Source organism: Thermoleptolyngbya sp. C42_A2020_037, assembly GCF_015272455.1.
In the GTDB taxonomy this organism is placed as follows: domain Bacteria; phylum Cyanobacteriota; class Cyanobacteriia; order Elainellales; family Elainellaceae; genus Thermoleptolyngbya.
Map to the genome: position 1 here is coordinate 57,672 of NZ_JACYLP010000019.1, position 52,212 is coordinate 109,883.

General features: G+C 54.3%; 47 protein-coding genes, 1 tRNA gene and 2 pseudogenes (1 of these 50 cut by a window edge). 27 read left to right on the forward strand and 23 right to left on the reverse strand.

Translation table 11 applies throughout. The features are described from left to right. The 4 genes from IGS16_RS05865 to IGS16_RS05880 form a co-directional block, all read right to left on the reverse strand. Positions 1 to 797, reverse strand: partial view of an O-antigen ligase gene (locus IGS16_RS05865; RefSeq protein WP_297084144.1) — the 5' portion only. Its footprint begins 499 nt before the window's first position; only the first 797 of its 1,296 coding nucleotides appear in the window; it begins with the start codon at positions 795 to 797; the stop codon falls past the left edge of the window. Between the two features lie 73 nt (positions 798 to 870). Then, positions 871 to 2,319, reverse strand: coding sequence for an oligosaccharide flippase family protein (locus tag IGS16_RS05870; protein WP_297084146.1), 1,449 nt, complete (start codon positions 2,317 to 2,319; stop codon positions 871 to 873). Between the two features lie 113 nt (positions 2,320 to 2,432). Further along, positions 2,433 to 3,545: a glycosyltransferase family 4 protein gene (locus IGS16_RS05875; protein WP_297084148.1), complete on the reverse strand. Its 1,113-nt coding sequence runs from the start codon at positions 3,543 to 3,545 to the stop codon at positions 2,433 to 2,435. A 117-nt stretch (positions 3,546 to 3,662) separates the two neighbouring features. Further along, positions 3,663 to 5,900, reverse strand: coding sequence for a polysaccharide biosynthesis tyrosine autokinase (locus tag IGS16_RS05880; RefSeq protein WP_297084150.1), 2,238 nt, complete (start codon positions 5,898 to 5,900; stop codon positions 3,663 to 3,665). A 785-nt stretch (positions 5,901 to 6,685) separates the two neighbouring features. On the opposite strand from IGS16_RS05880, the pseudogene IGS16_RS05885 reads away from it, so the two are divergent. Next, positions 6,686 to 6,851: pseudogene (locus tag IGS16_RS05885) on the forward strand (transposase); the annotation flags it as partial. Between the two features lie 9 nt (positions 6,852 to 6,860). Here IGS16_RS05885 and IGS16_RS05890 read toward each other — a convergent pair. The 7 genes from IGS16_RS05890 to IGS16_RS05920 all read right to left on the reverse strand — a co-directional run bounded on the left by IGS16_RS05890 (position 6,861) and on the right by IGS16_RS05920 (position 12,280). Next, a complete protein-coding gene (locus IGS16_RS05890) occupies positions 6,861 to 7,187 on the reverse strand; it encodes a heavy metal-binding domain-containing protein (RefSeq protein ID WP_068516363.1) in 327 nt (108 codons plus the stop codon). A 68-nt stretch (positions 7,188 to 7,255) separates the two neighbouring features. Further along, positions 7,256 to 7,984 (reverse strand): ABC transporter ATP-binding protein, encoded by a 729-nt coding sequence (locus tag IGS16_RS05895; protein WP_297084152.1) that lies wholly within the window; start codon positions 7,982 to 7,984, stop codon positions 7,256 to 7,258. Positions 7,985 to 8,061: 77 nt separating this feature from the next. Further along, positions 8,062 to 8,286 (reverse strand): ferredoxin family protein, encoded by a 225-nt coding sequence (locus IGS16_RS05900; RefSeq protein ID WP_172358501.1) that lies wholly within the window; start codon positions 8,284 to 8,286, stop codon positions 8,062 to 8,064. A 305-nt stretch (positions 8,287 to 8,591) separates the two neighbouring features. Further along, a complete protein-coding gene (locus tag IGS16_RS05905) occupies positions 8,592 to 9,836 on the reverse strand; it encodes an ATP phosphoribosyltransferase regulatory subunit (RefSeq protein WP_297084154.1) in 1,245 nt (414 codons plus the stop codon). Between the two features lie 61 nt (positions 9,837 to 9,897). After that, complete coding sequence (locus IGS16_RS05910; RefSeq protein ID WP_297084156.1) at positions 9,898 to 10,923, reverse strand: J domain-containing protein; 1,026 nt, start codon at positions 10,921 to 10,923, stop codon at positions 9,898 to 9,900. A gap of 111 nt (positions 10,924 to 11,034) precedes the next feature. Beyond that, positions 11,035 to 11,862, reverse strand: coding sequence for an inositol monophosphatase family protein (locus IGS16_RS05915; RefSeq protein WP_297084158.1), 828 nt, complete (start codon positions 11,860 to 11,862; stop codon positions 11,035 to 11,037). Positions 11,863 to 11,911: 49 nt separating this feature from the next. Then, the gene (locus IGS16_RS05920; RefSeq protein WP_068510268.1) at positions 11,912 to 12,280 is read right to left on the reverse strand and encodes a 2Fe-2S iron-sulfur cluster-binding protein; all 369 of its coding nucleotides are present in this window, start codon (positions 12,278 to 12,280) and stop codon (positions 11,912 to 11,914) included. Between the two features lie 257 nt (positions 12,281 to 12,537). On the opposite strand from IGS16_RS05920, the gene IGS16_RS05925 reads away from it, so the two are divergent. Next, positions 12,538 to 12,624 (forward strand) — tRNA-Ser (locus IGS16_RS05925). Positions 12,625 to 12,697: 73 nt separating this feature from the next. Here IGS16_RS05925 and IGS16_RS05930 read toward each other — a convergent pair. Continuing rightward, on the reverse strand, positions 12,698 to 14,839 hold the full coding sequence (locus IGS16_RS05930) for an EamA family transporter (RefSeq protein WP_297084160.1): 2,142 nt from the start codon (positions 14,837 to 14,839) through the stop codon (positions 12,698 to 12,700). 250 nt (positions 14,840 to 15,089) lie between these two features. Here IGS16_RS05930 and IGS16_RS05935 point away from each other — a divergent pair, with 250 nt between their 5' ends. Both IGS16_RS05935 and coaBC read left to right on the forward strand, forming a co-directional pair. Next, a complete protein-coding gene (locus IGS16_RS05935) occupies positions 15,090 to 16,409 on the forward strand; it encodes a four-carbon acid sugar kinase family protein (protein WP_297084162.1) in 1,320 nt (439 codons plus the stop codon). A 40-nt stretch (positions 16,410 to 16,449) separates the two neighbouring features. Beyond that, entirely contained in the window at positions 16,450 to 17,661 is a 1,212-nt protein-coding gene (gene coaBC, locus IGS16_RS05940; RefSeq protein ID WP_297084164.1) for a bifunctional phosphopantothenoylcysteine decarboxylase/phosphopantothenate--cysteine ligase CoaBC, read from the forward strand. Between the two features lie 195 nt (positions 17,662 to 17,856). On the opposite strand, the gene IGS16_RS05945 is transcribed toward coaBC, so the two are convergent. The 4 genes from IGS16_RS05945 to IGS16_RS05960 all read right to left on the reverse strand — a co-directional run bounded on the left by IGS16_RS05945 (position 17,857) and on the right by IGS16_RS05960 (position 21,319). Continuing rightward, a complete protein-coding gene (locus tag IGS16_RS05945) occupies positions 17,857 to 18,195 on the reverse strand; it encodes a hypothetical protein (protein WP_068516360.1) in 339 nt (112 codons plus the stop codon). 150 nt (positions 18,196 to 18,345) lie between these two features. Further along, positions 18,346 to 19,080 (reverse strand): fatty acid desaturase, encoded by a 735-nt coding sequence (locus tag IGS16_RS05950; protein WP_297084165.1) that lies wholly within the window; start codon positions 19,078 to 19,080, stop codon positions 18,346 to 18,348. 329 nt (positions 19,081 to 19,409) lie between these two features. Then, positions 19,410 to 20,372, reverse strand: coding sequence for an orange carotenoid-binding protein (locus IGS16_RS05955; protein ID WP_297084167.1), 963 nt, complete (start codon positions 20,370 to 20,372; stop codon positions 19,410 to 19,412). 410 nt (positions 20,373 to 20,782) lie between these two features. Further along, entirely contained in the window at positions 20,783 to 21,319 is a 537-nt protein-coding gene (locus IGS16_RS05960; protein ID WP_297084169.1) for a gamma-glutamylcyclotransferase, read from the reverse strand. Between the two features lie 530 nt (positions 21,320 to 21,849). Here IGS16_RS05960 and IGS16_RS05965 point away from each other — a divergent pair. Continuing rightward, positions 21,850 to 22,401, forward strand: a complete 552-nt coding sequence (locus IGS16_RS05965; protein ID WP_297084171.1) for an HD domain-containing protein — start codon at positions 21,850 to 21,852, stop codon at positions 22,399 to 22,401. Positions 22,402 to 22,557: 156 nt separating this feature from the next. Here the strand turns inward: IGS16_RS05965 and IGS16_RS05970 are convergent, their stop codons facing one another. Together IGS16_RS05970 and serS are read right to left on the reverse strand one after the other, a co-directional pair. Beyond that, on the reverse strand, positions 22,558 to 23,805 hold the full coding sequence (locus IGS16_RS05970; RefSeq protein WP_297084173.1) for a GDSL-type esterase/lipase family protein: 1,248 nt from the start codon (positions 23,803 to 23,805) through the stop codon (positions 22,558 to 22,560). Positions 23,806 to 24,117: 312 nt separating this feature from the next. Next, positions 24,118 to 25,398 carry a serine--tRNA ligase gene (gene serS, locus IGS16_RS05975; RefSeq protein WP_297084175.1) on the reverse strand — a complete coding sequence of 427 codons (1,281 nt, stop codon included), beginning with the start codon at positions 25,396 to 25,398 and terminating at the stop codon, positions 24,118 to 24,120. A 25-nt stretch (positions 25,399 to 25,423) separates the two neighbouring features. Between serS and IGS16_RS05980 the strand changes: the two genes are divergently transcribed. Beyond that, positions 25,424 to 25,612, forward strand: a complete 189-nt coding sequence (locus IGS16_RS05980) for a hypothetical protein (RefSeq protein WP_297084177.1) — start codon at positions 25,424 to 25,426, stop codon at positions 25,610 to 25,612. Positions 25,613 to 25,663: 51 nt separating this feature from the next. On the opposite strand, the gene IGS16_RS05985 is transcribed toward IGS16_RS05980, so the two are convergent. Further along, positions 25,664 to 26,428: a sugar phosphate nucleotidyltransferase gene (locus IGS16_RS05985; protein ID WP_297084179.1), complete on the reverse strand. Its 765-nt coding sequence runs from the start codon at positions 26,426 to 26,428 to the stop codon at positions 25,664 to 25,666. A gap of 492 nt (positions 26,429 to 26,920) precedes the next feature. On the opposite strand from IGS16_RS05985, the gene IGS16_RS05990 reads away from it, so the two are divergent. The 3 genes from IGS16_RS05990 to dapB all read left to right on the forward strand — a co-directional run bounded on the left by IGS16_RS05990 (position 26,921) and on the right by dapB (position 29,566). Then, positions 26,921 to 27,127 carry a hypothetical protein gene (locus IGS16_RS05990; protein WP_297084181.1) on the forward strand — a complete coding sequence of 69 codons (207 nt, stop codon included), beginning with the start codon at positions 26,921 to 26,923 and terminating at the stop codon, positions 27,125 to 27,127. 210 nt (positions 27,128 to 27,337) lie between these two features. Then, positions 27,338 to 28,708 carry an ATP-binding protein gene (locus IGS16_RS05995; protein WP_297084183.1) on the forward strand — a complete coding sequence of 457 codons (1,371 nt, stop codon included), beginning with the start codon at positions 27,338 to 27,340 and terminating at the stop codon, positions 28,706 to 28,708. A gap of 18 nt (positions 28,709 to 28,726) precedes the next feature. After that, positions 28,727 to 29,566, forward strand: a complete 840-nt coding sequence (gene dapB, locus IGS16_RS06000; protein ID WP_297084184.1) for a 4-hydroxy-tetrahydrodipicolinate reductase — start codon at positions 28,727 to 28,729, stop codon at positions 29,564 to 29,566. Between the two features lie 45 nt (positions 29,567 to 29,611). On the opposite strand, the gene IGS16_RS06005 is transcribed toward dapB, so the two are convergent. From IGS16_RS06005 to IGS16_RS06020, 4 genes are all read right to left on the reverse strand, one after another. After that, positions 29,612 to 30,166, reverse strand: a complete 555-nt coding sequence (locus tag IGS16_RS06005; RefSeq protein WP_297084186.1) for a Uma2 family endonuclease — start codon at positions 30,164 to 30,166, stop codon at positions 29,612 to 29,614. A 39-nt stretch (positions 30,167 to 30,205) separates the two neighbouring features. Continuing rightward, positions 30,206 to 32,704 carry an endonuclease MutS2 gene (locus IGS16_RS06010; protein ID WP_297084188.1) on the reverse strand — a complete coding sequence of 833 codons (2,499 nt, stop codon included), beginning with the start codon at positions 32,702 to 32,704 and terminating at the stop codon, positions 30,206 to 30,208. 248 nt (positions 32,705 to 32,952) lie between these two features. Continuing rightward, complete coding sequence (locus IGS16_RS06015) at positions 32,953 to 34,434, reverse strand: hypothetical protein (protein WP_297084190.1); 1,482 nt, start codon at positions 34,432 to 34,434, stop codon at positions 32,953 to 32,955. Positions 34,435 to 34,498: 64 nt separating this feature from the next. Next, a complete protein-coding gene (locus tag IGS16_RS06020; RefSeq protein ID WP_297084192.1) occupies positions 34,499 to 35,713 on the reverse strand; it encodes a TonB family protein in 1,215 nt (404 codons plus the stop codon). 277 nt (positions 35,714 to 35,990) lie between these two features. Here IGS16_RS06020 and petN point away from each other — a divergent pair, with 277 nt between their 5' ends. From petN to IGS16_RS06110, 18 genes and pseudogenes are all read left to right on the forward strand, one after another. Then, the gene (gene petN / locus IGS16_RS06025) at positions 35,991 to 36,080 is read left to right on the forward strand and encodes a cytochrome b6-f complex subunit PetN (RefSeq protein ID WP_068510235.1); all 90 of its coding nucleotides are present in this window, start codon (positions 35,991 to 35,993) and stop codon (positions 36,078 to 36,080) included. Positions 36,081 to 36,131: 51 nt separating this feature from the next. Continuing rightward, on the forward strand, positions 36,132 to 36,296 hold the full coding sequence (locus IGS16_RS06030; RefSeq protein WP_297084194.1) for a hypothetical protein: 165 nt from the start codon (positions 36,132 to 36,134) through the stop codon (positions 36,294 to 36,296). A 292-nt stretch (positions 36,297 to 36,588) separates the two neighbouring features. Continuing rightward, positions 36,589 to 38,535, forward strand: a complete 1,947-nt coding sequence (locus tag IGS16_RS06035) for a primary-amine oxidase (protein WP_297084196.1) — start codon at positions 36,589 to 36,591, stop codon at positions 38,533 to 38,535. Positions 38,536 to 38,736: 201 nt separating this feature from the next. Further along, a pseudogene (locus IGS16_RS06040) lies at positions 38,737 to 39,541 on the forward strand (IS5 family transposase). Positions 39,542 to 39,896: 355 nt separating this feature from the next. Continuing rightward, a complete protein-coding gene (locus IGS16_RS06045; protein ID WP_297084198.1) occupies positions 39,897 to 40,784 on the forward strand; it encodes an AraC family transcriptional regulator in 888 nt (295 codons plus the stop codon). A 116-nt stretch (positions 40,785 to 40,900) separates the two neighbouring features. Further along, positions 40,901 to 41,737, forward strand: a complete 837-nt coding sequence (locus tag IGS16_RS06050) for an alpha/beta hydrolase (protein ID WP_297084199.1) — start codon at positions 40,901 to 40,903, stop codon at positions 41,735 to 41,737. Positions 41,738 to 41,832: 95 nt separating this feature from the next. After that, the gene (locus IGS16_RS22315) at positions 41,833 to 42,792 is read left to right on the forward strand and encodes a lysostaphin resistance A-like protein (RefSeq protein WP_367185734.1); all 960 of its coding nucleotides are present in this window, start codon (positions 41,833 to 41,835) and stop codon (positions 42,790 to 42,792) included. A 270-nt stretch (positions 42,793 to 43,062) separates the two neighbouring features. Continuing rightward, positions 43,063 to 44,034, forward strand: a complete 972-nt coding sequence (locus IGS16_RS06060; RefSeq protein WP_297084203.1) for an AraC family transcriptional regulator — start codon at positions 43,063 to 43,065, stop codon at positions 44,032 to 44,034. 533 nt (positions 44,035 to 44,567) lie between these two features. Next, the gene (locus tag IGS16_RS06065) at positions 44,568 to 44,942 is read left to right on the forward strand and encodes an Atu4866 domain-containing protein (RefSeq protein ID WP_367185736.1); all 375 of its coding nucleotides are present in this window, start codon (positions 44,568 to 44,570) and stop codon (positions 44,940 to 44,942) included. A gap of 27 nt (positions 44,943 to 44,969) precedes the next feature. Further along, the gene (locus IGS16_RS06070; protein ID WP_297084210.1) at positions 44,970 to 45,902 is read left to right on the forward strand and encodes an SDR family oxidoreductase; all 933 of its coding nucleotides are present in this window, start codon (positions 44,970 to 44,972) and stop codon (positions 45,900 to 45,902) included. Between the two features lie 89 nt (positions 45,903 to 45,991). Further along, complete coding sequence (locus tag IGS16_RS06075) at positions 45,992 to 46,633, forward strand: nuclear transport factor 2 family protein (RefSeq protein ID WP_297084211.1); 642 nt, start codon at positions 45,992 to 45,994, stop codon at positions 46,631 to 46,633. A 57-nt stretch (positions 46,634 to 46,690) separates the two neighbouring features. Beyond that, the gene (locus tag IGS16_RS06080) at positions 46,691 to 47,455 is read left to right on the forward strand and encodes an SDR family oxidoreductase (RefSeq protein WP_297084214.1); all 765 of its coding nucleotides are present in this window, start codon (positions 46,691 to 46,693) and stop codon (positions 47,453 to 47,455) included. A 33-nt stretch (positions 47,456 to 47,488) separates the two neighbouring features. Further along, positions 47,489 to 48,223, forward strand: coding sequence for an SDR family oxidoreductase (locus IGS16_RS06085; protein ID WP_297084216.1), 735 nt, complete (start codon positions 47,489 to 47,491; stop codon positions 48,221 to 48,223). A gap of 164 nt (positions 48,224 to 48,387) precedes the next feature. After that, the gene (locus tag IGS16_RS06090) at positions 48,388 to 49,113 is read left to right on the forward strand and encodes a type II CAAX endopeptidase family protein (protein ID WP_297084218.1); all 726 of its coding nucleotides are present in this window, start codon (positions 48,388 to 48,390) and stop codon (positions 49,111 to 49,113) included. A gap of 28 nt (positions 49,114 to 49,141) precedes the next feature. Further along, the gene (locus IGS16_RS06095; RefSeq protein WP_297084220.1) at positions 49,142 to 49,933 is read left to right on the forward strand and encodes a CPBP family intramembrane glutamic endopeptidase; all 792 of its coding nucleotides are present in this window, start codon (positions 49,142 to 49,144) and stop codon (positions 49,931 to 49,933) included. A 143-nt stretch (positions 49,934 to 50,076) separates the two neighbouring features. After that, complete coding sequence (locus IGS16_RS06100; protein ID WP_297084222.1) at positions 50,077 to 50,364, forward strand: hypothetical protein; 288 nt, start codon at positions 50,077 to 50,079, stop codon at positions 50,362 to 50,364. Positions 50,365 to 50,384: 20 nt separating this feature from the next. Then, positions 50,385 to 50,756 (forward strand): hypothetical protein, encoded by a 372-nt coding sequence (locus tag IGS16_RS06105; protein WP_297084224.1) that lies wholly within the window; start codon positions 50,385 to 50,387, stop codon positions 50,754 to 50,756. Positions 50,757 to 50,870: 114 nt separating this feature from the next. Then, positions 50,871 to 51,734: an SDR family oxidoreductase gene (locus IGS16_RS06110; protein WP_297084226.1), complete on the forward strand. Its 864-nt coding sequence runs from the start codon at positions 50,871 to 50,873 to the stop codon at positions 51,732 to 51,734. Positions 51,735 to 52,212: the final 478 nt, after the last annotated feature.

Here is a 52,212-nt window from a genome sequence, read left to right on the forward strand (position 1 = left end):
ACTAACTCCAGTATATCCACTAGAAAAATTGAGGCAAAACAGCCAAAAGCGGCAAGTGCAGAGATTACTGGAATCATGACTCGATCTGGCCAAAGCGTAACTTTTAGAACTGCAAAGACTAAGAATAAAGTGACAAAGTTAATCAGTGATGAACTAGATGCTGACATCACAATCATAAATACAGATATTGTAAGTCCTAACATTGCCTTCCAGGAACTTTGCCCTCTTCTCAAAGAAAGCGAGAGAAAAATGAGAGAGCTTAACACCATCAGTTGCCCAAATGGATTTTTATGAATAAAGATGCCGCGCCATGCGCCAGCATGAATGCCACTCATTTTGCCATATTGAGGAAGAGCAATCACAAAAACGAGGCTTAGAAGCAGAATGACGCTGAATGTAATAGCTAATATATCAAGTTGCTCTTTCGGGCTGAATCGAGTTCCAAAATAGACTCCAAATAGCGTAGTACCAAGAAGCGCGATCGCCCTTGTCTGCGTGAGGTTAGGCTGAGCAGACCATAAAACTGAACATAGCACCAATCCTATAATGATCAGAATGAATGGATACCTCAATAGATGAGAGACTACGTACTTCCATCGCCGTAGTAAAAGCAGGAAAGAAATTCCATAATTCACAAGGAGTAGCTGTCGTATCAGGGCAAAATCGAAATCCATCAAAGAACCTCCATCACCCTCGCTAAAGCCTCCCGATATAAGAAGTGCGAGGATGCCACCAGCATAAAGAATGAGGTAAGCGATAACAAATATGATCTCAAGGAATCGCCATAGCCCCTTCACAGCACATGCTCCTTCACAAAGAGATAATTAAGAATAAGAAAAACCAGTCCATAAAAAGGCCACGCCAGAACAGCTAGTTAGAATTGCGGTCTGCTACTTTAGACCAAACGTACCTTGGCCCTCCCATCGCGTAGACAGCAAGCAATCCGACGATAAAAAGGTAAGTTAGAGTGGATATGGCTAGAACAATCATGAAGCCTGGATCGAGCCTTTGAAGACCCACAAAAATAGGAAGCATCAGGGCACACGTCAAAGCTGGGTAGTATAGAACCTCCAGAAAATTGATTGAGAACAAACGACGAATCGCAAACAAAAATTGCAAGAATGTCGAAATGCCGACCAATAAAGTAACCGAGACTGCCCCAGCAAGCTGATACATCGGCACTAGGAAAAACCCAGACAAGGCTTTTATCGCCATTGTCACGAAACCCTCGCGTACATTAGTTCTCTCCAATCCGTTTGCCATCAAGACAAATCCAAATGGTCGGTTGAAGGATGCCAGAACCTTTGACAAGGAATAGGCAGTCAGAACTGCAGCTGCATCTCGGAATCGCTCGTCACCGTAGACGAACTGCAGTAAATCTCCTCCAAAGAAGAAGAATCCGATGCAGATTGGCAGTGCAATCGATAGGAGAATTCCAATCATACTCTGAGCAATTTTGCGTTGTCTACCGGCTCCTTCCTGAACTGACTTAACCATGCTTGGGTAGGCTGCCTGCATTAAGCTGTCTGTCATAATCAAAAAAGGCTGCATTAACTGAATGATGCCACCATACAGCCCGACTAGAAGTTCGTTCCCGGCCAAGGATAGAATCAGAAACTCAAGCCTTGCATTAACGATTCCTAAACTGTCAATAGCGAAGAAGCCGGCGGCAGATTTGAACTTTTCAACCATAAAGCTTGGGTCAAGCTTCCACTCTAGCTGCATCTCTCGCGTCAGCAGAACCCATTGAATTAGAAAAATCAACGTTTCTGAGATCACAAACAGCAAAGCAATTGTGCTTATCCCGTAGCCTTGCTGCATTGCCGCAATCATCGCGAAGATACGAGAAATGTAGACAGGTACATTCGCAGTAGCAATCAAATGCATTCGTTCTTGGGACTGAAAGAATGCCTCAGTCATATTGGAAAGAGAAAAGGGGATGACTGCAGCACCAATGATGTAACAGGCTAGTTTCGTTTCAGGCTCGTATGGAAGGATGGTGACAATTGCAAGCAGGCAAATATAGCCCAAGATGCTAATGACTAGCTGGAGAATCGTGCAGTTTAGTAAATAAAATGACTCGTTTCTGGTGGATTCTGCTCCTTGAGCAATCATCCGGATCATCAGGTTTTTCAGCCCATGCGATGCTATGCCAACAAAAATGTAGTAAAAGCTGAAGGCCAGCAGATATCTTCCTAGTTCATCTGCGCCCAAAAATCGCGAAATGGATGCAGATAGCACAAAAGTCGCCACACTCTGTACGACTCGATTGACGAGCATTGAGGCCGAGTTGCTGAGTAGCTTACGTTTATGACTCATGTTCGTGCTATTTACATCCAGTAGAGGTCTTGCGTCCGGTTCTGCGTTGAGTTTCTGCTGAGCGGTATCTTCTGATATCGTCCGTGATATTCTCCGATATCTGCTAATACTGTCTATGCCAAGCTTGCAGGCTGTTTTGCTGACTTGGTGAGGATACTTTCGTCAGGGCGATCGCCCCCTCCAAGTTTCCTCATGCAGGCAGCAATTGTGTTTGCATAGACTTCCAAAGAATGACGCTCCGTTACAATTTGATAGGCTCGCTCAGCTCGTTTCTTGGCTTCATCTGGATTGTTGAGTAAGTAGGATATTGCGCTCCGCAAGCCTTCAACATCGCCAGGGCGAACCGTGAGAATTGCATCTGGATCAAGATAAGATGACAACCCTTTCGTTGCAGTTGCAATGATGGGGCGCTTGCAGGCCATCGCCTCAATCAGCGAGGTGGAGCCAGCATGATAATCACTTTCAAACACACTCATTACAAAAATATCTGCATCTCGATAAAGTTGAACCAGTTCCCTCATCTCGTAGTATCGAAATTCCATGTTGGCTGGCACTACGTCTGGGAACGACTTCCTCAGGCGCTTTGCAAACCGAGAGGTGTCACAAATCTTGACATCCAGATCCATGTCCTTTGTTGCAGCAGCAACCAAGCGATAGTCTCGGTTTTCCAAGCCTGCACTAGCGATAACGGGGCGTCTTTTACCTGGAGAAGGGAGTCCTGGGGTGAAAAAATTTGTATCCACGAATTGTGGCAGATGCAAAACTCTAGACTTTGGAAGATTAAGATCTCTACAAACCAAGTCTTCCTGGAATTTAGAACCCACCACAAAGATATCTGTAGACTGAGCAATTCTCAGCCACCTTGCAGTGAATCGATTCCGTGGGCGATCGAAGTTCTGAAATAATGAGACGAGCCTAGGGCGATCTTTCTCAGCTGCAGAGTAGGCAGCAAAAGGAATGGATGATTGTTCCGCGTTGCAGAACACGACATCATTAGAGTTGAACCGCTTTACAAGATGCCTAGCCAAGGCCCAGTTTTCGGGGCGCCCTGCCAAGAACTTTGAGCGCATTCTGTCTGCACTGCTCACTTCTATGTTGGGCTGATGTATGGGTGCATCCAGTTTTGCCTGAAGCAGGGTAATGTAGTCTAATGGGCGCTTACCGAGCCTTATCTCTTCGCTAGTTTTTTCCCGGTTAGTCCTACTAAGGACAATATGGTACTCCATTTCTCCAGTCACTCCCGATGTGAATTCTATAGGTACAGGCAACCAGGCGACTGGCTGACGGAATTTAAAGGAGCATCCATCTCAGTAGGATTGGGTAAGATGGATGATCTTTCAGCTTTATTGAGACTTTTCAGAGGAAGATCCAGCACTGGCAGCAAACTGAGCAGCTTTGGCTAGAGGGGTGGAAGGATCGTTGAAGCGGTACTGGCTGCCTGCATAGTAGAAGTAGCTATCAGGCTCGTTGCGAACATCAACGCAGTTAAGTACCATACCCAAAACTTGCTGGCCAGACTGCTTCAGAAACTCTCTTGCGGCAAGCGCACGAGATGAATCTACTACCCCTGGGCGAACAACTAGAACCATGCCATCAGTCATTTTCCCAAGAACTGCCGCATCGGCGATGCCTGCAAGAGGAGGCGTGTCGAAGAGAACGAAATCATACTCCTTGAGGAAATCATCAACCAAGGCGGCCATCCGCTTGGAGTCCAGCAGCGCAACTGGGTTCGGAGGCACAACACCGCTAGGCAGGACATAGAAGTTCGGCATGACCTCCTGAATCACTGACTCGCTGGAGACTTGATCAATCAGAAGGTTGCTCAAGCCAGCAGCATTGACCAAGTTCCAGGTGTGATGCTGCGCGGGTCGGCGGAGATCAGCATCCACCAAAAGTACCTTTCGGCCGAGCTGAGCCAGCGTTGCTGCCAGATTGGCTGCGACTTCAGACTTGCCTTCTTGAGCCACTGAACTGGTAATAACGAACGATCGCACTGCTTTGTCAGAACTCAGGAACTTGAGATTGGCTTGCAGCATTTGATAAGACGCAGCAATGGGAGACTGGGGCATGTCCCGAACCACAATGCGGGGTGCTGGTTGATCCAGGGCACCAAGGGCTGAATGAGACTTTCCAGACCTAGAAAAAGCAGGAATCACGCCCAGTAACGTGTAGCCAAGGGCTTCTCTTGCCTCCTTCACGGTCTTGATTGAGCGATCAAACAGGTCGATGCCAAAGGCCGTCGCAACTCCTAAGAGCATTCCTGAGAGCGCGCCAGCAACCAGGAAAAGCTTCTTCTTGGAGGGAAGTGGCTCGTCAGGCACTGTAGCAGATGACACAACACGGACATTGCCGACATTCTGGTTCTCTGCGACCTGGATTTCTTGAAGCCTGACCAACAGGGCTTCATAGGTCGTCTGGGCTGCGTTGAGGCGGCGCTCTAGCTCTCGCTGCTGCTGTTCTAGCCGAGGCAGCGAGCCTGCCCGTTGCCGATAAGCGCTGCTGGCTTGTGCCAGAGTTTGTAGGCGGAGTACAATCCCTTGGCGCTGCACTTCCAGTCTGACCAATTCACCAATCAGATCTTGCTGGAGCGCTCCAGCCTGTAGATCACTCCGGATGTTGTTCCAGTCGGATCGAGCAACACTGACGGCTCGATTCCTTAATAGCTCTTCCAGGGATTGAACCCGGCGCTGGAGGTTGGCGATCGCCGGGTGGTCTTCGGTGTAGCGAGTCCGCTCAACAGCCAATTCTTGCTGAGCCGCCTGCAACTGAGTCAGTGCTTCCTGGACACCGGCAGACTGGCTTAGAGCAGCAATCACGGTTGCTCGGCGGGGGTCTGCGCCGACGCGCCCCTGCAACTGGGCAAGACGCGCAGAAGTGTCAGAGAGTTCAGCCCGCGCCTGGGTCACCTGATCTTCAAGCTTGGAGATGATATTGACAGCTTCCTGCGCCTCGCTTTCCAGTAGTACCACACCATTCTCTTCTTTGAAGCGACGCAGGTCAGAGTCGGCAGCCCTTACAGCAGCTTCAGTTTTGGGTAGCTCTTTGGCGATAAATTCTCGAGCGGCGGCTGCCTCGGCACGGTTCACCAGAACGTTGTTCTTGGTATAAACCTCGACCAAGCGGTTAATCACGGCTGCGGCCTGTTCAGGGTCGTCAGAAGCATAGGTGACTCGCAACAGGTCGGTTGCTGGGATTGATCGGGCAGTCAATTTGCTAACCACGTCTTTGACCAGCATCGGGTTCCCGTTTTCGTCTCGGAGGTCGAGCGACTGAATGACCTCAGAAACGATGGGAGCAGACTGGATAATTTGCGCCTGACTATCGACCGGGTTGCTCTGTAAGGTCAACCTTTCCAATTCGCCCAGCCCTTCGCCCACGCCTGTCAGCCTTGAGGCGGCGCTCGACCGGACCTGAAGCAAGGTCTCGGCCTCGTAGGAAGGTTTTTGACGGAGCGCGATCGCTGTAGACAGCACAGTCAGCGTTAGGAACACGGTAGTCGCTGGCAGCCAACGCCGTTTCAACACGTTCCAATACTTCTGAAAATCTATTTCCTCGTAATAGTCTTGGGAAGCTAGAGACATAAAAACACCTTCTACAAAGACCGAAGTTCTGACTAGAAACCGTCCCGCTCCTAAGTGTCCGCTAAGCGCATAGTCACCTGCTTTCAGAGGGCATCTATTCCTCAGAAACCAGGCATCAAGCACGAGACGCACCCTTTCGAGTCTGCTAGAGCTTGTCTAAAGCCCATAAAGCTCACCTGTAGATGCTCAGGAGACTAACTCCAACCAAACCTCATCCAAGTCATCCGGAAACTCTCACTCCACCTCTGAATATCCTCATAATTCATTGGCTTGTGGCAATTACGCTAGTGAAAATATCTATCTTTATGGCACCTTAACAGTGCTTCCGTAGTTTTCTGAACTTCCAATAAAGCTCTAGTAAAGGCAGAGAAAAAACAGCTTAGGCTTTACGTTAAACTACAGAGTCAGCCAACCGTTGAACCCGCCTAGATTCGATCTCTTTAAACTCAATTTCTTTAAATACAACTGATATTTCTTTAAGTTCTCTTTATTTCTCTTTCAATAGCAGTCTTGAATGGTTTGTGAGAATAGCAGCACATAGACTGCGCGGGTGTCATAGCTGCATTCGGGCAGGTTAGGACATGACCTAGAAAGATGCCGAGGCATCTTCCCCCGACAATCTTCCCCCGACAATACAGTGGCTAAACCTTGCAGCGATGACTTTTGGCAAAAAGGGATGCAGGCGATCGAGATGGATGGACTCAAGCAAGTGAAGCCAGCTAACTGTTCAACATCAGTCGCAATACGACTAGTCTTTGATGCCAACGCAAAATCGTGCGGGTAAACTCATTGCCCCCTCCACGATTGAAGGGGCGTGCAATCGAGCCGTGTTTGAAGTTTGGCTTGAAACCTGCTTGATTCCCCAAGTTCGCTCTGGGCAGTGGGTCGTCTTCGACAACGCGACGTTTCATTATGAGGAGCGTTGCCGAATTGATTGAAGCCGCAGGCTGCCGGGCATTACTAGACATAGCGGACGGCTGTGCCGCTGACGGCGACCATCAGCATACTGCCACCGTTGCTGATGCCGATGGTTTCGTAGTCGATGTCAATGGCGATCACGGCGTTTGCCCCCAAGCGCTCAGCCTGTTCCACCATTTCGCGCATGGCGGTGTCTTTGGCTTCGCGGAGCGATCGCTCGTAGGCGGCCGATCGCCCACCCACAATGTCGCGGATGCCTGCAAAAAAGTCCTTGAAAATATTTGCGCCCAAAATCGCCTCGCCGCTGACGATGCCGAGGTGATCGACAATCTGGAGGTCGCCAATCTGACTGGCAGTGGTGAGCAAGATGCCGGGTTTCGGGGCCATGAGATTTTCTCCGCGAGAGTTTTTCAGACAGGTGACGGTTGCAGATCGGTTCAGGACGCGGGGCGCACGCCGAGATAGAGTTCGCTGACGCGGGGATTGTTGAGCAGTTCGGGGCCGGGCCCTTCGATGCGATCGCGCCCAGTATCCAGCACGTAACCCCGATGCGCCATTGCCAGGGCTTTGCGGGCATTTTGCTCCACCAGCATAATCGCCATGCCCATTTGGTTAATCTGCCGGATGCGCTCAAACACGTCGTTTACCAAAATCGGCGACAGGGCTGCCGACGGCTCATCCAAAATTAGCAACTCTGGATCAAGCATCAGCGCCCGCCCCATCGCCAGCATTTGCCGTTCTCCGCCCGACAGCGTTCCCGCCCGCTGCCGCCGCCGCTCCGACAGCCTGGGGAATGCGTCAAAAATTTTTTGCTTTAGGCTCTGCACGGAGCCGGAGCGCGTGAACGCGCCCATCTCCAGGTTTTCCTCAATTGTCAGTGACGGAAACACATTGGCGATTTGCGGCACGTAGCACATGCCACGTTGCACAATCTGATCCGATTTCAGCCCGGTGATGTCTTCGTTGCGAAACTGAATCCGACCGCTGTGGGGCGTGAGCAGCCCAAAGATGGTCTTTGCCAGGGTCGATTTGCCTGCGCCGTTGGGGCCCACGACCACCACGATTTCGCCAGGGTATACGCGAAAATTTACGCCCTGGAGAATATCGAGATCCTGGATGTAGCCTGCATAGACCGATTCGACGGTGAGCAAGGGAGCCGTGGGCATGGGGCTTGTTTTTTTGTTTTCTTGGGGGTTAGCGTTTAGGACGCTGCAACGCAAACATCAAGGGAACCAGGGGAGAATCAAGGAGTTTCCTGGAGATCGGGCCTTTCTTCAGGCACGATCGCCCCTTCTACAGGGCACACTTGCAGACAAATGCCGCAGTCGATGCAGGTACTAAAGTCAATCCAGTACCATTCAGTTCCCTTATTGTTTTTGCCGGGGCCGGGGTTGATGCAGGCAACGGGGCAGGCATCTACACAGTCGGCAACGCCTTCACAGACGTGGGTCACAATTGTATGCGGCACGGTGTTCTCCTCTCAGACAGATCGCAGGCAGGTGGCGTGCAGGTGGGCTTGAGGTTAGCGTTTAGGTCTAACTGAGTGTCCCAATAGAATTACAATCTCGCCTTTATGATCTCGCTTTGGCTGATTCAGGGAATCCATCCCAGGTCATGAAAGCTAGATCTGGCAAGGCTTTACAGCACCATTGTACAGGTTATTTCTCAGGCAGGACTTACGCACTTGCGATCAGCTTTCTGGATTTTGGACACTTTCTCACGGGTTGCGCCCGCGAGAAATCGTCCAACTGCGTAAGGCCTATCAGGTTGTTTTTAGGGCGATCGCCCCAATAGCGGCTCAACCTCTGGCGTGCCATCGGTGGCAATCCAGGCGATTTGCCCAATTCGGCGATCGCGGGCATATTGACGAGTCGCTTCTTCGCTGTCGCGCGGCATCAGGTCTACCTCTACGCGCACCAGATGAGCCGAGTCGCGAATCGTCTGGGCGTAGGCAAAGGCAGCGGCGATCGCCTCTGGGGTTTTGGGCACGACGAGCCAATCGCTGGGCGGCGTTTGGGCAGGCAGTTGTCCAGTGGGCAATAGGACTTGATGCAGGTCTTCGATGTTGAAGGTGAAGCCAATACCCGGACAGGTCTGCTGCTGGGGATGATAGAGCGACAAAAGCTGGTCATAGCGGCCGCCCTGCCCTAGCACCCGCTGTCCGCTGTCGCCGCTGCTGACGACTTCAAACACGATGCCCGTGTAATAGTCAAAGGTCTGCACCAAGCTGAGGTCTAGCACCAGATTGGGGGGCGAGCGGTGTTCGCGGCTAAAGCTGTCGTGCAGCAGTTCCAGCAAGGACTTGAGCGCGTTCACGGTATTCCGCTGCTGGTCATCCAGATCCAGCGCCGATACCCGCTGAATTACGTCCGCAGGCCGACCCCGCAAATCCAGCAGCAGCAGCGCTCGCTCGCGTAGTTCTGGGCTGAGGGGGAGGGCTTCAAGCTGGAGTCGGTCGAGATAGGCGATCGCCCGTCGCACCGATTCTCGCACGGAGTCTGGAAACACCGAAAGGAGCGATCGCGTCAGCCCCGCCTCGCCCAGAATCAGGTGCCAGTCTGTTAGCCCCAGGTTGCCAATGCAGTCACTCAGCAGCAGCAGCACCTCGGCATCCGCTGCGCTCCCGTCTGCCCCCAGCAGTTCTACACCTGCCTGATAAAACTCGTGCTGGCTGCCCATGCCGCTGCGGGGCGATCGCCGAAAGACATTAGCGTTGTAATACAACCGCTGCGGATAGGTCATTCCGGCTAGGCGCGTGGCCGCTGCGCGGGCAATTGAGGCCGTTAACTCTGGGCGCAGTCCCAGTTCTTCCTCGTCGCGATCCTGCACCAAAATCACGGTCGAGCGCTGCACCGCGCCGCCTGCCATCAGCGTGTCAATTCGTTCCAGGGTCGAGGTAATGATGCGATGATAGCCCCAGCGGTGAAACACCTGCTGCACCCGATCCTCAATCCAGCGCTTTTGAGCCACGTCCAGCGGAAACAAATCCCTGGCTCCTGTGGGGGGTTGGTACACCATTGATGAGTTTGTAATGAGTGGGTGATAGGCGGGACAGTTGGGCTCAGATCCCGTTTGCCGCCTATTTCTTCTTACCACCAAACAGGCCAAACAACCCGCCGCCCGACTCGGGCTTGCCTTTGGGGGCTGGTTTGCCCTTAGGCGCAGGCTTGCCCGGTGTCGGCTTTGCGGCTTTAGGGTCAGCTTTTGCAGCCTGGGCACTTGCAGCGGCAAACGCAGGGTCAACTCGGCGCAACCCTTCCTCCGCTGCGGCATCTTTTGGATTCAGCTCCAGCGCCTTGCGGAAATGAATCTTGGCCATCGTGGGCTGGTTTGCCCGCAGATACACTGCCCCTAGTCGGCTGTGGATGCTGCCGTTCTTTGGCGCAATCTGGAGCGCATCCCGCAACTCCTTAACGGCGCTGGGATAGTCTTGCTTGGTTTCAAACTCCTCTGCCCGTCGCAAATAGGAGGCCAACACCGATTCTCGGCTGGGCGGCGCTTTGGCGGCGGGCGGTGGCGTGGGGGTCGGACGAGTGCCCGTGGTAGGGGTAGCGCTGGCTGCGGGGGTGCTGGTTGCCGCAGATTTTGCTGGACTGGTGGCGGCTGGCGTAGGAAACTCGCCCTTGCCTGCCTTCCGCATCAGGTACACCAGATTTAGCTCGCTAATCTGTCCAGTAATTTCTTCAGTTTTATCCAGATGGGTGTATTGCTCGTCTGCCAGCCGCTTTACCGCCTGCCGGTAGGCACTATCCAACTCGCCGTAGGTGCTGGCCAGGCTGCGGGCTGCGTCACTTTGCAGCAAGATCGTTTCCTGCTGATTTAGCGCCTGCTGCCCCTTTAGTTTCAGCACTACCAGATGTTCGTTGAACTTCTTTTCTTTGGACAGTTCCTCATAGGCCGGATTCACCAGCTTAGACAAGAACTCTGATGCTCGCTTGCGATCGCCCTCTGACTCTCGGCCTGAGCTGTCTGGGTGGAGGCGCTGCGCCAGCCGCAGATACTTTTTGCGAATGTCCTTAGGGTCAGCATCCACAGGCACGCCCAGCACCGCGTGATAATCTGAGCAACCCAAGCCAAATAAGCCCGATTCGAAGTTAAACGACATCAGCGCTTCTCAACTCATTCCCTAGCCAAAGTTCCCTCTAGTGTAGCTGCATTGCTCTCCGGGTGGGTCATGGTTTACCAGATGTTTGCGAGGAAATTGCTGAGGAAATCGCTAAGCCTGCCAGGTGGCCGGGTCAAATTCTGGTAGAGGGCGAACGGTTTGCAAGGCCTGACTGAGGGCGGTGTGAATCCGTCCGTTGGTCGCCAGAATGCGCCCACTGGCAAAGTCAAAGGGGCTGCCGTCGTAGGCCGTCACCTGACCCCCCGCTTCTTCTAGCAGCACGATGCCCGCTGCCAGATCCCACGGACTTAGCCCCCGTTCCCAGTACCCATCCAGCCGTCCGCAGGCGACATAGGCCAGATCGACCGAGGCAGAACCGCCCCGGCGCACCCCCTGGGTGAGATGGGTCAGTTGGCAAAACTCGGCGTAGTTGGTGTCGATGGTTTCGCGGCGATCGTAGGCAAAGCCCGTAACCAGGAGGCTTTTTGACAATTCTGCCGTGTGGGAAACGCGAATTGGCTGGCGATCGCGCGTGGCCCCCAGCCCCTTTGCCGCCCGAAACAGTTCATTGAAAAACGGACAATACACGACACCAACCTGCGGCTTCCCCTCGATCAGCAGCCCAATCGACACGGAATACATCGGGTACTGATGGGCATAGTTAGTCGTGCCGTCCAGCGGGTCGATCGCCCAGAGAAACTCGCTTTCGCTCAGCCCGACGTTTCCCGACTCTTCCGCCAAAATGCCGTGATTCGGAAAATGCCGCGTCAAAATCTCCAGCACCACCGCTTCTGAAGCCTTGTCTGCCTCGGTCAACAGGTCGCCGGGTCGCCCCTTTTCCTGCACCGAATCCAGCTTGCCCCAATAGCTCTGGAGGACGGCTCCGGCTGCAAGGGCAGCTTCAGTGGCAATGTCGAGGAAGATTTGGAGATTGGGCATGGTGGTTTTAGAGGGATGGGGCGTTGAGGTGTTGAGAGGTCTTTCTCTCTTAATCTTCTTCTAGAGGCAACGCGCGGCGGACGCGACCTTTGCCAAAGTAGCGGCCGAACTGGAGTTCGTAGACCTCATCTTCGTCCTGGGTTTCCACTTCTAGATCCGTAAGGGGATAGCTGACGCAGAGGAGCGCGTAGCCCTGGGCGCGGAGTTCGGGCGACAGGCCCATGGCTTCGGGCTGGTAGATATCGCCCGATCGCACGCGGACGGCGCAGGTGGTGCAGGCTCCGTTGCGGCAGGCAAAGGGCAGACGCACGCCTTGCTGTTCGGCGGTGTGCAGGATGTAGCGATCTTCAGGCACTTCGACGGTGTGCTGGGTGCCAGTTTGGCGATCGCAGATATGAACGGTATGGGAACGAGGCATATTGGGGTTATGGAAGTAGGACGCGACTGCCTTGGAGATCATACGGCGATCGCCCCCTCCTTGCCAAAGATTCGGGTAGGGATTGGGTCGCAGAAATCAGACCGTTGGGCGGGTTAGGATCATGTTTCGGGATTAACTGGTACTAAGGTCTGGTAATATAGAAATTCTGTGGATGAATTCTCCATTCATCACTGGCGGCCGTTGGGCTGAAAATATGCTGAGACTTGGCTGCAAGTAAGCCGAATCAGCAAGCGTATGGAGAGATGGCCGAGTGGTTGAAGGCGCAGCACTGGAAATGCTGTTTAGGGGTAACTCTAACGAGGGTTCGAATCCCTCTCTCTCCGTTCTCCGGGATTGAATCCGATTGATCGGGTTTGATCCTTGCTATTTAGACATCCGGGTTCCCACCGCTGAGCGCTACTTCGCAGCAGGGGCAGTTTTATTCTGCATCCGCATCCGCTCGAAGCTGAGTCCCAGCACGCCCAGCGTCACGACCACAATGCCAATCCACTGCACAGGCTGAAGCTGCGTGCGCTCGCTCGGCGTAATCAAATAGGCCAGCAGGGCAGTCAGCACTGGGCCGCTGGCAGAAATAATCGAGGCGCGGGCAGCCCCCAGCAGACGCACACCCAGGTTGTTGAGCAGATAACCCAGCAGCGTTAGCGTGCCCAGCACCAGCCCACCCAGCAGCAGCCCCATCAGGTGATCCGGCGGCTCCTCCACGCCCATCATCAGCAGCATGATATTCGCCAGCACAAAGATCGTGAAGAACTGCACAACGCTAACGGGCACTGGATGCAGCTTTTTGCCAAAGCTGATCTGCATTGTAATCAGGTACAGCGCGAAGAAGATGCCCGACAGAATGGCGAAGAAAATGCCGTTGGTGGACACGTTGGTAGCCTGCATTAACCTGGGCAGCGCCGTCAGCACGACCCCCGACAAAATCCCAAACAGCACCACCCACCGCAACGGCGTGGGGCGATCGCGGAATAGCAGCCACGCCAGCGGCACCAGGATCAGCGGATACATAAACAAAATCGTCACGGCGACCCCCGGCCCCGTCGCGGCGATCGCAATGTAGATAAACACCTGCGAGAGAAACAGACAGGCTCCGCTGCCCACAACGTAGCCTTGCAGAGCGCGATCGCGGCTCAGGGCAAAGCTGCGAATATCGCGCCAGGCGTTGGGATAGAGCCAGCGGGCGATCGCCACCATCACAGGCACCACCACCACCATCCGCAGCCACAGCACCAGCAGCGAGTCGTTGAAGCTGTCTAGCGTGATTGAGCGCGGCAGGCTAAATAGCCCAAAAATACTGGTCTGTCCGCCGATGATGCCCACCACCACGTTGTGTAGCGACAGGGCCAGCGTTGAGAGCAAAATCAGCACCAGGCCCACCTGCGGCTGGGCCAGATTGGGCAAACCGCCTGCGAGAGCGCCAGACGCGGGCGATTCGCGTAGCGATCCCTTCGGGAATCGCCCAGCAGTTCGTCCAGAAAGTCGGCGGGGCGCTCTGCCCTGTTGCCAGACCCAGTAGGCCAGCCCCGCCGCCAGCGTCAACAGCAGCAGCGGCATGGTTCCCACCGACAGCCCCGTACCGCCGCCCAGCAGCGCCGCAATCAGCTTGCCCAGCATGGCCACACCCGCCAGAATCAGCAGCCCCGCCAGCACGATGCCCGCTAGCGTCGAGACGCTAAAGGGATTTGACGAAACGGTAACCGTTGGCGTGGGCCGGGGAGTCGGCGCAATCGGGGGAGAACCGCTATCAAGCGATGCAGGATCAGGCGATACATTCGGCGGCGCTGGCGGTTCGGATGCTCGCCCAGCATAACCATTCGGAGCAGACTCGCCACCCGTAGCCGTCGATCCGCCGGGGGATGGAGCGGGTGGATTGAACAGGCTCGGTTCTGGCAAGCCTGGGCGGGCAGGCGGCGCAACGGGTTCCGAGGTTAGCGTGGAATAGGCGGCAGGCTGGCTCGGCGAAACGGTTCCCACGGCTTGAAGCTGCTGATTCAGACGGCTGACCAAGGCCTCAAGCAGCGCCTCGCCTTGCTGCTCTAGGGTTTGCATCCGGTCGATTTGCTGCGACAGCCCGCTGTGATAGACATTTAGGTCGCTTTGCAGCGAGGCTAGCGTTTGGCTCAGCGTCGCATCGAGCAAGGACAAGGCCTGCTGCGAGTTGGCAGATTGGGCAGCAGGCGGCAGGTTGGGCGCGGCCGCCTCGCCCGGAAGCTGGCTAAGGCGCTGCGCCAGCAGGTTATAGAGATAGCCCGCCATTGTTTGGGCAAGCTGCTTGGCCCAGAGTTTTTGCTGGGCGATTTGCTGCTGGGTCAGGAAAATCTGATGCTGGCTTTGCAGCGTTTGCTGCTGGCTTTGCAGCTTTTCAATTTCGTTTTGCAGGCGCGATCGCTCTGCCTGGAGACGCGAAATATCCTGACTCAGACTGGACACCACATCTTGCTGGAGCGATCGCAAATCCTGCGTCACGTCCTGCAAAATCTGTTCCACCCCTTTGGAATGAGGCGTTCCATTTCCAGGGTTGGTCTCGGTGTTCGACATTTCGCTGCCCTGATCAGGCTGATGTTCCAGTTCCCCCATCGGTTTGCGACCCCAGGCTTGGTAAGATGGCGGCTACGATGCACTGCCCTGCTCTCAGAGGTTAGCCCAAATTTTACGAAAGTGCTGTAAAAAGGGCGATCGCTCTGGAGAAATGCGTATGAATTCGGCCTGATTGAGTGTACCCGCAGCAGAGCGATCGCGCACCAAAATCTGAGAAAATCATCCCCTGACCCCAAATTTCCAATCCCCCATGCAGCCCAAGATCATCGTCCTCGACGACGACCCCACCGGGTCGCAAACGGTTCACTCCTGCCTGCTGCTGACGCGATGGGACGTAGACACGCTGCGGCTGGGGCTGGCGGACGAGTCGCCCATTTTCTTTGTGCTAACCAACACCCGCGCCCTGACACCGACCCAAGCCGATGCGGTGACGCGGGAGGTGTGTCGCAATCTGAAGCAGGCGATCGCCCTAGAGGGCATTCAGGATTTTCTCATCGTCAGCCGCTCAGACTCGACCCTGCGCGGGCATTACCCCGTAGAAACCGATGCGATCGCCGAAGCGTTGGGTCCCTTCGATGCCCACTTCCTCACGCCTGCCTTTTTCGAGGGCGGCCGCTTCACCCGCGACAGCGTTCACTATTTGGTCATCAACGGCGTGCCCACGCCCGTTCACGAAACGGAATTTGCCCGCGATTCGGTATTTGCTTATCACCACAGCTACCTGCCCGACTACGTTGCAGAAAAGACCCAGGGGCGAATTGCCGCTGATCAGGTCGAGCGGTTCTTGCTAGCGGACGTGCGGGCGGGCGTGGCGGCGCGGCTGCTGGCGCTAAGCGGAAACACCTGCGGCGTGGTGGATGCCGAAACCCAGGACGACTTGAACCGCTTTGCGGCGGATGTGCTGGCGGCCGCCTCCCAGGGCAAACGCTTCCTGTTTCGCAGTGCGGCCAGTTTGCTGACGGCGCTGGCCAATCTGCCGCCCCAGCCCGTTGCCCCGGCAGACATGGCAACCTACGTGCGCGACGGCAAACCTGGCGCAGTCATCGTTGGCTCCCATGTGAAAAAAACGACAGAGCAGCTTGAGGTGTTGCTGCAAGCGCCGGGAGTTGTGCCCGTCGAGGTGGATGTCGCCAAGTTATTGCCCGATTCCCCGATGTCCCGCGACGCGCTGCTGGCCGACCTGCTGCACCAGGTTCACGCGGCCCACACAGCAGGACAGACCCCCGTTGTGTTCACCAGTCGCCAAGAGTTGACCTTCGCCGACGCGCAGACTCGGCTAGACTTTGGCATGGCGGTGTCGCGCCTGCTGATGGACATTGTGCGGGGGTTGCCCGCCGACGTGGGCTTCTTGATCAGCAAGGGCGGCATCACCTCCAACGACACGCTGAGCGATGGACTGGCGCTCACCAGCGCCCGCCTGCTGGGGCAGATTCTCCCCGGTGTGTCCGTAGTTCGCACCCCGCCCGACCATCCCCAGTTTCCCAATCTGCCCGTGGTGCTGTTTCCTGGCAACGTGGGCGATCGCACGTCTGTCGCCCAAGCCTATCAGCGGCTATCTCAACGTTCCTGAGCTTGACAAGCCATCCAAAATCGCAAATTCAAAATCGAGAATGGAATCTCCCAAAATTCTCATTGGCGTGGGTGGCGGCATTGCCGCCTACAAAGTGTGCGAGGTGGTGTCCACGCTGGCAAAGTCTGGCGCGGTGGTGCGCGTGGTGCTGACGGACGGCGCACAGCAGTTTGTGACCCCGCTCACCTTTGCAACCTTGGCCCGCCATGCCGCCTACACCGATGCCGACTTTTGGCAGCCCAGCCACGGGCGACCCCTGCATATCGAGCTAGGCGAATGGGCCGATGTGATGCTGATTGCGCCGCTGACGGCCAACACGCTGGGCAAGCTGGCCCACGGGCTAGCGGACAATTTACTGACCAATACGGTGCTGGCCTCGACCTGTCCCGTGCTGCTAGCTCCGGCAATGAATACCGACATGTGGGAGCAGCCGTCTGTGCAGCGCAACTGGCGATTGGTGCAGGACGATCCGCGATTTCATACGGCGGGGCCAGGGGCAGGACGACTGGCGTGCGATCGCCTGGGGGCAGGGCGCATGGCGGAACCCCCCGATTTGGTCGCTCAGTTGGAATCGCTGCAACACACCAGGGGACAGCGCGACCTAGCAGGCAAGCAGGTGCTAATCAACACAGGCGGCACGCGGGAATTTCTCGATCCGGTACGGTTTATTGGCAACCCCTCGACGGGGAAAATGGGGCTGGCGCTGGCCCAGGCGGCTCAGCATCGGGGCGCAACGGTGACGCTGGTTCATGGGCCAATGAGTGCAGAACTGCTGAAACGAGACGCGGGCGATCGCCGCATTGCCGTCACCAGCGCCGCCGAAATGCACCAGGTCATGCTGCACGAACTGCCCACCGCCGACTGGATTCTGCTGTCTGCCGCCGTTGCCGATGTGCAGCCCGCCACGACCTATCCCCACAAGCTGCCCAAGGCTGACCTGCCCACCGCCCTGCCCCTAGTTCCCGCGCCCGACATCGCTGCCGACTTGGGCCAGCGAAAACAGCCCCATCAGCGGCTCATTGGGTTCGCTGCTCAAACCGGGGACATCTTGACCCCAGCCCTAGAGAAACTGGAGCGCAAACAGCTAGACGCGATCGCCGCTAACCCCATCGATCTGCCAGATAGCGGCTTTGGCAGCGACCAAAATCAGGCCGTGTTTCTGGATAAAACGGGCAGAAAAAGGGCGATCGCGCCATGCAGCAAGCTCCAGATGGCGCATCGGCTCTACGACTTTGTGCAAAGCATAGAGTAACCAAATGATGGCTCGACGAAACGGCAGACAAGAAACGCCAACTCGCCCATCCCGTCCAGCGCTATCGCCTCATTCCAGCCCCATAACAGTTCTACAGCAGTCCCATAAATGAGAAACGAGTGGCAGCAGTATGAAATCTGAGAAGTGACCGCTTACCCGCCTCTTGGCTTTTGCAACCCGTCTAGAAATGACAGCTTAGAAATGACAGCCCATTCGCGTTAGCGCTGAAACTTTGGTCAACTTGTCTGTCGCAAGCCCTTCTAGCTCGTGCAGTTCCAGCCAACCCTCTTGAACCAACTGGGCAAACACAAAAATCAACACTGAATACCGATAGTCATACTTCCCTTCCAGGGCGTGTCGCCGCGCACTGAGGAAGTCATGAAGCGTCCACAGGTCATCCACTTCGCCGACCCCGTGGGCCCGCTCCCGCACTTCCTTCACCAACGCTTGGATTTCACGCTCATAGGCTCGCTCGAAGGCTGCCCGCGCTATCTCTTTCTCCGCCTTAGACCATTGGATATCAGTCGCTTGCATCTTAAAAGCCAAACCCCCCGCAGCAGCCAAAACCTATGCAGCAATTATTAACGCAACACATATCATAATGTAAACCTATGATACGTATAATCTCATAATTCTCAGAATTCGGGGAGGCAGTTTGCCAAAATTTCACCCATTAGGTAAAGGTCAGCGTTTTTCTCTGAAGCTTGGCAACTGATACCACGGAACCCTGGGAAACCGATGATGGAGTGGGTGATACTGCCCAAAGTGATAGCAGGTGAAAAACGACCAGAGCCATGGTCTCCACTGAGTTTGTGAAGGATTGAGCGTGCGATCGCCCGGCCGCAGCGACTCCGGCACTTGATGCCCCGATTCGCCACGATGGGGAAGATAGGTGCCAAACACAAACAGTTGCACCGAACTCAGCACAAACGGTAGCAGTACGAACAGAACGACCCGGCTCCAAGCCATCGGAACCACCTGGCTCATCCCCCACAGCAGCAGTCCCCAGCCGCCCAGCAGTCCCAAAATTGACGAAACCGAAAGGTACTCTCGAATAAATTTCGAATACCAGCAGAGCGGATGGGTATGCGTGCCGTCATGAAAGTCAGGATCGCGTGTTTGTTCGGGATAGCGATGATGCTGATGATGATTCGCACAGCAGGTTGAGTAGGCAATAGCGGCGTATAACCAAACGGCGATCGCCCCTATGCAGTGATTGATACGTCGGTGATTGGGCAGCAGATTCTGATGCATGGCATCGTGGCCAATTACAAACAGACCCGTATGCAAAAACGTGCGAAGTAGAACTGCGAAAACAACGCCGGGAACCGAAAGACTGGCAGAATCTACCAATAGAAACAACAGTAAACTGACAACCCAGCCTGTTAAAATAACAGCCGCAAGAAATATCCCAGCCACAGTGAGCTATCCATCCTAAAAAATCACCCATACTGAAAAGCGCCCTCTACATAAAGAGAGCGCATTATAAAGAGAGCGCATTAAAAAGCGCAGATTTAGAGCCGTTTGCAGAATCGATTTGAAAATGAACTTGCAAGTCAGTGGATAGACATCAATAAACTTTGTAGGATGCTGTCAGGCATCGCTGCAACATATTGCCTCGAAAGACCTTGATGTATTACGCCTCTGGCGCTCACACATCCACCCAATAATGAGATCTACCCACTCAGCGCAAACCAACTCCGTTCAATGAACCCGTCCCACAATGAACCCGTTCCCCATAGAAGAACTCATCGGGCGAGCTTGAGCAACTCCTTGGGAGAAGCCAAAAGGTCAATCGCTACGAAGAAAATCTTGTTTTCAGGATTCAGCAAAAAGCGCCATGCAATATTCATACCGACGCTCGCCCCAAACCAGGGCGTTTGCACTTTGCCCGTCACCTTGACCTGGGTATAGCCGTCTTCGGCGGGTTCAGAAATGCCCCGCTCTGGCATCAGTACCAAGTTTTGGCATTCTTCTCGAAAGAACCGCAGAATTGCATCTCGGCCTACAATCGGACGCTGGAACGGCGGTTGCAACGCACCATCGGGCGTAAACAGCGCAATCAGCGAACCAAAGTCGTTCGCATTCAGATTGTCCATGTACGCAAGAATCGTGGGATTGTCAACGCCTTCAATGCTGACTTTTGTGCGTTGAGAAGCCTCTTTGGGCGCTTCTAGGGGTTCCGCAACTCGCTCATACTCTCCTAATTTATTAGGATCAAATCCCATGTCTACGACTGCATTTCGGAGGATGGTGATTTGTTGTCCAGAGTCAAGTTCACGCAGCGTTTGCAGCACCGCTGACGCATTGGCCGATAGCTCATAATTGGGCGGGATAGGGGCAACGATGCCCTGCTCCATCCACTCGCCCAATTGATACCAAAATCCTAGCTTGATGTTGGGCGACCAGGATGCATAGGTACGACAGATTGGGGTATCTGCATGATTTGCCAGATCAAACATGACCTGCGTTTGTTCTGGGAAGCTCATCTGACGAATTTCGTTCAGCGTGGGTTCTGCGAACTGCATCCGTGCTGCGCCAGGAGCGGCCACAGTAACAGTTTTTCCCATTTCTAAATAGGCAAACCAAATCCAAGCGAGCTGATCTTCAGGGCTGAGCTGATTAAATCGGGCAATCGTTGCCGGGACGACATCAGCAGCCAATGTATTTGATGAGAAGATTCCACGAGCGGAATCAATTGTGAATGGCATATTCAGTCCACCTTCATACTTGATTAAAAATCTCCGAAGGATACAGAATCTGAAGCCTTCAAAGAGGACAGGCAGCGTATAAGAACGACACTCGATTTAAGTTCAAGTTCGCTTATTTTGCCCATCAGCACATTTGATGTGACTTGTTGACTTGGGTGAGGTGCTGAATCTAAAGACTCGACACCTATCACATCTACCTCTAAGCCTACAGAAACATGGGGACAAAATGCAAACCACAAAGAGATCCTAGAGAGTTTTGATAAACTCTAGGATTTCCATACTATTTCCTCAAGGTTAAGTGATTTTTATTTGTCAATTAGGAAAAGACTTTGTATCCAGCTTTCTTGACTTTTGGAGCGTTCTGAACAGGGTCTTTGAAAACAGTTTTAAGGAGGTTTTTAAGCAAAAAATTAGGCAATTTTGAGGCGATCGCCCCGTCCAAACTCCTGAAGCTGGTGCATGTGGTGGCAGAGGTGCCAGCAGTACGCTTCGGGCAGGCGACAAGTCACGGCTCCGCGCAGCACCACATTGAAGTACCAGTCGTTGGGGGCTTTTTCTTCGGGCAGCTTGTGCAGTGCGGTGTAGGTGCGGACGTTGTCGTAGGTGCGCCCGTTGGCCTGCACAGTGATGATTTCGTGGCGATAGCTGACCTCGCGAGCATCGAGGCGATCGCTCAACCGCAGCGGCAGCCGATATAGCACGCCTTCGACCGACGACTGCTCATCGGGTACCACATCCAGCACGCCACAGTCGCGAAATTTGGAATAGCAGAAAAAGCCCAGCCGATAGCCCCGCAGCGTGGCATGACCCATGACGTAGGCGTGCGTCGGCTCACCGAGCGATCGCTTCAAGTCCACCGGACACATACAAGAGCCGTAGGCAAAGTATAGAAACGAGGGTTCAACGGACTCAGGGGCAAGATGAAGTGGGCGATCGGCAAGGTTCATAGCACTCTTGAACGGAAATGAAGTCTCTACTGTCCGGCAGCCCCTTTATTAAGGGAACTTCAGGGGGATTGATTCGGCGGCAAGGCGCTCAAAGCGTCCTCACTTTAGCTTTTTGACTTTCGTTAAAGTGAGAGTTTACTAAATCGCCGCGCAGTTTGCAGAAACTTGGTTGACATTTTCCCTCCCAATTCTCCAGAATACCGGGAAGCCCGCCAGATTGTCCATAAACCCGACCGAAAAACCGTAGTTTAAATCCCGCCCAAACCTGAGCAATCCTGGCGAAGTGTTCTAGTGAAGTGTTCCAGTGAGGAAATAATACCGACTGAACACGGCGTTGCCAAGTAACGAGTCATGCAGGATGCCTGGTTTCGCTGAGTTGAGCTGTTGGGCGATCGCCCTGATGCCCATGCAGCCTGACCCAAAAAGCTGGGCATTCTGTAGAAGGAAGCGTATTTTACTCTGACTGATTGACCGTGACTAATTGACCGTGACTGATTGACCATGACTATTGCAACCAGGGAGGCTTGCAGATGAAAGAACAAAACCCAGCGGCCGCGCTGCTCTCAGCGATTCACTTTGCGGCAAATAAACACCGCGATCAGCGCCGCAAAGATGTGGACGCTTCGCCCTACATCAACCACCCGATCGAAGTGGCAGAAATTTTGGCGCGGGTTGGCGGCGTGAGCGATGTGATTACCTTGCAAGCAGCAATCCTGCACGACACGCTGGAAGATACCGAAACCACGCCAGCAGAACTGGACGCAGCCTTTGGCGTAGAAGTGCGGCAGGTCGTGGAAGAAGTGACCGATGACCGACAACTGCCCAAGCCGGAACGCAAGCAGCGCCAGATTGAACACGCGCCGCACCTTTCCGAGCGGGCCAAGCAGGTCAAGATTGCCGACAAAATCTCCAACGTCCGCTCTGTCACCGAAACACCGCCAACCCATTGGACACTGGAACGACGACTGGAATATCTAGACTGGACAGAAAAAATCATTAACGGGCTGCGAGGCGATAACCCAACGCTAGAAGCGTATTACGATCAGCTGTTGTCCGCTGGACGAGCTAAGATAAAGTCCTAGATCACTAACTTACTCGCTGAGGGCGATCGCCCCTGTTTCCCTCAGCATTGACATCCTTGGGCGATCGCCCACTTAACCTAAAAGCTGTCAGAATCGGAGCGCTGACGGCTAACCTCGACGTTTTGCAGCAGTTGTGCGGCGACAGACGCTCATGCCTCAAATCAGATAGCCAATCGCCCACTGCCAGAGCGCATAGCCCGTGCGGCTGAGGTGAATGCCGTCGGTGGTGAGGTCGCGGCGCAAAATGCCCGACGGCTCCTCGGCAAAGAAGCGCTGGAGATCGACATAGGCGACCTGTTGCTGGCGGGCGATCGCCTCCAAGTTTTGGTTTAGCGCAAAAATCCGCTCCGGCGGCAGGGCAGGCAGCCGCGTCGGCAAGATGGAATAAATCCAAATGCGGGCCTGGGGGTGCGTCTGGCGCAGGTCTTGCATGATCTGGCTGAGGTTATTTAACACCTCAGCATTGGATGCGCCGCGCCGCAGGTCGTTGATGCCAACCATCACATGAATATCGGCTGGGCGCGTGTCTTGAAACAGCGACAGCCGCCGCAGCACGCCCGCCGTGGTGTCGCCCGAAATGCCCTGATTCAGCCAGAAGCGATCGCGGCTAAGTTGCTCTACGGGAAACCACTGGCTAATGGAATCGCCCACCAGCACCGACAGTCGGTTGTTGCCCTGGCCGGCGGCCATCGCCCGCGCTTCGTAGCCCAGCAGAGTCACCCACTGTTCATAGGTTGGCTGTTCGGTCGCGTTGATCCACTGCTCTGCGAAGCTATCGGTAGCGATGCGGGTATACGTTTGCCCCTGCCGCAGTGCGGCCCACCGCTGCTGATACTGCTGGGCCCCGCTCTGGGGACGGATGCGGCGGGCGGGCGGAATATCTGTCAGCGTTGGCACGGGCGCTGAGGATGATGCAGCAGCAACCTGTACGGGCGATCGCCCCGCTGTCATGCTCCGAACGACGCTGGCTTGGGATGGGCGAGCTTGAGATCCATCGCGCTGGGCAGCAGCGTTCTGAGCAGCAGCGGTTTGCAGCGTGTTGAAACTGTGCGCTGGGGTAGAAGGCTGTGCCGTAACAGGCTGTGCCGCAGCCGTTTGCGCCAAGGCTGTCCGCTGGAATCGGGGCAAGCGCAAGACTCGGAGCGATCGCCGCCTGCCCGTCCAGGCTCCCCCCGTTTCAGCAGTCCGCAGGTTTTCCGCCGAGGCCTGCTGCGAAGACTGGCTAAATTCTGGCTGTACGACCTGATCTGTCGCAGCTTGCATAGGAACAGCAGCAGCTTTTGCGCCGGACACTCCCGCCGCATCGGCAGGCGGCGGCAGCACGGGCAGCAGATTTGCAGTGGGCAGCGATCCCGCATTTGCTCGACTCAGTAGCCCCGCCGCCAGCAATAGCAACTCACTCATGGCTCAATCATCCTGCACAGTACCTTTTTCTACTTGCAGGCGATCGCCCGCCCATCAGGAGAATTTAGCCAGAATCTGGCCAGAATCTAGCCACAAATTGGCTGCAAATCTGAAACTCAAGCCTGAAAAATCTCCCGCACCGAGTCTCCAGCACTGATTGCTAAAAGCCAGAGATCAGGGCTGATGTAGGCCTATGATTTGCGTTATACAGCATTTTCTTGCGGGGTGAGGCACATGCTGCCCTCACGAGGCAAGGGCTTATTGACCATCCGTGTGCCTCACTAGCTTCAAAAACGCTGTAGCTGATTTGCGTCATAGCACGTCGCGTCCCAGATAGGGTTGCAGCGCTTCGGGAACGGCAACGGTTCCATCCGGCTGCTGATAGTTTTCCAGAATGGCGGCCATGGTGCGCCCCACGGCAAGTCCAGAGCCGTTCAGCGTGTGGAGAAACTGGGTTCCCTTCTTACCGGCTTCTTTGAACCGGAGGCTAGCACGACGAGCCTGAAAATCGGTGCAGTTGGAGCAGCTTGAGATTTCCCGATATTTGCCCTGGCTGGGCAGCCACACTTCCAGGTCGTAGGTTTTTACCGAGGCAAAGCCCAAATCGCCTGTGCAGAGGGCAATCACACGATAGGGCAGCTTCAGCGCTTGCAGCACCCCCTCGGCCGCCTGGGTGAGGCTCTCCAGTTCGTCCATCGAGGTGTCTGGGTGAACGAACTTGAACATTTCCACCTTGTTGAACTGGTGCAGGCGGATTAGCCCCCGTGTATCTCGCCCATAGCTACCGGCCTCGCGCCGGAAGCAGGGCGTGTAGGCGCAGTGGTAGATCGGCAGGGCATCGGCTTCCAGGATTTCATCTCGGTAGAGGCTGGTGATGGGCACTTCGGCGGTGGGGGTGAGCCAGAGATCGTCGCGATCGCACTTAAAGCTTTCATCCGCAAACTTCGGCAACTGCCCCGATGCCGTCAGCGAGGCTGTGTTAATCAAAATCGGCGGCAACACCTCTACAAAGCCGGCCTGCGTGTGGCGATCGAGCATGAACTGGATCAGCGCCCGCTCCAGTGCCGCGCCTGCCCCCAGCAGTGTCACAAAACGGCTCTGGGCAATTTTCACCGATCGCTCAAAGTTCAAAATACCCAGCTTTTCGCCAATTTCATAGTGGGGCAGGATATCAGGATTAGTGGGAATGTATTCATCGCCCCAGCGACGAATTTCCACGTTTTCGTCTTCGCTTTTGCCGACAGGCGTTTCATCGCTGGGCAGGTTGGGAAACGTGAGCAAGAGTGCTTGCAGTTGTTCTTTGATCTCCTTCTCTTTTGGCTCCAGATCGCTCAGTTGCGCCTTAATCTGGTTGCCCTCTTCTTTGAGCGCCAGCACTTCGGCATCGTCGGGCTTGGCTCCCGATTTCATCTTTTGCCCCACCAGTTTGCCGATTTCGTTGCTGCGGGCCTGAAGCTGCGATCGCCCCACTTCTAGCTCACGCTGCTGCTGGTCTAGCGCCAAAATTGGCTTCAGGTCATACCCGCCGCCCCGCAGATCCAGCTTTGCCTGCACCTGCTCCGGATTCTCCCGAATTTGCTTGATATCCAGCACCGTTTTTCCCTGCCGTATTTTTTACTTGCTGTGGCATTTCACAGGATACAAGGATTGTGGGAGCAGCGTCACGGGGGGACAGCGTGTGGGGGCGATCGCCCACACGCAAGAGCAACTCCAGCAAGTGCAGCAGCAAGCCGAAGCCGAACGCGAACGGGCCGAAAAACTGGCAGAGCGCCTGCGATCGCTCAGCATTGACCCCAATGCTCTCTAGTTTTCAATTTTCAGTCTTCCGTCTTCAGTCTTCCATCTTCCATCTTCAGCACTATCCCTCCGGCGGCGTAAGTTGCCGAATCGCCCGTGCCAAGTCGTCTGGCGTGCCGACATCTAGATAGGAGCCATCGGGAAAGGCTTCTGCTTCGACGCGCAACCCCGCGTTGATTCCAGCCTGGATCACGTCGCCAATGGGAACTTCCGTTTCGGGAATGGGGCCGCTGACGAACTCATGCAAAAACTCGGTAAAGCGGGGCGACCAAACGGCGATCGCCCACATATATTTCAAGTCCGTCTGCTGCGGTTTTTCAACAATTTGCTGCACATACCCGATTTCATCAAACTGCACCATGCCCGCTTTGCGAAAGTTTTTGGTCGGAAATAGCCCCAGCACCACGTCCGCGCTCCCTCGCGCCAGCCGTTCTAGCAATGCGGCGTAGGCGTTTTCCGGCTGAAACAGGATGTCGGGAAACCCAATCGCCACGGTCGCGCCCTGCAAAAACGGGTAAGCCTGATCCAGCGTGTAGGGCACGCCGTAGGGCACCTGCACCGTCAGATAGCCCAGACGCATCTGCACCAGTGCGCCGTCGCCATAGTAGGCGGGAATATCCCACTTGCCTGGCCGCAAAATAAAAAAGGCTTTGGCAATCCCCGCCCGCTGCATTTTCTCCAGCAGATAGTGGCTGACGACTTTGGGAACAGTGCGCCCATCGGCACTTGTGCGAAAGCCCAAAGGGTAAAGCTCTTTACTTAGCGGCAGGGGCGAAAGCCGGGTCGCCTGTCCGCCAGCAGGCAGCAATCCGATGACATTGGACATAGGAATTCATCGAACTCATCACAGTACGGCAAGCCAGAGTCCGGCAAGTCAGAAACAGGATGGACTGAGCGCAGAAACCTCCTGTGTAAGGATACTGAGCTTTTTCAGTGCTTTTTCCAGTCCGCAGAAATGTCATGAAACTTTTATGAGATTTTTATATTTCCTTTAAGTTTCTGGGAAAGCTAAAAGCAGCTTTCTGCCAAAATACCTGATTTGGCAAGCCTTTAACAGGTCTTGAAACCGGATGCGAAAACTGGGCGATCGCCCCTCATAGAGCGCTGAACCGGGTGTTTGAGTCCGCATTTTCCGCAGCGATTTAGGAGCGAAATGGCACGATACACCGCCGATAGACATCCAGATTCGGTTTTTGCGACTTGCAGACCAAATTCAGTCCAGCGGTTGAATGCTGGAACCCTTGGGTGATCCCATCGGGGGATGGCGAAACCTTTGTAAATTTATGACCCTAAATGTAGTTACTTTTGTTGAGTTTCCATGAAGACGCAAGCAGGGTTCTCCATAGAATATGGGATTGGGGATGTTGCCAACCGGATTGTGGCAACGGGCAAAATCACCCGTGAAGACGAGCAAATGCTGCATCAGCTCATGATGTCGGATCTATATCTGGGCATGGAAGATATTCATCATATTCGCACTATCCTGGATCGTCTCCAGATGGGCTTGCTGCAAGTTGATGACTAAGGAGCTAAGCGGCGATCGCCCTTGGAGATTAGTGAAATCCGAAGCTAGTGAAATCCGAAGCTAAAGATCTCCTTTTGAGCGAGCAAATTTCATACATTTGCCTCATGGCAAAGAGATGTTAGCTCAATCTATTAGAGTGGGCATTCTCAAGTAGCGATCTTTATAGATTGCTTCATAGATTGCTTCAAGATTCGCCTCTCCTCCAAACCTATGGCAAACGTGCTGCACACGCTTTTGAGTTCGCAGGGCTATATTCCCCACGGGCACTGTTACCTGTGGCAACCCTGGCTGGTGTGGTTGCATGTTGTTTCCAATGCGGCGATCGCCCTGGCTTATTTCTCGATTCCCGCCTTGCTCCTTTACTTCATCGCCAAGCGCAGAGATGTTCCGTTTAACTGGATGTTTGTGTTGTTTGGAGCGTTCATCATCGCTTGCGGCATAGGACATCTGATAGATATCTGGACGATTTGGCATCCAAGCTACTGGCTGTCGGGTGTGGTCAAAGCGTTCACGGCTATCATTTCGATTTATACGGCGATAGAGCTAGTGCCGCTGATTCCTCAGGCGCTGGCGCTGCCCAGTCCGGCCAAGCTAGAAGCGGCGAATCGAGAGCTAGAACGGGCGCTGCGAGAGCTTCAGAGTACCCAGTCTCGCCTCATCCAGGCGGAAAAGCTTTCAAATCTAGGGCAGCTTGTGTCGGGCATTGCTCACGAAATCAATAATCCCGTTAATTTTATCTACGGCAATATCAATCACGTCAGCAGCTATACGCAGGAATTGCTCAATTTGCTGACGCTGTATCGAGAAACGGTTCCCCAGCCTGCGCCTGCTGTGGCAGAGGTCTTAGCCGACAGCGATCTAGAGTTTATTGAGAGTGATTTGCCCAAGACTCTTTCCTCCATGCAGATTGGCGCAGACCGGATTCGTCAGATTGTGCTGTCGCTGCGGAACTTTTCTCGCGTAGACGAAGCGGAAATGAAGCCCGTGAATATTCACGACGGCATCGACAGCACGCTGATGATTTTGCAGCATCGCCTCAAGCCAAAGGGCGATCGCCCCTGCATTCAGGTGGTGCGAGAGTATGGCGATCTGCCCAAAGTGGAATGCTATGCAGGACAGCTTAATCAAGTGTTTATGAACATCTTGAGCAACGCAATCGACGCGCTAGAAGAAGCCTGCGAGACGTATAAAGCCAATCAATCAAGCACGCTAGAGCGAATGCCCCAGGACAAAGCACCTGTCATCAAGATCTGCACATCCCTGATTGAACTTGACAATGCAGAAAAGCACGTTGCGATCTGTATTGCAGACAATGGCCCTGGCATTCCCAAAGCAGTGCAAGCCCAGATTTATGAAGCATTTTACACCACCAAGCCGCTCGGCAAAGGAACTGGATTGGGGTTAGCCATTAGCCATCAAATCGTCACAGAAAAACATCGTGGGCAACTAATTTGCCAGTCCGACACAGGGCAGGGCACGACTTTCTTGATTCAGATTCCGCTAAGACAGTCATGCGTTGCCCCAGAGCCAACGCGCACCGCAGCGAGAAATCCCGAACCGCTATACAATGCCAAATGTTGAGCAGAGAACCGTTTGGCTATGACGCAGGCTCCAATGACACAGGCTCCGATTCCGGTCGTGGTAAACGGCGCGACGGGCAAGATGGGGCGCGAAACCATCAAGGCGATCGCCGCCAGCAAAGACATGACCCTGGTAGGGGCGCTGGCCCGCAACCCAGAGCGGATTGGGCAGGACGTGGGCGAGGTGGCCGGCTGCGGCCTGCTGGAGGTGCCCATTCTCAACGACATGCAGGGCACGCTGGCGCTAGCATCGCAGGAAAAGCAGCCCGCTGTGATGGTGGATTTTACCCATCCTGACGTGGTGTATGAAAATGCGCGGGCGGCGATCGCCTACGGGGTGCGTCCGGTGATTGGCACGACGGGGCTGAGTGTGGAGCAACTTAACGATCTGGCAGACTTTGCTGACAAGGCGAGCATCGGCTGTCTGGTGATTCCCAATTTCTCGATTGGCGTGGTGCTGATGCAGCAGGCGGCGGTGCAGGCATCGCGCTATTTTGACCATGTGGAAATTATCGAACTGCACCACAACCAAAAAGCCGACGCGCCCAGCGGCACAGCGATTCAAACGGCGCAGCTTTTAGCGGAATTTGGCAAAGCCTTTAATCCGCCGACCGTTGATGAAACCGAGAAACTCCCTGGCGCACGCGGCAGTCAAACCGAAGATGGCATCCGCATCCACAGCGTCCGGCTTCCCGGTTTAATTGCCCATCAAGAAGTCATCTTTGGCGCACCAGGGCAGCTTTATACCCTGCGCCACGACACGAGCGATCGCGCGTCCTATATGCCCGGTGTGCTGCTCTGCATTCGCAAGGTGCTGGCGTTAAAATCGCTGGTCTACGGGCTAGAAAAGGTGCTGTAAGCCAAAGGGCGATCGCATTGGGTCATAGCAGCAAAATCGGCAACGCTATGGTTCCTCGTCAAACACGGGCGACCAGAGTTCGGCGATCGCCACCGACCATCCCGGCAGCAAATCTGGCAGCGTCAGCACATCTCCGTTTCGCAGGGTGATCGGCTCCTTGCCAGACTGAAACACCCTCACCGTCGAGTCTTCAGGGTTAATCAAAATTCCAACCTGCGTTCCCTGGGCCAAAAAATTTGCAATCTTACGTTCCAACTCTTCCACCGTATCGCTGGGTGACTTGACCTCTACCATCAGGTCAGGGGCAACCGGGGCAAAGTTGCGCGGGGCGCGGCGCAGTCGCTCAGCCCTGACAAAGGACACATCCGGGGCGCGGGTGTTGGAATCGGGCAGCGTAAACCCAGCGCTAGAACCCGTCACCCGACCCAGGCGATTTGGCTCTACCCAATCTGCCAGACGACGACCAAACCGAAAGGCGACTTCATCTGACTCATAGCCCGACGGACTCATAACCGTAATCTTCCCGTCTACAAGCTCCATCCGATAGTCACTGCCCAGTTTGGCTTGCAAGGCTTCCAGGTCTTTCACCGTCAGAGACATCGGCAACTCCTTGGCGTTCAGCGAGTTCCAGGCTCGTCTTCATTCTATATAAGCAACCGTCACGCCAGAGCCACCGTCTGCCTGCTCTGCCGCCTCAAAGCGCGACACCTGCGGATGCTCCTTCAGGAAAGCATGAACGCCCTGCCGCAGTTTGCCCGTGCCGTGGCCATGGATGATCCACAGGGGACCCGGCTGGGCGCTGGCGATCGCCCGTTCTAGCTCAATCTCTGCATCTGCCACCCGGCTGCCCCGCAGGTCGAGGGTGTTCTTTGACGTGCGAATCGCGGGGGCTTCGGGCGGCTTTTCCTCCGCAGATTTCTCTGACGGTCGCTTCTTTTCTGCGCTCTGGCCCTTGGCGGCCGATCCCTGCTCCTTGGCAGGCAGTTCAGCTTTTTCCCCTTGCAGCGACTCCACATCCGCCAGAGAAACGGTCATCTTCATCAGCCCAAAGCGGACGGTAAATTCGCCGCTGTCATCGGGATTCGTCAGCACTTCGGCAACCTGTCCCAACCGGGGAATACGGACGCGATCGCCCACTTTGGGACGAAATCCAGGCTTCGGTTTGGGTGGAGCCTGACGCGAGGGCAAGTGGCGATCGGCGAGGTCATTCAGGGCTTCGGTGGCCTGCTGGGCGGTTTGGGCCGTTTCGGGGCCGCGCTGAAGCTGGCGAATTACCCTAGCGATTTCAGCTTTAGCCTGGGCGATCGCCGCCTGCACGGCCTCTTCTTGCTGCTGTTGCAGTTCCCGTTCGCGCTGCCGCAGCATCTCCGCTCGTTGCAAGATCTCCTGATGCAATCGCTCCGTTTCTCGAATCAACTGATCCGCAGATTTTGTCTTTTCCTCCTGCTGGCGGCGCTGCTGCTCCAGTCCGGCAATCACGCGGTTGACGTCGCTCTCGGAGCCTGCGCCGATCTGCGCCCGGGCCGCCTCCACGATTGCCGGGTTGAGGCCGAGCCGCTGGGCGATCGCCAGCGCGTTTGAACGTCCCGGAATGCCCCAAAGCAGCCGATAGGTGGGGGATAGCGTCACATCGTCAAATTCCACCGAGGCATTCTCGAAGCGCTCGTCTTGATACTTCAGCGCCTTCAGTTCGCCGTAGTGGGTCGTGGCAACGGTTAAGGCGGCGTGATCGGCTAAGTAGCGGAGGAGGGCGATCGCCAGGGCGCTGCCTTCCGAGGGGTCAGTCCCTGCACCCACTTCGTCCAGAAGAACCAGAGAGGGGGTGGGAGTGCTAGAGCCTGCCTGCTGCTCAGCATCACCCGACAGTGCCGCCAAAATCCGGCCGATCCGGCGAATGTGTCCAGAAAAGGTCGAAAGGCTTTGCTGAAGCGATTGCTCGTCGCCGATGTCAGCCAGGACTTGGTGAAACCAGGGCATTTCCACGGGTTCGCGGGCGGGAACAAATAGCCCCACTTTTGCCATCAGCGCCGCCAGTCCGAGCGTTTTCAGCGTCACGGTTTTGCCGCCCGTGTTGGGGCCGGTGATGGCAACGACGCGGATTTGGGGCTGGATGACCAGATCGATCGGCACGACGGCCGGTCCCTGCTCGTGCTGATGCTGCCAGATGAGGAGCGGGTGGCGGAGTTGGCGGAGGGTAATTGGGGCAACCACAGACGCAGAGCCGTTGGCGGAGTCTCCAGAGTCCTGACTCCCAAATTCCACAAAACGCGGGGGATTTGCGCCGAGCCAGAGGGAATAGTGGGCGCGGGCGGTGGCCAGGTCAAGCGTCGTGGCGATCGCCAGCAGTCTTTCTAAATCTTCGTGAACGCCTGCAACCTGTTCGCTGAGGGCGCGGCGGACGGCTTCTTCTTCCACCTGTTCTTGCTTTAGCAATTGCCGAAGCTGGTTGCCGTAGCTGACGATGGCATTTGGCTCTACATAGAGCGTTGCGCCGCTGGTGGAGGTGTCGTGGACGATGCCAGGGATGATGTCTTTGTGGGAAGACTTGACGGGCAGCACAAAGCGATCGCCCCGCTGAGTAATCAGCGCTTCCTGCACGGCGTTGCCGTGGCGCTGCAAAATGCCCTGCAAGATTTGATAAATGCGATCGCGCTGCTGCTTAAGCTGCTCGCGGATGCCGCCCAATTTAGCACTGGCGCGGTCCATAACCCGGCCGCGCTCGTCGATGCAGCGGTGGATTTCTTGCTCTAGTTCGGGATAGGTTCGCAAGTCCTCAACCAGGGCATTGAGCGTGGTCAGGTCGGGATATTGGTCAATCGTGCGGCGGAGGGTGCGTGCGCCAGAAAGCGTAGTGGCGATCGCCAGCAAATCGTCTCCACTCAAGATGCCTTGCAATGCAGCCCGTTCCAGCGCGTCGCCAATGTCCTGAATACCCTCGAAGCTAAGCGAAACCGGCAGCGCGGTTTCAAGCTGATAGACCTCGCGGGTTTGCGCCAATAGCGCCTCGCTCTTGGTCTGGGTATCGGGAATTCGCAGATCTTGCGCGACTCTTGCGCCCAATTTCGTCGCAGCAAAGGTGGCGAGATGCTGGCACAGGCGCGGCCATTCCAACAGATTGAGGGTTTCAGCTTGGATCAATTGCGGCTTAGGTCTGGAGACTATTCCCAATTATCAGGGATCTAGAGCGTGTCAGCAATTTCGCCCAACGGAGCCAGGCCAATTCTCCCAACGGGCACTCCGAACGCAATGGGTAAATACCTCGCAACCCGCAATCCAAAATCCAAAATCCCAACTCGCAGCCTGCATCTAGCGATCCAAAATCCCAACTCGCAGTCTGCATCTAGCAATCCAAAATCGATATGGTCTTCTGCCCTCAAGCACCGGGTTCAAGCACTAGGAAAGTAATGCCGCAGCACCGCTTCATAGGCTTCATTCACCCGCTGGGCCAGTTCCTTGCTGCCGCCAGTATCGGGGTGTGCTGTTTTCATCGCCTGCTTGTAGGCGCGTTTGAGCGATTCCGGCGTGATCGGGGTAAAAGGGCCCAAATTCAGCAGAGCCAAGTAATCGGGAATCGTATTGCCGGGGCGCTTGGCGTAGTGGTGGCTGCCGTGGGTCGATCCGGCCGACTGTTGCCCTGCTGACTGCTTTTCCCGCAAGAGTCGTTCGACAACCGTATCGAGAGCGGCGATCGCCTCTGGTTCCCAGCCAAACAGATGAAACACATCGGGGAAGCGGGCGGCTTTTTTGCGGAGGCGCTGCAATGCGGGCAGCCAGGATTGCTGGGGGTGTGTCGCCGTTTGCCAGAGCGCATCGTAGGCGCTGAATCCGCCCAGCTTGTAGATGTAATAGCGATCGCCCGTGCGTGCATCAACATGACAGCCAAACTGCTGCAACACGTCCGCCCCGGCATAGCCAATGCCCTCCTCACTGTGGATCATCTGGTGCAGTTGCGCCAACACGGGATGCAGCCGCCGGGCCCAGTCCAGTTCGCACAGCGCCACCCAGTCTGGCGTGTGGAACAGAGGCGTTTCGGCGTTGGCTTCACGATGGCTAGCGCTGTATTGCTCATAGTCGCCCACCGTGCCCCAGGTTGCCTGGATGCGCTGCTGCCATTCGGTCTCGGTCTGCGGGTCGGGCAGGTCTTCGGGCAGGTCGAGCTGCGCCTGAATTTGCTCGAGCTGCGCCTGGATCTGGTCGAGCCGTTGCCCAAAGTGGCGCGTGGTGGCGGCCATCTGGCTAGCCAGCATCTGGGCAAAGCTGGCTGCCTGGGCCTCCAGCAGTTTTTGAATTTGCGGGGCAGAAAGTCCGGCGGCGGAACCGTTTGAAGCGCTGTTTGAAGCGCTGTCTGCGACGCTGCCTGCCCTCTCCCGCAAGCGACTTTCTACCGCCCGCTGATGTTCGGTCAATTCCACCAAAATATCGCTGAGGGCCTGCACTTGCCGTCCCAGGTCATCGGGGGCTGCTCCCGAACGGGGGCGATCGCCCTTTCCTGCACTGGCTTGTGCGGGGTTGTCAGTCACACTTCCCAGCGGCAGCGGCAATTGCGACTCGCGGCGGCTGGCAGACGGGTTGCCATAGAGCAGGCGATCGCCCCCCTCCGGTTTGTAAATCAGCAGGTCAGCCGCTTCATCTAGCACGCCGCCGCTAAAGACCAGCGTGATGGTTCCCGGCCCATAGCTCACCTTGCCGCTGTGCCAGTCTTCCAATAGCGGCGCACAGTAGGACGAGACGGGAAACTCCGTCGGCTGGGTCACTACTCGCGCCCCGGTTTTGGTCGCCCGCAAGTAGCGCCCCGCCAACTCGGCGATCGCCCCTTCCAGATGCTCGGATTTAATCGCGGTCGTCACCCGCAGCGATTTAGGATTCATGCTTGAATCTTAGCGAGTGTCAGATTTTAGGAGGCGGCTTTCGGGCTTCAGGCGGCAAACGGACTCACTCTTTAGCGCCTGGATCGCGGGCCGCCGCTCCCGGTTCCACCAAATTGTAGTTAAACGTGAGGTTGACGCGGATGCGATCGCGCGTGGCGGTGGCAGGAAACGGCTCAAACGGGGCGGACTGCTGCACAGCGGCGATCGCAGCGGCATCGGCATCGGCAAAGCCAGAGGGTTCCGCAAGCTGCAAGTCGAGCAGGTTGCCTGCGCGATCCAGGGTGAGCCGAATCGTGACGCGGTAGGGTCGATCAATCGGCACCTGCTGCCAGACTTCCTGCACGTCCCGGTTGAGTTGGTTAACGTACTCGCCCCACGCAGGGTCGCGCTGGGCGGAGAGTCCCGGCGGATTGGCCGCCGTCGTGCGGTCTGGGTTGGCGATGCCGTCTAGTCCCTGACCGGGGGGTGGCGGCGCAGCGGCAGGGTTGCCAGCAACGACCACTTCTGGCAAGGGCTGGGGTGGCTGAGGCGAGACGGGCAAAAAGTCTGGTGGGGGCGGCAGTGCGGCTTCCCAGAGCGGCTGGGGGGGCGGCAATGGCGGCCGGGCCAGGGGCGAGGGAATCGATTCTGGCGGCGCAAAGGGAGCCGGACTCAGCGCGGGCAAACCGTTGGGGGTCGGAGCCGCCGGGGCCGCCGCCACTGGCGTCGCCGCAGGGCTGGGAGAGGCAGCGGGCGGGGGAGGGGTGGACGGGACGGGAGCCGGAGCAGCGGATGGGGCGATTTCCGCAGGGATCGCTTCACGAATCGGGCTAGGAGCCGGGGCAGGCGCGGCAGGGGCGATCGCCGGGCGGCTGGCATGGGCAGCGGGCTGCGGCAGGGCTTTTTCGGACTGATCTTCCGCGGGGGCGAGCGCCGCAGTTCCTTCATCCAGCGCAGTCCCCTTGCTGCCCGCTAGCGTCACCGCATCCTTCTGAAACTCCACAGCCTTGCCCGCATTGGTGGGTAAAACGTCCACCTTTTCGCCAGTCGCTTTCTGAGACACCTGGGCGCGGCGCAGCGCAGCTTCTACCGCTCCCGTTTCAGGAGCATCCAGGTAAACAAACTCGATTGGCTGGGCAGGGCTGGGCAGCTCAACCTGTGGCGGCTCCGGCAGTTGCCACGCGACCCAGCCTGCGGTCACCGCGCCCGCATGGAACGCTGCTGCCGCCGTGACGTATAAGACCAAATGCTTGCGTTGGCGCGTCATCACCCGCGACCGATAGCGCCCCAGTCGGCTCATGCTTCTCCTCACCCCGCCCAGGCGCAAGCCCTGTAAATCTGCGAGTTACTGTAATCAAACCACAGGACGCGGCCGATCTGACGGCTTTTTTTTCCGCAGAAATACCCAATTTTTCTAAATCACGCGGAACAATTGAGAACGGGAAATCGCTGTTCAGACCGTTACCGCCCCAATTTCCGATCGCATCCTGGCTGGCAGGGGACTTCAGGAATGCTGTCCTTTTGCCGTAAAATAGGAGCTTGAAATCATTTGCACCCGCTGTGTTTGAGATTTTGCTATGGATATTTTGACGTTGGGATGGGTTTCTTTGCTGGTTCTATTCACGTTTTCAATCTCGCTGGTGGTTTGGGGGCGCAACGGTTTCTAACTGGTCTAACTGGATTGATTAAGACTTCCGTCCAGATTCACAATTTTTGCAATGACCCTTGATACGCTTGATGTGTCTGCCCTGAGTCTGTCCCCGCTGAATGTGTTGGCGGTGCTGGCGGCGCTGCTGCTGGTCAGCGTGACCGGCGGGGTGATTTATTTAACGGCTGTAGAATGGCGCGATCGCCGTCGCCAAGACCGCGAAAAGCGAAGCTGATAGCCCGACTCAGCAATACCTTGCTTCCCGAAGAGAGCCAATAGGAGAGCCAGTTGACCCTGATCAACCTGGCTCTTTTACATTTTGCGTCCCTTTCTCTCCTGTTCCCAACACGGCTTTTCTGCTGCCCGCTCCCGCTTCGCAACAACGCACACCACAACCCCTCACAGAATTGAGTATCTTCAGAGATTGGGCTTCTTTGCGCCAGCCCAATGAAGGCCCGGCCACTGGTCGCCCTGAACTGACGACCTATTTTGATGTTGAATTTCTAGAATCACCTCCCCAATTTTGTATGACCACAACCCGCGAAACACCTGCCTCTTCCAATCCTCAGGCTCTTGCATTACATCCTCTAGAACCCTTAACGGCTGCCGAAATTACCCAGGCAGTTTCTTTGCTGCGGCAGCAAAAGAACGTAGGCGACAGTTTCCGGTTTCCCTCCGTCACGCTGCGTGAACCGCCCAAGGCGCTGGTGCAGGCTTATCAACCGGGCGATCGCCTCGATCGAGAAGTCGCGTTTGTCTTGCTAGACAATGCAACAGGGCAAACCTACGAAGCGGTGGTTTCCCTGACCCAGGAACGGGTCATCACCTGGAAACCTGTGCCAGGAGTGCAGCCCAATATCATGGCCGACGAGCTAGTAGAGTGCGAAGCCGTCGTCAAGGCACACCCCGACTTTCACGCGGCGCTGGCAAAGCGGGGCATCACCAACCTGGATTTGGTGATGGTCGATCCGTGGGCACCGGGCAACTTTGGCTTTGAGGACGAAAAGGGTATCCGCTTTTCGCGCTGCCTCTGCTATCTCCGCGCCACGCCCGATAGCAACGCCTACGCCCGCCCCATCGACGGACTGATTCCGGTGGTGGATTTGAACAAAATGGAGCTGATCCGCATTGATGACTTGGGCGTGGTGTCTGTGCCGCCAGAGCCAGGGGAATACGAAGCCCGCTTTATGCGGGAGTTTCGCAGAGATATCAAGCCGCTACATATTACCCAGCCCGAAGGCCCCAGCTTTCAGGTCAACGGGCACCACATCCGTTGGCAAAAGTGGGATTTTCGCATTGGCTTTACTCCCCGCGAAGGGCTAGTGCTGTATTGCGTCGGCTACGAAGACCAGGGACGGCTGCGACCGATTCTCTATCGCGCTTCGATGGCAGAAATGGTCGTGCCCTATGGCGACCCGCGCCCGCAGCACTATCGCAAAAATGCGTTTGACGTAGGTGAACATGGCGTGGGGCTGCTGGCCAATTCCCTTAAGCTGGGCTGCGACTGTGTGGGCGAGATTTACTATTTTGACGGCGTGCTGACCAACAGCCGGGGCGAGGTGTCGGTGATTGAAAACGCCATCTGCCTGCACGAAGAAGACTTTGGAATGCTGTGGAAGCACACCGACTGGCGCAGAGAGAGTGTGGAAGTGCGGCGATCGCGCCGTCTGGCCATTTCCTTCATCGCCACGGTGGACAATTATGAATACGCCTTTTTCTGGTACTTCTACCAGGACGGTAGCATCCAGTTTGAAGTCAAGCTAACAGGCATTTTGCTTTGCGCGGCGCTGGCAAATACACCGAAGTATGGCACGCTAGTTGCCCCAGAGTTAAACGCCACCAACCATCAGCACTTTTTCTGTATGCGGCTGGACTTTGACCTGGATGGCACAGCGAACTCCGTCTACGAAGTCAACACCGAAGCCGAGCCGATGGGCCCCGAAAACCCAATGGGCAATGCGTTCTATGCCGTCTCGACGCTGCTGACGACCGAGCAGCAGGCCCAACGCCTGATCGACCCCTTCACTGCCCGCTACTGGAAAGTGGTGAACCCCAACGTCACAAACCGCCTGGGGCAGCCTGTCGGCTTCAAGCTTGCGCCCGGAGAAAACGTGCTGCCCTTTGCCCACCCCGACGCACCCATCATGAAGCGGGCTGGCTTTATGGGCAAACACCTGTGGGTCACGCCCTACGACCCTGCTGAGCGCTATCCGGCTGGAGACTATCCTAATCAGCATCCCGGCGGCGAGGGCTTGCCCCAGTGGACGCAGGCGAACCGCTCGATTGAAAATACCGACATCGTGGTTTGGTACAACTTTGGGCATCACCACATTCCTCGCCCAGAGGATTGGCCCGTCATGCCAACGGCTTACTCTGGCTTTATGCTCAAGCCCGTCGGCTTTTTTGATTGCAACCCAGCGCTAGACGTGCCGCCTTCTGAACCCAAGCACGCTTGTCATCAAAATGGGCATTAAAAGCTAGAACCCTTGGTGTTACAAGGTCTAGAGAATCCGGCAAATGCCTTGCGGTTGAATGATTTCTTGCCGATAAAACGGGTGAGAAATCATTCAACTCTTAGAGGATGTTTAGGAAGTAGCAGTGGACACCGGTATTAGGAAAGCTCCCTAGAGTTTAGGCTGAAGTTTATCAAATGCTCAACAGCCTTCCAGGAAGCCATGACCTTAGCCTACGCCAGCGAACTGACACTTGAACAGTACCCATTGTTTGCTGCACTACTCAGCCCCGCTCATGCAACAGGTAGACCGCGCAGTGTGAACTTGATGCTGGTGGTGCAAACGATCTTGTATGTGCTAGTGAGCGGTTGTGCTTGGCGCTTGTTGCCCAAGCAGTATCCGCCTTACTCAACGGTCTATTACTACTTCCGCAAGTGGCGCGACGACGGCAGTTGGAAGCGCATCCATGATCATCTAGTCGAGTGGGTGCGACTGGAAGAGAACCGTGAGCCGAGTCCGAGTGCTGCAAGTTTAGATTCTCAAAGCGTTTCCACTGCGGTCATGGTCGATGAGGCGGTTGGTGACGACGCAGCCAAAAAGACCAAAGGTCGCAAACGCTTTACCCTGGTTGATACGCTCGGCTTACTCATTGCCGTGCGCGTGGTGGCGGTCAACGTGCCTGAACGCGAAGGGGCAAAGCAATTGCTCAAGCAGGTGCATCAAGAACGCCATCGGCTCCCACGCTTGGTTCACATCTGGGTTGATGGTCTGGGTTGATGGCGGCTTTGCGGGTAAAGACTTCCTGGAGTGGGTGATGGATACCTGCCGCTGGAGCATCGAAGTTGTGCTGCGGCGCGAGGGGACAAAAGGCTTCGTGGTGCTCCCTAGACGCTGGACAGTAGAGCGTACCTACGGTTGGCTGCACTGGTGTCGTCGGCTGAATCTTGATTACGAGCGCTTGACCGCTTCATCCGAAGCCTTCATCCACAGTGCGATGATTCGTCTGATGCTGCGTAGGCTGGCTTGAGTTTTGCTACACTCTCCGTATCTCTAAACACCCTCTGAGACTACAGTGTCTGCCTTTAATCTGCACTAAGCACTTCTACTCATTGAATAACTGGGATGCACCCGCTCGCAGAGCCGGAAGAGCTTGGCTTTTCATCTGTCCTTTACTAAAATGCACTACCCCTTAAGTAATGATCTGCTTATTGAGGTAGCGAAATGCCTCTAGTGGGAGAGGCATCGATCGCGATATTAGGTTTTAGCATGTAACCATTGGATGGATACTGGCTGGTGACCATTTTTGCTGGGCTAGAATCAGGTTGAAGAAAGCGAGAACGAATCTACTCTACAACTGTAAGCAATCGGTAAGAGAAAGCTCCATGGCCAGCAACCTGCTCAACTCGCTCGAACTCAGCCAACAGTTCAATAAAAAGCTGATGCTTTCCAGTCAGCAAGCGAACTGGAATGGCGTTCTGGTTGAACAGTGCCAAAGCCCTGTTTCAGCTTTTGAGGTGGAACTCTCAGCCCTCTCAGACCATTGGCTCAACTTGCACCTAGGAAATCCCGCCCCTTTAATTCAGAAACGGGACGATCGCCTGCATGAATCAATCCTTCACGAAGGGGACAATCTCTTTGTCCCAGCTGGACAACCGAGCTACTGGTGTCGAGATAAGAGTGGTGTCATTTGCACTCCGCTACATATTTGCTTGAAGCCGGAACTGATTCAACAGGTTGCTGAAGCCTCCGATATTGATTCAAACCGTTTCGAGCTTGTGCATAGCTTCGGTCAGCAAGATTTGCAACTTCACCAGATTGGCATGCTGATATTGGCTGAGTTGCGATCGGGCGGGATGATGGGAAAACTCTATGTCGAATCGCTCACACAAATTCTGGCAATTCATTTGCTGCGGCACTATTCAAACCTAACGCAACCGATCGCATCACCCAACAGCAGCTTCTCTGGTATCCAGTTGCAGCAGGCGATCGATTACATTCACACTTACTTGAATCGAGACTTATCCCTGGCTGAGCTGGCAAGCGTTGTTAATATAAGCCCGACTTACTTTGCAAGCTTGTTTAAGAAAGTAATAGGGATTTCGCCGCATCAGTATGTGATTAAACAGCGAGTGGAACGGGCGAAAGTGATGTTGATGAAAACGGACTTGGCGATTGCCGACATCGCTCTACAAGTCGGCTTCTCCAGTCAAAGCCATCTGACACAACAGTTTAAGCGACTCACTGGAGTAACACCAAAACAGGTTCGCTAACACCTTAAGAATCTGACAATTTACCCTAAGAATCTGAAAGAAACCGAGCATTAGAACTCACTATACTTCGGTTAAATCAGATAAGAACATTTTGCGATGTTCATTAGGGGGGCGACATGCCTTATGTGACTGTTGGTCAAGAAAATTCTGCAACCATTGATATCTATTACGAAGATCTGGGGGCTGGTCAGCCCATTGTTCTCATTCATGGATTTCCCCTCAACGTCCATTCCTGGGAAAAGCAGGTCTTGGTGCTGCTAAATGCGGGGTATCGAGTGATTACCTACGATCGCCGAGGATTTGGTGCGTCTAGCCAACCCTCGCTGGGCTATGACTACGATACCTTTGCAGCCGATTTGAACACGCTGATGACCAAACTTGACTTGCATGATGCTGTGCTGGTCGGCTTCTCTATGGGAACTGGCGAAGTCACGCGCTATCTTGGCAATTATGGCTCAAAGCGGGTGCAAAAAGCCGTGCTGATGGCTCCAGTGCCGCCCTTCCTGCTGAAGACCGCTGATAATCCCGAAGGCGTTGACCAGAGCGTTTTCGATGGCATTATGACAGCGATTGTTAAAGACCGTCCCGCTTACTTTTCTGAGTTTTTTAGAGAATTTTTTAATGTGGATGTGCTGCTGGGTGAACGCATCAGCAACTATGCCATTCAAGCCTGCTGGAATGTAGCAGCCGGGGCTTCTGCTAAAGGAACTTTGGATTGTGTCCCGTCCTGGCTTACCGATTTCCGCGATGATCTGCCCCGGATTGATGTCCCAACTCTGATCATTCATGGCGATGCCGATCGCATTTTGCCACTTGAATCTACCGCCGCAAGACTCCCGAAACTGATTAAAAACAGTCAGCTTGAGATTATCCCTGGCGGCCCGCACGCCATCAACTGGACTCACGCTGATCAGGTCAATCCCATATTGCTGGACTTTCTTCAGCAGAAATAATCAGTGACCTAACTTGTTCAACAGTTGAATGAAACATCGGCGTTATCGAGTTCGCAGATGAACTGGCATCCTACACGCATGTCAAGGAGACAAAGATGAGGTTCAAAGCAATCAAAGGAAAGCAGGAAATCGGAACGGATGTGAACGGCGCGACTTACGTGGAGGCTGCGAGGTGGGGTAAATATCGGGGGTGGCGGTATGTTCTGGGACTGGTACTCATCCTCTTTGCGTGGCTGATCGTCGGTAGTGGTGCCAGCGTACTCGTCGCGTTTGCACTTGGTGGTCAGGCAGACCCCTCGGGGCTTGGGCTTGTGGGGTACTACTTATTTGTCACGGTGAGTTTCCTGTGCTTCTTCGCGGGAGTCCTGATCGCTGTCTCCCTCGTCCACCGCCGCCACCCCCGGACGCTCGTCACAGCGCGGGAGAAGATTAACTGGCATCGCGTTGGTCATGGATTCGTGGCGTGGTTCGTGCCGTACTGCCTGATTGGTGGGCTGGGGCAGTATCTGTTCTACCCGGATACCTTCTCCTTTAACTCCGACCTCTTAACGTTTGCGCTTTTTGTGCCGCTGGCGCTGGTTCTCACCGCGATCCAGACGACAACGGAGGAGCTTTTCTTTCGCGGATACATTGTGCAGGGTGTGAGCCTCATCTGGAGCAACCGCGTTTTTCTGGCGATCGTGGCAGCCGTGGTATTCACCCTGCCGCACCTCTTGAACCCGGAGGTGAGCGCAGGCGGCTGGCTTACGATCTTCTCCAATTACTTCCTCGTTCCGGGTCTGGTGTGGACCGTGGTCTCGTTGATTGACGGCACCACCGAACTCGCCATCGGCGTACACTTCGCGAACAACATCGGTGGGGTACTCCTGTTCAACATCACTGGAACTGCCTTGCCCTCACCCGCTCTGTTCACCATCAGCGAGTATCACGCCACCTACGGGGCGCTAGCGGAGCTGGTTGCAGTACCTGTGTTTTTGGCGATCGCCTACAAGGTATTCAAGCGCGATGAGGCATCCGAACCCGTTTCACAGAGCGATCGGCAAGGTCGTCGGTGATTTCGTCAGTTAATAAACCTAATTATGGCTTTGCTCCAATGAGGCAAGCTTCACAACTGGCACTCCTACTTTTGTAGATGGTGGCATCTGTGCAACGGAGTGAAACCTATAAAACCGGCTGACACTCCGTCTCCCTTGCCTAATCCTCTCCAACAAAGGTTGTGTTTAAGATGGGTGGGTCGTTGACAGGTGAAAGATGACTCTTATCAAGATGGGAATCGGGAAAACCTTCTTATCATAGAGAAACATGGCATTCGTCAGGAATCACGCATGACCATCAAGACACTCGATCACAAAACCAAGAGCAGCATTTCTCCTGGTGAAGAAATCTTGTCAGCGCAGCAGTCCCTGGCAGTTGCCGAATGTGCGGAGCTAGCGAGATTAGCCGATCGGCATACCAATGGTAGGGGAGAAGGTTATCATCCAACTGCGATCGCTCCCTTATCCTTCGTGCGACAAAGCGATCCTTGTATAATCGTTCAGGAAGTCAGTGAACCTCTGTTTGCCATTGTGGTGCAGGGGCAAAAAAAAGTATCTGTCAATGGGGAAACGTTTCAGTACGGTGTTGCTCAGTATTTAGTGCTTTCGGTGGATATGCCGCTGAGTGCCTGTATGGTAGAAGCGACCCCTGATCAGCCCTATCTCGGCTTGAAGCTGAATCTAGACCCAATTCAACTCTGTGAGATTATTGCTCAAACGGATTTGAGTCTCACTCAGAAAGCAAACCCAATCAGAGGCTGGTCTGTTAGCGATGCCGCTCCACCCTTGATCGATTGCGTCATCCGGCTAGCAAAGCTGTTGGATACACCAGAGGATATTCCGTTTCTAGCACCGTTGATGATTCGCGAAATCTATTACCGTTTGCTTACAGATCAACAAGGTGAAGCGGTGCGTCAGATTGCGACTGCTGGCAGTAATATGCAGCGCATTGCGGAAGTGATCAAGCAGATGAAAGCTGATTTTACAAAGCCGCTGCGGGTTGAGGAGCTAGCGGAGCATGCGAATATGTCGGCTGCATCATTCCATCGTCACTTCAAGGCGATCACCTCAATGAGTCCGCTGCAATATCAGAAGCAATTACGACTGTTAACAGCTCGACAGATGATGCTTGCCGAGGCGATCGATGCCACTCAAGCGGCTTATCGAGTTGGGTATGAGAGTACGTCGCAATTCAGTCGCGAATATTCCCGCATGTTTGGTGCGCCGCCCATTCGAGATATTGAACGGCTACGGGTATCTTGAATGCCGCCTGTCTATTTTTCGCTCGTTTATGCGTTGATCAACTGACGTTGCTACTTCTGTATATTCGTTGATTGCGGCATTGTGTTTCTATGTCCCCATCGTCATGCTGCATTCCGATTGGTATAGCCTTGCTCATGCACTCTTTGTAGATAATTTCTCTTCTTTGCCTGCGCCTTTTGAGAGGATCAGGCAACCATCTGAAAGGTTTGTGTATTCAGACTCCTGATTCTTGCTTATAGGATGAAACTATTCGAGTACAACAGCCTCTAACTGCGGCCCGGCGCTCAGATCCTGCCCCTGTGATTAGATGTTACCGATCGAGCCGCAGACTTCGCAGCCGTCAGGCTGCACACAATCATTTTTGACAGTTGAAGATGACGCATCTGCACTGCGGTTTTGTGGCTCAAAACACAAATCAGCATCAAATCATATTGGCACAAAGAAGATCTTGTATGAAAACACAATTGATGCTCAGAACATTGGCAGTGACGATCGGTTTGGGAGCCTTTGCATTGATAAGCTGTACCCCGCAATTGACAGCAGAAGCACCCACGCCAGAAGCTTCTACGGAAGGTTCTGCTACTGAATCTCCATCAGTTGTTCCATCTCCTCAAACCTCTAGTGATCGTCAAACTATGAATTCAAATCAAGCTAACACGGAAGCCGACCAATCAAATAACCCTTACGTCGGAATGTGGGTGACGGAAGATGGTTATATCCGCCAAGAACTTCTACCCAACAACCGTTACGACGAAGCTCGCGGCGACAGAAAGAGCGCATATCAAGGACGCTATGAAATCACCGGAAATCGTATTAATTACTGGGACGATACTGGATTTACTGCCGATGGTGAGTTTCGTGATGGCGTACTTTATCACGGCGGCTATGTTTTTTATCGAGAAAGATGAACTCTTTAACAAAACTAAGGAGAGCAAATGCGGATATTTGTAACTGGGGCGACTGGATATATCGGTCGCGTTGTCACGGAGCAAGCGATCGCCGCAGGACACACCGTACAAGGGTTATCGCGGAAGGAAGAAGGTGATGTGCAATTGAGAGCGCTGGGTGCGACTCCAGTGCGCGGAGATCTGACCAGCCTGGACGTGCTTCGGCAAGAGAGCGCTGAAGCTGACGCAGTGTTGCACCTGGCATATATTCACGACTGGGGAATGGACTACGAAGAGGTTCTACGCATTGACGCGGCAGCAGTGGGTGCATTGGGTGAACCTCTACGCGGAACAGGGAAGGCGTTAGTGGTGACTTCGAGTACGGCGGTCGTTGCTCCAGATCCGGCGGGTGGTGAAACCACAGAGGATTCACCACTGTCGCAAACCTTCGTTCTGAAAGACCGCATCCGTTCCGAGCGTGATGCACTGCGCCTGAGCGAAGACGGCATCCGAGTGAGCGCGATTCGTCTGCCGCCTTATGTCTACGGACACGGCGGCAGCACCTTTGTGCCAATGCTGATGCAGATGGCTGCGAAAGCTGGCGAGTCCATCTACGTGAATGACGGAAGTATACGTACCTCAGATGTTCACGTAGATGATGCGGCGACGCTGTTTCTTCTTGCTGCGAAAGCGGCGAAAGCGGGTGATGTCTTCAATGGCACTGGCTCGACAACCGTCACCTTACGAGCATTAGCTGAAGCGATCGGAGCGGTACTGCAACTATCAGTGCGCTCAGTTAACCGCGAAGAGGCAGAGGCGCGATGGGGGCAGTTCCTGACGGCGTTTGTTCAATACGAAAACCGCCCGTCTAACCGCAAAGCAGTTCAGCAATTGGGATGGCAGCCGCAAGGCATTGATCTGCTCACAGACATCCGATCAGGATCGTATCGAGAACTAGCGGAAAAACTGCGACAGGGCTAGATATTGCGGCTTAATCACTTTCGGTGAACCCAAAAGCACAGACTTCAGAGATATCTCAAATCTTATGAAAGCTTCAGGAGGTTAAGAGAATGCGTCGTTTAGATCAGGTTTTGATAGGTATGGGGTTGATTGGGCTGCTGGCAGTTCCGGCGATGACGCAAGCTCGCACGGATGAGGCAGGTCTTCAGTCGAATGAGACTGCATTTGAGCCAAGACATGACTCGACCGCATTGAATCAGCAGCCTGCCCTCGATCAGTTTCCAGCGATCGCAGACTTGGCTCAGGCCACTCAGTCCAATCAAGCAGACGTACAGGAAACTCAGGTGATCGAACAGCGCAATAAGGAAATCGTCCGGCAGTCTTTTGACGGTTGGCGCAACGGAACTGGCAACGTCTTCGATCTGCTTGCTCCAGAAGCAACCTGGACGATTACCGGGACTGGTGCAACGGTGGGCACCTATCGCAAGCAAGAATTACTTGATCAGGTCGTCAACCCAACCAGTGCCCGGTTGTCTAGCCCAATCGTGCCAACCGTGCGCGGCATTTGGGCAGATGGCGATATGGTCATTGTTCTATGGGATGGAGCGGCGATCGCCAGGGATGGACAACCTTACCACAACACCTACACCTGGTTTTTCCGGATGCAGGATGGCAAAGCTGTCGAAGCGATCGCCTTTCTGGATATGCAAGAGTTCAATGACCTGTGGGCAAGAGTTTCACCGGGAAACTAGGGCTGGTCGCCCTGTCGCTGAGCTAGAGCGACTTTCGCAACTTTAACGAGAATAACCATGACAAACAACACGAAGATTGCACTGGTCACAGGAGCGAGCCGAGGGCTGGGCAAAAATACGGCTTTGGCGCTGGCTAAAAAAGGAGTCGATGTGATCGTGACCTATCGCAGCAGCGAGGCAGAAGCAAATAGCGTTGTCTCTGAGATTGCAGCAATGGGTGGTAAAGCTGCTGCCCTGCAATTAGACACTTCCAGCACAAAATCCTTTGATGAATTTGCAGCACAGGTCAAACAGACACTTCAAGATACCTGGCAGACCGATCAGTTTGATTTTCTGGTAAACAATGCGGGAATTGGTATCCATAAGCCGTTTGCCGAAACCACCGAGGACGATTTCGATCAATTGATGAACATCCAGTTCAAGGGCGTTTTCTTTCTCACCCAAAAGCTATTGCCCCTACTCAAAGACGGCGGACGGATTGTGAATCTTTCGTCGGGTCTTGCTCGTTTTACGCTGCCGGGCTACTCCGCCTATGCCAGCATGAAAGGCGCGATCGAGGTGCTGACTCGCTACATGGCAAAAGAACTAGGACACCGACAGATTGCCGTCAATGTGGTGGCTCCGGGCGCGATCGAAACCGATTTTGCGGGCGGTTCAGTGCGGGACAATCCAGAAATCAACAACTTCATCGCTTCGCAAACGGCGTTGGGTCGAGTGGGTCGTCCCGATGATATCGGCGGGGCGATCGCATCTTTGCTTTCTGAAGATAACCGCTGGGTGAATGCTCAGAGAATCGAAGTCTCTGGTGGTCAGTCAATTTAATTTCAATCCATCCTAAAAGTCAGGAGAACCGTCATGTTGAATGTAGAAAGCAAAGTAATTGCGATCACCGGAGCCAGTAGCGGGATTGGTGAAGCAACGGCTAGATTGCTGGCTCGTCAGGGTCTAAGAGTTGTATTAGGGGCGCGGCGCACCGATCGACTGGAAGCGATCGCTGCCGAAATTCGCTCTAAAGGTGGCGAAGCAGAATATCGTACCCTTGATATCACCAACCTCGAAGACATGCAAGCTTTTGTCGAGTTTGCCCAAGCTAAATTTGGTCGTCTGGATGTTGTGGTGAACAATGCAGGCGTGATGCCACTCTCCAGGCTAGAGGTGCTGAAGATCGATGAATGGAACCGCATGATTGATGTGAACATTCGCGGTGTACTTCACGGCATTGCTGCTGCGCTACCTCTCTTTAAGCAGCAACGATCAGGGCAGTTTGTCAATCTATCCTCGATCGGCGGGCACAACGTCTATCCAACCGCAGCCGTGTACTGCGCCACTAAGTTTGCAGTGTGGGCAATTTCCGAAGGACTGCGGCAAGAATCGACCGACATCCGGGTTACGGTGATTTCGCCTGGAGTGACGGAAACTGAACTTGCCAGCACGATCACGGATGCTGAAGCAGCGGCATGGGTGGGGGAATTTCGTGAGGCAGTGATTCCAGCAGAAGCGATCGCCCGTGCGATTGCCTTCGCGATCGAGCAACCCTCAGAGGTGGATGTGAATGAAATCATTGTTCGACCGATTGGGCAAATGAGCTAAATCTCGAATTTCCCTTACACCGGAAGACCTTTAGTGCATTGAAATAGTTGCACCAAAAGGAATTGCTTTTGACAACACACCTTTTTGGGATTGACAGTGAGTCCGTTGATTCATGAACCCATCAGCAACTTGAATCAGCAACTCGATCGAAGGAGTTTATCACCATGTCTAAAGTGTCTTCTAACCACCCACAAAAGGCCCCTGCCGCGATCGCACCAAACAGGGTTTCCCGTCCGGGTTGGCTTGAGATCGTTGTCGGACTCGTCGTCTACTTAATTGTAGGGTTCGGAGGTGTCCGGCTGTTCGCGCAATTCGGTCTTGACCCTGTGGTCTACGGCCTGATCTTGACTGCATGGACTGGCGTCGCCACGCTGATCGCGTTCGCAGTGGCTGCGCGGCTGCGGATTCGTTCCCTGAGTGCCTTTGGCGTGCGTCGAACCTCCGGACGCTGGCTCCTGATCGGCATCGGAGTAGGACTGATTGCCTTCGTGCTCAAAAGTCTGGCGATCCTAGCCTGGGTTCAGATCACTGGGGACACGAACAATGTCCAGGATGTTTATGGAGATGGCGCTCGCGGCGGTTTACTGTCTCTGGTTTTGAGCACGGTGTTCATTGCCGTCTTCTCACCCCTTGGTGAGGAACTGCTCTACCGAGGCATCGTCACCAACGCGCTGCTGCGCTACGGTCCATTCGTTGGGGTCGTGGGTAGCACTGTGATCTTCGCTCTCATGCATGGGATCAACAACATCTTTCCCGCTGCTGTGGTGGCTGGTCTCGCCACTGCCGAGGTCTTTCGCCGCAGCGGATCGATCTGGCCCGGTCTCGTCGTCCACTTCGTTTTTAACCTGCCCTCGTTCCTGTTGATGGTGTTGTTCAGCAGCACAGGCTAATAGGACAGATCGTCTGGAGATTAAGCCAATGGCAATTCTGAAACAATTCGGGATTTTATTTGTATTGGGCAGTATAGGGATTGTGATGTTTACGATCACGTCTATTCCCTTAATCGAGCAACAGTTAGCAAAACTGTCTCCAGAAAAACTGGTAAAAGTGCCGCCATTGGGCATTTTAATGCTTCTGCAAGGACTACAGTATTCAGTTCTACTGGCAATCAGCATTCTGATCGGAATTGGTTGTGCCTACCGTGTTGGATTACACTCCCATTTGATTGATCATTGGGTGTTTCATACTGCTAAATCTCCATCTTTTGCTGTTGAGATGAAGTGGAGTTTGGGTGTGGGCGCAGCAGCAGCGATCGTTCTCTTGTTGCTCGATCAGTTGATGCAACCTGCCCTACCTGAAGCGCTACAGGCAGCCAATAATACAGAGCGAAGTTGGTTAAATTTGCTCACAGCAATGTCCTATGGCGGCATCACTGAGGAAATTTTGATGCGCTGGGGTTTAATGTCGCTGCTTGTTTGGATCGCGTGGAAAGTTCTAAAACAAGGCGTTACGTTGCCCAGTCAAGGGATTTATCAGGGTGCGATCGCTCTAGCCGCGTTGGTATTTGGACTGCTACACCTGCCAGCAACTGCCGCGATCGTTCCCCTCACTCCAATTGTGATTATTCGAGCATTGTTACTGAATGGGATTGCGGGGATTGGGTTTGGCTGGCTCTTTTGGCAATATTCGCTAGAAGCTGCAATGTTAGCCCATATCAGCGTTCATGCTTTTACCTTTGTTCTTAGCGGTTTACTGGCAAAGTTGGCTTAAGGTTTGGAATAAATCTCATAGGTCTATCACTGCCCACCAAGCTTTACCGTGAAAGGTTTTACAAAGAAAGGTTTTAAAGATGGTGGGCAATCCCCACGACTTGAATTGATGCTCAACTCTACAGTTTTAAGGTGGTCAATCACATGATTCAATACAAAGATTTTACGCCTCGGATTACTGAACGGGGACCACTCGGCGGAGCTTCCGATTACGAATCCTTCTCTGAGGTTGTGAGTGCTGTCAATCAGTGGATTGAAAGTACAACGATACAGGTGATCAATGTTGAAACTGTTGTTTTACCCGATCGGATTGAAGGCACAAGTGATGATGTTTACGGATTGACGACCAAGAATGCGTTCCACCCAGTGACGATCAGTCAGGGTCTTGCAATCAAATACTTCCAATGTGTGCGTGTCTGGTACAGAGAATAAGCGTCACCAGAGAAGAAATAATGAAACGATCTACCTTGTTTACTTTTCTGTATCTTGCGCTGGGAGTTTGTTTGACAGCGATCGCGCTGGGATACCCAAACCTGCCTTCGGGCCTTCAAACCAGCTTGTTGATCAATGCAGGAGCGTCCTACATCGCTTGTATTTTCAATCCATTTTTGCGGGAGAGGACAATCCGCTTCTATCGCCGCCGCAATTCATCGGTCATCCTATCCTCGTTGGTGATTGGATTCATTATTATTTGGATGATTTGGCAGGTTCAAAGTCAGAACTGGACAATGGAAGCCATTTTACAGGCGCTTCCGTGGCTAATAGGTGTTTTACTGTTTGCTGAAAACATTGTGATTATAAGGCAAGTGAATTCTGAACGTTAGGGTCTAAATCGGATGATGCCGAGTAATATGCCTGCACAAAACGTTAATTCGAGTCCTTGAGGCATTGCTTTTTTAGTCAAAGCTGACTACAACACACCCATCAGGAGGTTTCCAATGAACCGGAAGACTTTAGTCACTGGTGCAACTGGCAGTAACGGTACAGAGATTGTCAAACGACTCGCAGCACAGAACGTGCAAGTCCGCGCTATGGTTCGTAACCATGATCGAGCAAAGGAAATTGCACTCTTGAATGTTGAAGTGGTGGAGGGGAACTTTGATCGCCCTGAGACGCTGTTGAAGGCACTGACTGAAGTAGACCGCGCCTTTCTCTTAACGAACTCTACAGAACGCGCAGAAGCCCAACAACTCGCGTTTGTTGATGCGGCTCGTCAGAGTGGTGTCAAGCATATCGTCAAACTATCGCAATTTGCAGCCGATGCCCATTCGCCTGTGCGCTTTTTGCGTTACCATGCCGCCGTCGAAGCGGCAATTCAAGCCTCAGGAATGACGTACACGTTTCTGCGTCCCAATCTCTTTATGCAGGGCTTATTAAGCTTTAAATCGACAATCACGAGCCAAAACGCCTTTTATGCAGCGATCGGTGATGCAAAGGTCAGCGTGGTAGACGTGCGCGATATTGCAGAAGTTGCAGTAGTTGCTCTAACAGAAACAGGGCATGAGGGAAAGATTTATGACCTCACCGGACCACAGGCATTGACTCATGCTGAGATGGCAGACCAACTCTCGGCTGCGCTCAATCGTCAGATTGCATTCGTCGATATTCCATCTGAAGCAATGCGCGATCAACTGCTCAACATTGGGATGCCAGTTTGGCAAGCAGAAGGGCTGATTGAGGATTACGCGCACTACCGACGCAATGAGGCAGCAGCAGTTTCGTCTGATATACAAGACGCAATTGGTAAAGAGCCGCGCAGTTTTAAGACCTTCGCCTGCGACTACGCAACCATGTTCGGCTAGACGCAGCCCAATCAGGTTAGGTCGAATAGTACAGATATAGAGTTGAAATACAACTCTGGCATGAGCATTATGGTGCAGTATGAAAGACACGATGAAACACAACAGTTGGCGATCGCACCTCGCCTGTGTCTCTGGTGGACATTGATAGGGCCAAGTATTTCATCGGGGATGTACAGGAAAGATTCAGATATCAGAGAACAATGAAGCTATCCCCAGACAAGCACAAGAAAATTGTATCTAAGGTGTGCATTAGCTTTCGGACGATGCGGACGTGGCTAGAAGCCTCATTTACAAGTACAAGCTGATAAAGTTGATAGCGTAGGGGTAATAGACGGGAACAATTTTGCTGAATGATCGGCTCCTGACTGAGTTGAAATAATCTGTCTAAGGAGAGAAGTATTGATCGCTAGCTCATGATCTAACACAGAGGTGTTGAAAGATAGCTCAACATACAAAAAATGGGGGCAGAATGTAGTAT

Coding starts and splice junctions, on each gene's coding strand:
- dapB (WP_297084184.1), top strand. CDS start 28,727: ATGACGCAGGCTCCAATGACACAGGCTCCGATTCCGGTCGTGGTAAAC.
- IGS16_RS06095 (WP_297084220.1), top strand. CDS start 49,142: ATGGCAATTCTGAAACAATTCGGGATTTTATTTGTATTGGGCAGTATA.
- IGS16_RS05970 (WP_297084173.1), bottom strand. CDS start 23,805: ATGAGTGAGTTGCTATTGCTGGCGGCGGGGCTACTGAGTCGAGCAAAT.
- coaBC (WP_297084164.1), top strand. CDS start 16,450: ATGGAATCTCCCAAAATTCTCATTGGCGTGGGTGGCGGCATTGCCGCC.
- IGS16_RS05935 (WP_297084162.1), top strand. CDS start 15,090: ATGCAGCCCAAGATCATCGTCCTCGACGACGACCCCACCGGGTCGCAA.
- IGS16_RS22315 (WP_367185734.1), top strand. CDS start 41,833: ATGAGGTTCAAAGCAATCAAAGGAAAGCAGGAAATCGGAACGGATGTG.
- IGS16_RS05960 (WP_297084169.1), bottom strand. CDS start 21,319: ATGAACCTTGCCGATCGCCCACTTCATCTTGCCCCTGAGTCCGTTGAA.
- IGS16_RS05985 (WP_297084179.1), bottom strand. CDS start 26,428: ATGTCCAATGTCATCGGATTGCTGCCTGCTGGCGGACAGGCGACCCGG.
- IGS16_RS06090 (WP_297084218.1), top strand. CDS start 48,388: ATGTCTAAAGTGTCTTCTAACCACCCACAAAAGGCCCCTGCCGCGATC.
- IGS16_RS06060 (WP_297084203.1), top strand. CDS start 43,063: ATGACCATCAAGACACTCGATCACAAAACCAAGAGCAGCATTTCTCCT.
- IGS16_RS06035 (WP_297084196.1), top strand. CDS start 36,589: ATGACCACAACCCGCGAAACACCTGCCTCTTCCAATCCTCAGGCTCTT.
- IGS16_RS05930 (WP_297084160.1), bottom strand. CDS start 14,839: ATGTCGAACACCGAGACCAACCCTGGAAATGGAACGCCTCATTCCAAA.
- IGS16_RS06110 (WP_297084226.1), top strand. CDS start 50,871: ATGAACCGGAAGACTTTAGTCACTGGTGCAACTGGCAGTAACGGTACA.
- IGS16_RS05945 (WP_068516360.1), bottom strand. CDS start 18,195: ATGCAAGCGACTGATATCCAATGGTCTAAGGCGGAGAAAGAGATAGCG.
- IGS16_RS05875 (WP_297084148.1), bottom strand. CDS start 3,545: ATGGAGTACCATATTGTCCTTAGTAGGACTAACCGGGAAAAAACTAGC.
- petN (WP_068510235.1), top strand. CDS start 35,991: ATGGATATTTTGACGTTGGGATGGGTTTCTTTGCTGGTTCTATTCACG.
- IGS16_RS05880 (WP_297084150.1), bottom strand. CDS start 5,900: ATGTCTCTAGCTTCCCAAGACTATTACGAGGAAATAGATTTTCAGAAG.
- IGS16_RS05915 (WP_297084158.1), bottom strand. CDS start 11,862: ATGCCCAATCTCCAAATCTTCCTCGACATTGCCACTGAAGCTGCCCTT.
- IGS16_RS05905 (WP_297084154.1), bottom strand. CDS start 9,836: ATGGTGTACCAACCCCCCACAGGAGCCAGGGATTTGTTTCCGCTGGAC.
- IGS16_RS06005 (WP_297084186.1), bottom strand. CDS start 30,166: ATGTCTCTGACGGTGAAAGACCTGGAAGCCTTGCAAGCCAAACTGGGC.
- IGS16_RS05965 (WP_297084171.1), top strand. CDS start 21,850: ATGAAAGAACAAAACCCAGCGGCCGCGCTGCTCTCAGCGATTCACTTT.
- IGS16_RS05870 (WP_297084146.1), bottom strand. CDS start 2,319: ATGAGTCATAAACGTAAGCTACTCAGCAACTCGGCCTCAATGCTCGTC.
- IGS16_RS06070 (WP_297084210.1), top strand. CDS start 44,970: ATGCGGATATTTGTAACTGGGGCGACTGGATATATCGGTCGCGTTGTC.
- IGS16_RS06105 (WP_297084224.1), top strand. CDS start 50,385: ATGAAACGATCTACCTTGTTTACTTTTCTGTATCTTGCGCTGGGAGTT.
- IGS16_RS06085 (WP_297084216.1), top strand. CDS start 47,489: ATGTTGAATGTAGAAAGCAAAGTAATTGCGATCACCGGAGCCAGTAGC.
- IGS16_RS05910 (WP_297084156.1), bottom strand. CDS start 10,923: ATGTCGTTTAACTTCGAATCGGGCTTATTTGGCTTGGGTTGCTCAGAT.
- IGS16_RS06045 (WP_297084198.1), top strand. CDS start 39,897: ATGGCCAGCAACCTGCTCAACTCGCTCGAACTCAGCCAACAGTTCAAT.
- IGS16_RS05920 (WP_068510268.1), bottom strand. CDS start 12,280: ATGCCTCGTTCCCATACCGTTCATATCTGCGATCGCCAAACTGGCACC.
- IGS16_RS05895 (WP_297084152.1), bottom strand. CDS start 7,984: ATGCCCACGGCTCCCTTGCTCACCGTCGAATCGGTCTATGCAGGCTAC.
- IGS16_RS06075 (WP_297084211.1), top strand. CDS start 45,992: ATGCGTCGTTTAGATCAGGTTTTGATAGGTATGGGGTTGATTGGGCTG.
- IGS16_RS06030 (WP_297084194.1), top strand. CDS start 36,132: ATGACCCTTGATACGCTTGATGTGTCTGCCCTGAGTCTGTCCCCGCTG.
- IGS16_RS06100 (WP_297084222.1), top strand. CDS start 50,077: ATGATTCAATACAAAGATTTTACGCCTCGGATTACTGAACGGGGACCA.
- IGS16_RS05995 (WP_297084183.1), top strand. CDS start 27,338: ATGGCAAACGTGCTGCACACGCTTTTGAGTTCGCAGGGCTATATTCCC.
- IGS16_RS06015 (WP_297084190.1), bottom strand. CDS start 34,434: ATGAATCCTAAATCGCTGCGGGTGACGACCGCGATTAAATCCGAGCAT.
- IGS16_RS06020 (WP_297084192.1), bottom strand. CDS start 35,713: ATGAGCCGACTGGGGCGCTATCGGTCGCGGGTGATGACGCGCCAACGC.
- IGS16_RS06050 (WP_297084199.1), top strand. CDS start 40,901: ATGCCTTATGTGACTGTTGGTCAAGAAAATTCTGCAACCATTGATATC.
- IGS16_RS06080 (WP_297084214.1), top strand. CDS start 46,691: ATGACAAACAACACGAAGATTGCACTGGTCACAGGAGCGAGCCGAGGG.
- IGS16_RS05990 (WP_297084181.1), top strand. CDS start 26,921: ATGAAGACGCAAGCAGGGTTCTCCATAGAATATGGGATTGGGGATGTT.
- IGS16_RS05955 (WP_297084167.1), bottom strand. CDS start 20,372: ATGCCATTCACAATTGATTCCGCTCGTGGAATCTTCTCATCAAATACA.